The organism is Nocardiopsis sp. NRRL B-16309 (assembly GCF_001279585.1).
Lineage (GTDB): Bacteria > Actinomycetota > Actinomycetes > Streptosporangiales > Streptosporangiaceae > Nocardiopsis.
This window is the reverse complement of record NZ_LGEC01000065.1, coordinates 283,540-328,044: the sequence shown is the minus strand read 5'-3', so window position 1 is coordinate 328,044 and position 44,505 is coordinate 283,540. Positions and strand designations below refer to the sequence as shown.

At 71.3% G+C, this 44,505-nt stretch carries 46 protein-coding genes (1 of these 46 only partly in view); 18 read left to right on the top strand and 28 right to left on the bottom strand.

Translation table 11 applies throughout. From position 1 onward, the window contains the following. Positions 1–746: 746 nt before the first annotated feature. Positions 747–1,385 (top strand): NADPH-dependent F420 reductase, encoded by a 639-nt coding sequence (locus tag ADL05_RS11255; RefSeq protein WP_053616831.1) that lies wholly within the window; start codon positions 747–749, stop codon positions 1,383–1,385. A 55-nt stretch (positions 1,386–1,440) separates the two neighbouring features. On the opposite strand, the gene ADL05_RS11250 is transcribed toward ADL05_RS11255, so the two are convergent. The 5 genes from ADL05_RS11250 to ADL05_RS11230 form a co-directional block, all read right to left on the bottom strand. Beyond that, positions 1,441–2,304 carry a hypothetical protein gene (locus tag ADL05_RS11250; RefSeq protein ID WP_053616830.1) on the bottom strand — a complete coding sequence of 288 codons (864 nt, stop codon included), beginning with the start codon at positions 2,302–2,304 and terminating at the stop codon, positions 1,441–1,443. A gap of 35 nt (positions 2,305–2,339) precedes the next feature. Further along, complete coding sequence (locus tag ADL05_RS11245; RefSeq protein ID WP_053616829.1) at positions 2,340–2,840, bottom strand: ATP-binding protein; 501 nt, start codon at positions 2,838–2,840, stop codon at positions 2,340–2,342. After that, a complete protein-coding gene (locus tag ADL05_RS29605) occupies positions 2,837–3,325 on the bottom strand; it encodes a hypothetical protein (RefSeq protein WP_082376273.1) in 489 nt (162 codons plus the stop codon). Before ADL05_RS29605 ends, ADL05_RS11245 begins: the two co-directional genes overlap by 4 nt. Before the next feature lie 341 nt (positions 3,326–3,666). Then, the gene (locus ADL05_RS11235) at positions 3,667–3,912 is read right to left on the bottom strand and encodes a DUF397 domain-containing protein (RefSeq protein WP_053616827.1); all 246 of its coding nucleotides are present in this window, start codon (positions 3,910–3,912) and stop codon (positions 3,667–3,669) included. Further along, a complete protein-coding gene (locus ADL05_RS11230) occupies positions 3,909–4,721 on the bottom strand; it encodes a helix-turn-helix transcriptional regulator (RefSeq protein WP_053616826.1) in 813 nt (270 codons plus the stop codon). Before ADL05_RS11230 ends, ADL05_RS11235 begins: the two co-directional genes overlap by 4 nt. A 191-nt stretch (positions 4,722–4,912) precedes the next feature. On the opposite strand from ADL05_RS11230, the gene ADL05_RS11225 reads away from it, so the two are divergent. From ADL05_RS11225 to ADL05_RS11210, 4 genes are all read left to right on the top strand, one after another. Next, the gene (locus tag ADL05_RS11225) at positions 4,913–5,440 is read left to right on the top strand and encodes an ATP-binding protein (protein WP_053616825.1); all 528 of its coding nucleotides are present in this window, start codon (positions 4,913–4,915) and stop codon (positions 5,438–5,440) included. Positions 5,441–5,583: 143 nt separating this feature from the next. Next, the gene (locus ADL05_RS11220) at positions 5,584–6,675 is read left to right on the top strand and encodes an acyltransferase (RefSeq protein WP_053616824.1); all 1,092 of its coding nucleotides are present in this window, start codon (positions 5,584–5,586) and stop codon (positions 6,673–6,675) included. 99 nt (positions 6,676–6,774) lie between these two features. Next, positions 6,775–7,077 carry a type II toxin-antitoxin system Phd/YefM family antitoxin gene (locus tag ADL05_RS11215; RefSeq protein WP_053616823.1) on the top strand — a complete coding sequence of 101 codons (303 nt, stop codon included), beginning with the start codon at positions 6,775–6,777 and terminating at the stop codon, positions 7,075–7,077. Between the two features lie 41 nt (positions 7,078–7,118). After that, the gene (locus ADL05_RS11210) at positions 7,119–7,373 is read left to right on the top strand and encodes a type II toxin-antitoxin system RelE/ParE family toxin (protein ID WP_053616822.1); all 255 of its coding nucleotides are present in this window, start codon (positions 7,119–7,121) and stop codon (positions 7,371–7,373) included. An 88-nt stretch (positions 7,374–7,461) separates the two neighbouring features. On the opposite strand, the gene ADL05_RS11205 is transcribed toward ADL05_RS11210, so the two are convergent. From ADL05_RS11205 to ADL05_RS11195, 3 genes are read right to left on the bottom strand one after another with little or no spacing between them, the layout of a single operon-like run. Beyond that, on the bottom strand, positions 7,462–8,373 hold the full coding sequence (locus ADL05_RS11205; protein ID WP_053616821.1) for a carbohydrate ABC transporter permease: 912 nt from the start codon (positions 8,371–8,373) through the stop codon (positions 7,462–7,464). Next, the gene (locus tag ADL05_RS11200) at positions 8,370–9,455 is read right to left on the bottom strand and encodes a sugar ABC transporter permease (RefSeq protein ID WP_053616820.1); all 1,086 of its coding nucleotides are present in this window, start codon (positions 9,453–9,455) and stop codon (positions 8,370–8,372) included. Before ADL05_RS11200 ends, ADL05_RS11205 begins: the two co-directional genes overlap by 4 nt. Further along, positions 9,448–11,112: an extracellular solute-binding protein gene (locus ADL05_RS11195; RefSeq protein WP_053616819.1), complete on the bottom strand. Its 1,665-nt coding sequence runs from the start codon at positions 11,110–11,112 to the stop codon at positions 9,448–9,450. The genes ADL05_RS11200 and ADL05_RS11195 overlap by 8 nt, the downstream gene beginning before the upstream one ends. Before the next feature lie 206 nt (positions 11,113–11,318). Between ADL05_RS11195 and ADL05_RS11190 the strand changes: the two genes are divergently transcribed. Continuing rightward, positions 11,319–14,246, top strand: coding sequence for a glycoside hydrolase family 3 protein (locus ADL05_RS11190; RefSeq protein WP_053616818.1), 2,928 nt, complete (start codon positions 11,319–11,321; stop codon positions 14,244–14,246). A 214-nt stretch (positions 14,247–14,460) separates the two neighbouring features. Here the strand turns inward: ADL05_RS11190 and ADL05_RS11185 are convergent, their stop codons facing one another. After that, positions 14,461–15,699: an ROK family transcriptional regulator gene (locus ADL05_RS11185; RefSeq protein ID WP_231640696.1), complete on the bottom strand. Its 1,239-nt coding sequence runs from the start codon at positions 15,697–15,699 to the stop codon at positions 14,461–14,463. A 113-nt stretch (positions 15,700–15,812) separates the two neighbouring features. Between ADL05_RS11185 and ADL05_RS11180 the strand changes: the two genes are divergently transcribed. Together ADL05_RS11180 and ADL05_RS11175 are read left to right on the top strand one after the other, a co-directional pair. Continuing rightward, positions 15,813–16,403, top strand: coding sequence for a GNAT family N-acetyltransferase (locus ADL05_RS11180; protein WP_053616816.1), 591 nt, complete (start codon positions 15,813–15,815; stop codon positions 16,401–16,403). Positions 16,404–16,551: 148 nt separating this feature from the next. Then, positions 16,552–17,022 (top strand): NUDIX domain-containing protein, encoded by a 471-nt coding sequence (locus ADL05_RS11175; RefSeq protein ID WP_053616815.1) that lies wholly within the window; start codon positions 16,552–16,554, stop codon positions 17,020–17,022. A gap of 100 nt (positions 17,023–17,122) precedes the next feature. Here the strand turns inward: ADL05_RS11175 and ADL05_RS11170 are convergent, their stop codons facing one another. From ADL05_RS11170 to ADL05_RS11150, 5 genes are all read right to left on the bottom strand, one after another. Further along, complete coding sequence (locus ADL05_RS11170) at positions 17,123–17,383, bottom strand: DUF6504 family protein (protein WP_053616814.1); 261 nt, start codon at positions 17,381–17,383, stop codon at positions 17,123–17,125. Between the two features lie 322 nt (positions 17,384–17,705). Further along, the gene (locus ADL05_RS11165; protein ID WP_197285751.1) at positions 17,706–18,656 is read right to left on the bottom strand and encodes a M48 family metallopeptidase; all 951 of its coding nucleotides are present in this window, start codon (positions 18,654–18,656) and stop codon (positions 17,706–17,708) included. 121 nt (positions 18,657–18,777) lie between these two features. Next, on the bottom strand, positions 18,778–19,563 hold the full coding sequence (locus ADL05_RS11160; protein WP_053616813.1) for a DivIVA domain-containing protein: 786 nt from the start codon (positions 19,561–19,563) through the stop codon (positions 18,778–18,780). 28 nt (positions 19,564–19,591) lie between these two features. Next, positions 19,592–19,912, bottom strand: coding sequence for a DivIVA domain-containing protein (locus ADL05_RS11155; RefSeq protein ID WP_053616812.1), 321 nt, complete (start codon positions 19,910–19,912; stop codon positions 19,592–19,594). 79 nt (positions 19,913–19,991) lie between these two features. After that, on the bottom strand, positions 19,992–20,921 hold the full coding sequence (locus tag ADL05_RS11150) for an N-acetylmuramoyl-L-alanine amidase (RefSeq protein ID WP_053616811.1): 930 nt from the start codon (positions 20,919–20,921) through the stop codon (positions 19,992–19,994). Positions 20,922–21,625: 704 nt separating this feature from the next. On the opposite strand from ADL05_RS11150, the gene ADL05_RS11145 reads away from it, so the two are divergent. Beyond that, complete coding sequence (locus ADL05_RS11145; protein WP_053616810.1) at positions 21,626–22,828, top strand: LPXTG cell wall anchor domain-containing protein; 1,203 nt, start codon at positions 21,626–21,628, stop codon at positions 22,826–22,828. A 338-nt stretch (positions 22,829–23,166) separates the two neighbouring features. Next, complete coding sequence (locus ADL05_RS11140; protein ID WP_369800926.1) at positions 23,167–24,507, top strand: hypothetical protein; 1,341 nt, start codon at positions 23,167–23,169, stop codon at positions 24,505–24,507. A 312-nt stretch (positions 24,508–24,819) separates the two neighbouring features. Here the strand turns inward: ADL05_RS11140 and bldC are convergent, their stop codons facing one another. Further along, entirely contained in the window at positions 24,820–25,023 is a 204-nt protein-coding gene (gene bldC / locus ADL05_RS11135) for a developmental transcriptional regulator BldC (protein ID WP_013155387.1), read from the bottom strand. Between the two features lie 707 nt (positions 25,024–25,730). Then, positions 25,731–26,582, bottom strand: a complete 852-nt coding sequence (locus ADL05_RS11130; RefSeq protein WP_053616808.1) for a hypothetical protein — start codon at positions 26,580–26,582, stop codon at positions 25,731–25,733. Between the two features lie 233 nt (positions 26,583–26,815). Here ADL05_RS11130 and ADL05_RS11125 point away from each other — a divergent pair, with 233 nt between their 5' ends. Beyond that, positions 26,816–27,043: a DUF3073 domain-containing protein gene (locus ADL05_RS11125; protein WP_053616807.1), complete on the top strand. Its 228-nt coding sequence runs from the start codon at positions 26,816–26,818 to the stop codon at positions 27,041–27,043. A gap of 308 nt (positions 27,044–27,351) precedes the next feature. Here ADL05_RS11125 and purM read toward each other — a convergent pair whose 3' ends face one another. The 3 genes from purM to ADL05_RS11110 form a co-directional block, all read right to left on the bottom strand. After that, a complete protein-coding gene (purM, locus tag ADL05_RS11120) occupies positions 27,352–28,416 on the bottom strand; it encodes a phosphoribosylformylglycinamidine cyclo-ligase (protein ID WP_053616806.1) in 1,065 nt (354 codons plus the stop codon). 119 nt (positions 28,417–28,535) lie between these two features. Next, a complete protein-coding gene (purF, locus tag ADL05_RS11115; protein ID WP_053616859.1) occupies positions 28,536–30,026 on the bottom strand; it encodes an amidophosphoribosyltransferase in 1,491 nt (496 codons plus the stop codon). A gap of 9 nt (positions 30,027–30,035) precedes the next feature. Then, positions 30,036–30,500, bottom strand: coding sequence for a sterol carrier family protein (locus ADL05_RS11110; RefSeq protein WP_053616858.1), 465 nt, complete (start codon positions 30,498–30,500; stop codon positions 30,036–30,038). Between the two features lie 591 nt (positions 30,501–31,091). Between ADL05_RS11110 and ADL05_RS11105 the strand changes: the two genes are divergently transcribed. Next, positions 31,092–31,709, top strand: a complete 618-nt coding sequence (locus ADL05_RS11105; RefSeq protein WP_053616805.1) for a DUF47 domain-containing protein — start codon at positions 31,092–31,094, stop codon at positions 31,707–31,709. 167 nt (positions 31,710–31,876) lie between these two features. Here ADL05_RS11105 and ADL05_RS11100 read toward each other — a convergent pair whose 3' ends face one another. The 8 genes from ADL05_RS11100 to ADL05_RS11065 all read right to left on the bottom strand — a co-directional run bounded on the left by ADL05_RS11100 (position 31,877) and on the right by ADL05_RS11065 (position 38,415). Next, positions 31,877–32,206, bottom strand: a complete 330-nt coding sequence (locus ADL05_RS11100) for a helix-turn-helix domain-containing protein (RefSeq protein WP_053616804.1) — start codon at positions 32,204–32,206, stop codon at positions 31,877–31,879. Continuing rightward, positions 32,203–32,517: a type II toxin-antitoxin system RelE/ParE family toxin gene (locus ADL05_RS11095; protein WP_231640695.1), complete on the bottom strand. Its 315-nt coding sequence runs from the start codon at positions 32,515–32,517 to the stop codon at positions 32,203–32,205. Before ADL05_RS11095 ends, ADL05_RS11100 begins: the two co-directional genes overlap by 4 nt. A gap of 42 nt (positions 32,518–32,559) precedes the next feature. Beyond that, positions 32,560–33,609 carry a nucleoside hydrolase gene (locus ADL05_RS11090; RefSeq protein ID WP_082376272.1) on the bottom strand — a complete coding sequence of 350 codons (1,050 nt, stop codon included), beginning with the start codon at positions 33,607–33,609 and terminating at the stop codon, positions 32,560–32,562. 169 nt (positions 33,610–33,778) lie between these two features. Next, on the bottom strand, positions 33,779–34,558 hold the full coding sequence (gene pstB / locus ADL05_RS11085; protein ID WP_053616803.1) for a phosphate ABC transporter ATP-binding protein PstB: 780 nt from the start codon (positions 34,556–34,558) through the stop codon (positions 33,779–33,781). A gap of 50 nt (positions 34,559–34,608) precedes the next feature. Further along, on the bottom strand, positions 34,609–35,688 hold the full coding sequence (pstA, locus tag ADL05_RS11080; protein ID WP_053616802.1) for a phosphate ABC transporter permease PstA: 1,080 nt from the start codon (positions 35,686–35,688) through the stop codon (positions 34,609–34,611). Further along, complete coding sequence (gene pstC / locus ADL05_RS11075) at positions 35,688–36,653, bottom strand: phosphate ABC transporter permease subunit PstC (protein WP_053616801.1); 966 nt, start codon at positions 36,651–36,653, stop codon at positions 35,688–35,690. Before pstC ends, pstA begins: the two co-directional genes overlap by 1 nt. Before the next feature lie 349 nt (positions 36,654–37,002). After that, positions 37,003–37,971: a mycothiol synthase gene (gene mshD / locus ADL05_RS11070; RefSeq protein WP_053616800.1), complete on the bottom strand. Its 969-nt coding sequence runs from the start codon at positions 37,969–37,971 to the stop codon at positions 37,003–37,005. 147 nt (positions 37,972–38,118) lie between these two features. After that, positions 38,119–38,415, bottom strand: a complete 297-nt coding sequence (locus ADL05_RS11065) for a hypothetical protein (RefSeq protein WP_053616799.1) — start codon at positions 38,413–38,415, stop codon at positions 38,119–38,121. A 28-nt stretch (positions 38,416–38,443) separates the two neighbouring features. Here ADL05_RS11065 and ADL05_RS11060 point away from each other — a divergent pair, with 28 nt between their 5' ends. Next, positions 38,444–39,166: a hypothetical protein gene (locus tag ADL05_RS11060; RefSeq protein WP_053616798.1), complete on the top strand. Its 723-nt coding sequence runs from the start codon at positions 38,444–38,446 to the stop codon at positions 39,164–39,166. Between the two features lie 570 nt (positions 39,167–39,736). Here the strand turns inward: ADL05_RS11060 and ADL05_RS11055 are convergent. After that, a complete protein-coding gene (locus ADL05_RS11055; protein ID WP_053616797.1) occupies positions 39,737–40,507 on the bottom strand; it encodes a response regulator transcription factor in 771 nt (256 codons plus the stop codon). Between the two features lie 109 nt (positions 40,508–40,616). Between ADL05_RS11055 and ADL05_RS11050 the strand changes: the two genes are divergently transcribed. The 5 genes from ADL05_RS11050 to hemC all read left to right on the top strand — a co-directional run. Further along, positions 40,617–40,874, top strand: a complete 258-nt coding sequence (locus ADL05_RS11050; protein ID WP_053616796.1) for a MoaD/ThiS family protein — start codon at positions 40,617–40,619, stop codon at positions 40,872–40,874. A gap of 34 nt (positions 40,875–40,908) precedes the next feature. Next, positions 40,909–41,175, top strand: coding sequence for a glutaredoxin family protein (locus ADL05_RS11045; protein ID WP_053616795.1), 267 nt, complete (start codon positions 40,909–40,911; stop codon positions 41,173–41,175). A gap of 305 nt (positions 41,176–41,480) precedes the next feature. After that, a complete protein-coding gene (locus tag ADL05_RS11040; RefSeq protein WP_053616794.1) occupies positions 41,481–42,179 on the top strand; it encodes a redox-sensing transcriptional repressor Rex in 699 nt (232 codons plus the stop codon). A 148-nt stretch (positions 42,180–42,327) separates the two neighbouring features. Further along, positions 42,328–43,860, top strand: coding sequence for a glutamyl-tRNA reductase (locus tag ADL05_RS11035; protein ID WP_053616793.1), 1,533 nt, complete (start codon positions 42,328–42,330; stop codon positions 43,858–43,860). After that, a protein-coding gene (gene hemC / locus ADL05_RS11030; protein WP_053616792.1) for a hydroxymethylbilane synthase crosses the window boundary here: on the top strand, positions 43,857–44,505 show its 5' portion. Its footprint extends 323 nt past the window's final position; 649 of the gene's 972 nt are visible here — the first part of the coding sequence; the start codon lies at positions 43,857–43,859; the stop codon falls past the right edge of the window. The genes ADL05_RS11035 and hemC overlap by 4 nt, the downstream gene beginning before the upstream one ends.

The window sequence follows — 44,505 nt, the reverse complement described above, 5'->3', positions numbered from 1 at the left end:
CTTCCCTGTGTGAGCGGAAAACCGGTCCTGCATACTGCTCCGGCGTCTCCTGTGAGAGCGAGATGCCGGTCCTTCCTTCCTGCTCCGATGTCCCCCGTGCTGGCGGGATATCGGTCCTGCTTGCGGTGCTACCGGCTCCCGACGTCGTACTGCCATGCACGCCGGTCGAGCCCTACCGCATCCTTCTTTGCTGCTCCGGTATCCCCCGACCTGGCGGGAAACCGGTCCTACTTACTGCTCCGGCGTCTCCTGTGAGAGCGAGATGCCGGTCCTTCTCTACTGCTGCGGTATCCCCCGTGTTGGCGGGATGCCGGTCCTGCTGCGGTCTTCCCTGTGTGAGCGGAAAACCGGTCCTGCTTTGCGGTGCTACCGGCTCCCGACGTCGTACTGCGATGCACGCCGGTCGAGCCTTACCGCGTCCTTCTTTCCTGCTCCGGCGTCCCCCGTGCTGGCGGGAAACCGGTCCTGCTCTCCACCGGCGTATCCGGTGGCCCTGCGGTTGATCTCTGTGGCTACGACAGGAAATCTAGCAGTACCCCCGACGGATGTCTACTCTCGCCACTGGAGATTTTTGTGTGTCGCGAGATCGAGTATCGAGCGCCGGTCGATCGCGGGCCCGGCGCACGCCTGCGCTCGGTCATCCGTGGGCCAAGGTCCGGGCGTCCCGCGCGTCAGATCCGCTCGCACGGCCTCCCCGGCTGGAAGCTGGAGGCGGGCAGGCAGCACAGCGAACCCGAGGGGGGACGATGATCGTCACGATCGTTGGCGCCGGGAACATGGCTCGTGGCATCGCGACCCGGGCACTGGCAGGGGGACACCAGGTGCGCCTGGTCGACAGGACGGCGGCCAAGGCCGAGAACCTGGCCATGGAGCTCTCGGACGACACCGGAGGCACGGTGTCAGGGGGCTCGTCGCTCGATGAGGGCGCCACGGGTGCGGCCGTGGTCGTTATGGCCGTGCCCTACCCGGCCGGGCGCGAGGTGATCCAACAGCTTCCGCAGACGCATCCGGTGGTGGTGGACATCTCCAACCCCGTGGACTTCACGACCTTCGACTCCCTCGTCGTGCCGCCCGGGGTCTCCGCGGCCGAGGAGATCGCCGCCGAGAACCCTGGGGCTCGCCTGGTCAAGGCGTTCAACACGACCTTCGCGAGCACACTCGTGGCCGGTGAGGTGGACGGCCGACCACTCGACGTGTTCCTCGCCTCCGACGACGACGGCGCGAAGGACACGGTTGCCGAACTCGTACGCGACGGCGGTCTTCGGCCCCTGGACGCCGGCGCGCTGCGTCGGGCACGGGAGCTGGAGGCGTTCCAGTTCCTGGTGATGACCATGCAGGACCGGCTCGGCCTGGGGTGGTCCAGCGCGGTCAAGATCCTGCCCTGATCCGACCGAACCGGCCCGGGGAAGCGCCCGGGACCGGTCGGCGCGGGTCGAATGTTCAGTCGAAGAGGTCTGCGGGCCGCTCGACGGTGACGGCCTTTGGCACCCACTTCTCCAGGGTCGCCAAGTCGGTGCAGCTGGTGATCCTGGACCGCTCTTCGTCGGAGACAGCGAACCCGCGTGCCTGGAGCACCGCGATCACGTTCCGGGCCGCCTCAGCCGCGCGGCCCTCTTCGCGGCCCATCCCGACATACTTCTTGGCGAAGTCACTCTGCCATTCGTAGGTTTCCACGGACATCAAGCCCTCCAGCTCCTTCCGGGCGGCCTCGTTGAGACCGGCCAGGACGTAGTCATAGTAAAACAGGCGGTGCTGCTCGGAGGTGGCGTCCAGCGCTTCCACGAACGCCTTCAACGTGCGCGGCTCGGTGTTTCCATGGACACGGGTCGAGAAGACCGAGACCTCGGGGGCCGCTCGCGCCCGGGCCGGGATCACGATCACCGGCATCTCGGACGGGCCGATCGTGAGAGGTGTCAGGTCGAATCCCGGGTGTCCGATGGAAATCGGGGTGGCGCACCAGCGGGCGATGGCCTCGTCCGGGCACAGGACCATGAGTATTGCGGGGCATTCGAGCCTTAGCCGCAGTGTGGTGAGGTAGGCGGGCCAGCTGTAGCGCTTGTCGTAGTCGCGGCCGTTCTGGCGTTCGACCACGATCGCCAGAACGTTCCTGCCGTCGTCACGCAGCAGGACCGCGCCGTCGCTGTTGAGTTCCTTTGGGTCGCAGTTGGTCATTACTGGGCTCGTGTTGACGGCCTCGGTATGCCAGGGGACGTCGATGCCCAGAGCCTCTTTGAGCAGGATGGGCACCATGGCGGGTTGGTTCTGGATGATCCGCAGCGGGATCTCGTGGTCGCGGGTGGGCAAAGGGGTCCAGTCTGTCGAGGGCGGATGCTGATCGGTCAGCGGGTGAAGACGTAGGGGCGCAGGCCGGACGGTGTTCGGTCGGGGGCGACCGCGAAGGTGGCCCAGACGTGGGTGCCGACGTCGGCCCAGGGTGCGAGGCGGAAGTGTCCCCAGGCTGTGGACAGGTTCTCGACCAGAAGCAACCCCCGCTGGCCCTCGGCCCAGTTCCATTCGTCGGCCGATCGGCGGGCCGGGATGAGCGGGGTGGTTCCTCCACCGCCGAAGTCGCTGAGCGAGACGCGCACCGTGCACGGGTCGGGCATGGACAGGGCCCGGATGACCTCGCCTCCTTCGCTACCGGAGTCGGTGTACTTGACGCAGTTGGCCAGCAGTTCGCTGGTGACGAGTTGGAGGGTGTCGACCAGGTCGGCGTCGAATCCCGCCAGGTCGGTGGCGAGGTCGGCGCGGACCCGCCTGAGTTCGGACAGGTGGCCGGGGTAGGTGCGGTGTTCCCAGAAGACGACCGGGCGTGCCTCCTCGGTGGGTGCGTACGTCATACGGCCACCGCCGTGCGCTGCTGCTCGATCCAGACACGGGTGACTCGGCGGAGTTCGGAGAGGTCGTCGGCCGAGGCCCGGGGACGGGGCACGGCTACGGGCACGGGCGCGAGGAGGTCCCCGGAAGGCGTCGGAGACGCGACCGGAAGCGACGACGAGCGCGAGGGCGTGGAGGCCCAGCGGTCGAGGCGTGCACGGGCCTGGGCCTGGACACGGGCGAGGTCGCGTTCGTTCTCGAAGGCCCGGTAGTAGCCGCGCACGAGGGCGACGTCTTCGGCCGGGATGCGTTCGCGAGGAGGGGCCAGGCGGGGAGAGGGGCGAGGTGCCGGTGGGGCGCTGGCCTGCGCGGGAACGGGTGCGTAGCGGCGGACCCTGGTGGAGCGGCGTCGGCGGGCGGCGACGGAGTGGCGCCCGCGCGCGGGAGTGAGGAGGGCCCGGAGGAGGGCGATGGCATAGCTGAGGACGGCAGGGCTAAACTGAGCCATGTCGGCAATCCTTTGCGTTAAAGGTGTGAAATTGCTGGCCACGGCCTCGGGCGCAAGCTAGCGTCGCGGGGCCTCCGCTTGTTCTGTTGTGTTTGCCATGAAGATTAGGGCATGTTCGAAGCGAAAGTGCGCGCTACCGGTTGGTAGTTTTTCTGGAGTGTTCGAGTCGCTGTGTTTTCCCTGATCAGGGGATGTCTTGGTGCTGGATTCGGGTAAATGGCAATGGTGATGATTGGTCCGAATTAAGCGGGTTTGGAGCTGCGTTCTGGTCGCCCGGTGTACGAAAATGGGTGTGGCCGCGAGCGGAGTCGCTCGCGGCCACAGGTGGTTCGTGGGGGCTTCTAGGGGTGCTGTTTGAGGGAGTCCACGAGCGCGGTCCACTCGGCGGCACCGAACGCCAGGTGCCCGAGCTCGCGGTTCTGGGTGTCCCGCACCGCCGTGGCGACACCCTCGGCGACCTCCACGCAGTTGGTCTCAGCTTTGCTGTAGCTGGACTTGTGCCATGAGGGCGTGGTCACCAGGGCCTCGACGCAGTTGGTCTCGCCCTTGCTGTAGCTGCTCTTCTGCCACGTTCCTACGGTGATCATTCGACTTCTCCTTGTGCTTTCTTGATCAGTCCCCGTGACTGATCCGGGGGGAGGGCGAAGCCTCGAAGGTCCCCCATCAGCGAGATGTGCTCGTTGACGACATCGGTGTCTACGATGACGCCCCCGGCTGCTCGTGCCTCCGTGTAGAGGAGCATCCCTGCGTCCGGCACTCTCAGCAGCGTGAATCCGTTGTCCAACCCTGGATGATCCCAGGTGTTGGCGGGGATGATCAGAACCTCCACTCGGCTCCACGTCGAAACCTCGCATAGGTACTCAAGTTGCGCCCCCATGATGGCAGCGCTACCGAGTCGCCGGTAGAGCGCAGTCTCGTCAAGGACGACGGAGAGGAAGGGAGGTTCGTCACCTCGTAACCTGGCTTGGCGCTCGGTTCGCTCATTGACCTTCACGTCGATGACCGACTGCGGAACCGTTCGGTTGCTCGCACGGATCGAAGCGTGCATGTAGTCGCGCGTCTGAAGAAGGCCGGAGATGAGCAGCGGCTGGTACTGCTGGATCTGCGTGGCCTGAGGCTCGACGATCGGCAGCTTGCGGTACCAGTCCGGCGGCTCGTAGACCTCGTATTGGGCCTCCCACGCCGCGACCACACGCCCGTCACTGTTAAGGACGGCGTCGATTCGTTCTGCGGTGTCCTTTTTGGCGCGAGTCTTTCCCAGTTCGAGATCACTCACCGACGCCTGTGATGCCGGTAGCAGTCTCGCGAGCTTCGTCTGCGAAAGGCCCGCGTGTTCACGCAGCCTGCGCACTTCCGCGCCGAATTTTCGAGCCACCGGGTCCACGACATCCACCATGTACCGATACCTATCAGGTTCGTATCGGTCGCCAACAGTGGCTACGGAGTAATTCCGCTGTCCAAGCCGATCAGTGGAACGTGAGCGCATTCCGGTGACACGGTGGTCGTCAGAGCAAGAGGCCCGGCGGCTGAAACCGCAGCCCCGGACCGTGGCTCGCACCCGTCACTTCGAGTACACCAGGCACGAACATGAACGAACGTACCTTTCCCGGTTCCGCTCCGGAAGGGATTCCCGCTCCCCGTCGATCGGCGATCCCGCCGCCCTGGCGGCTGAACCTCCCCTCGCCCGGCAAGCACGGCATCGTGCTCGGCCCGGACCCGCACCACGTCGGCCTCGCCCGCCGGTGGGCCGACCGCATCGCCCGGGACACCGACAGCGCGTCCTTCGCCCTGATCACCGCCGTCAGCGAACTCGTCACCAACGCCCAGCGCCACACGCGTTCCGGTGACCCCGGCGGCACCACGACGGTCGTGGTCGAACGCCGTCCCTTCGCCTACGTCCTGACCGTCACCGACAACGGCCCCCGGCCCGGCCCGACGATCCCGGTGCCCCGCATCGAGGACCGCCACGAACCCCTCATGGTCGGCGGGTACGGGCTCCGCATGCTCGATGCCCTCGCCGCCTACTGGGACTGGTCCGGAACGGCGGGCGGCCCCCTCACCGTCCGTGCCCTCCTCGAACGGGACTCCGCGCCCCCGGGAACCGTCGCTCCCTAGACCGTTGTCGGTTCCCGGGGGGCGGACGGCCGTCGAAACCGGCACGTGGGAGGCCCCGCGCCCCGGCCGGACGCGCACGCGCGGCCACCGGCCCACTACGGTTCGACTTGAGCCGGTACATAACGAAGTGGTATCGATAGGGGATGCGAGTCGACGTGCCCCCCTCGGACCGCCCGGTCGCGGCGCCGCCCACACCCGTCCCGACGACGTGGATCGAGTTCGCCCGGGTCGCCGCCATGGCGGCCGTCGTGCTCGTGCACGCGTTCTCCCCGTTGGTGAGCACGATCCACGCCGATCTCGGCGGTCCGGCCTGGTGGGCCGCGCACGTCGTGGACTCCGCGCTGCGCTGGTGCGTGCCGGTGTTCGTGATGATCAGCGGCGGTCTGCTGCTGCGTCCACGGGAGGAGGACGCCGGAGAGTTCTACCGCAGGCGGTGGGCCCGGATCGGAGTGCCCCTGGTCGTGTGGACCATCGCCTACCTGGTCTGGCAGCAGTGGCGCGACGGCATCGGCGCCTCCACCGCCGCCGCTCAGGCCGCGTCGGGATCGCCCTCGATCCACCTGTACTTCCTCTATGTCATCGCAGGCCTCTACCTCCTCACCCCGTTCCTGCGCACGGTGGTGGCCCACACCCCGCGCACCGGCCTCTGGTGGTTCGCCGGGCTGACACTGGCCCTGGGCGCCGCCGACCAGGCGCTGCGACTGGTCGACGGAGTAGGCGGGGTGACCGCCGCGACGCGGTTCCTGCCGTTCCTGGGCTACTACCTGCTGGGGTGGCTGATGCTGAACAGCGGCCCCGGGCCCCGCAGCGTGCGCTACGGCTTCGCCGCCTTCGTCCTGGGCACGACCGCCACCGCGGCGGGAGCGTGGGCGGCGGCCATGGCTGCGGGGGAGTGGGGCGAGGGCGCCGAGTACGTGTACGGCTTCCTGTCCCCGACGGTCGTCCTCGCGTCCGCGGGGGCGTTCGTGCTGCTGCGCGCCGCGGGTTCGCGCCTGGTGCGCGGGGAGCCCGGTGCGGGTCCGGTGGGCAGGACCGTGGCGACGCTGTCCGGACTGAGCCTCGGTGTCTACCTCGTGCACGTCATGGTGCTCAACACGCTGCGCGACATCGGTGGGACGCCCGACGGCGTCCTGGCGGTGGCCGCGGCGGGCGGGTACGCGATCGCGACCGCCGCCGTCAGCCTGCTCCTGGTCGCCGTCATGCGCAGGGTCCCCCTGCTGCGTGCGACGGTCTGACCCCGCCCACCAGCCCGGGCCCCGGCCCCTGGGGCGCGACCGGGGCGGCCGTCAGACCCAGATGACTCCGCGTCTTTCCCGGGTTCCGAGCATCAACAGATGTACATCCAGCACATTGGTCGTATGAACGAGCCGGTGACCGCCATGTCCGAAGTTCGACGGCACCTCGCCGACACCATCGACCGCGCGCGTCACGATCACACGCCGACCTTCATGACCCAACGAGGCAGAACCACGCCCGTCCTTCTGGATGCCGACGACTACCGCCGCCTGCTGGAAGCGGAGCACGTGGCTGAGGACGCGTGGCTCAACCGCCTCGCGGACGAGGCCGAGGAAGAGGGGCGGAACGGGGCCGTCTCCCTGGAGGAGATGGCTCGTGAACTCGCTCAGGGGGAGGAGTGACTCGGCACATCACCCGATTCACTCCGGCTGCCCAACGCGGGATGCGCGGCATTCCCCGGAACGAGGCGGTCAGGATCCTGCGCCGCTGGTCCGAACTCCGGCAGGCGCTCGACGACGGTGACACCAGTGGCTTCGACATCAAGCCCCTGACCGGTCACCAGGGCCGCTGGCGACTCCGTGTCGGGAACTGTCGGGCGGTCTACACCCTGGACAAGGACGATGACGGCCAACCGATCGTGTGGGTCTGGGTGATCACCGTGGGCGATCGCAAGGACATCCACCAGCAGGGCCTGTGATCAGGGCACTGACAGGTGTCCCGCCGCGACGGAGGTTCCGGCGGGGCGGGCGGGGCGGGCGGCCCTTCGGCCGCCCGCACGCATACCGTCAGCCCTTGACGGCGCCGATGATGACGCCCTTGGTGAAGTGCTTCTGCACCAGCGGATAGACGAACGTGACCGGCACCAGCGCCACCACCACGATGGCCATCTGGATGGCCAGGTTCGGCGCCGACGCGGTGCCCTGGACCGCGTCGCCGATCACCGAGTTCGAGCTGAGCTGCTGCCCCTGCTGCACGTACTGGCGCAGGATCAGCTGGAGCGGCCACTTGGAGTTGTCGTTGATGTAGAGGATGGCGTTGAAGAAGGCGTTCCAGTAGCCCACCGCGTAGAACAGCCCGATGACCGCGGTGACGCCCTTGGACATCGGCAGCACCAGGCGGGTGAGGATCGTCCACTCGCTCGCGCCGTCCACCCGGGCGCTGTCGCTGATCTCGCCCGGCAGGTTCATGAAGAACGCCCGCATGACCACGAGGTTGAACGCGTTCACGGCGGTCGGCAGGATCAGCGACCAGTAGCTGTCGATCAGGCCCACGTTGCTGACCAGCAGGTACAGCGGGATCATCCCCGGCGCGAACAGGAACGTCAGCAGCACCGCGAACAGCAGCGGCCGGTGCCACAGCGATCCCGTCTGGGACAGCCCGTAGGCGGCCAGGATGGTCGCCGCCAGGCTGACGGCCGTGCCCACGGCCGTCACGCCCAGGCTGACCAGGACCGCCCGCGTGACCACGCCGCCGCTGAACAGGTCGGCGTAGGCCTGGAAGGAGATGCCCTGCGGCACCAGGACCAGGCCGCCCGCGCTGTTGACCGCCGAGGCCGGCGACAGGCTGGTCAGGACGACGATGTACAGCGGGAAGATGATGACGACCGCGATGGCCGCCAACGTTGTGTTCTTCGCGGCGCGTGCCGGAAGGCTGGGGCGCTCCGCCCACACGGGGCGGTCGGCGAACAGTGTGCTCATGAGCGTCTGTAGATTCCGTTCTCGCCCATCCTGTGGGCCAGTTTGTTGGCCAACACGATGAGGATCAGTCCGACGATGCCCTTGACCAGGCCCGCGACCGCTCCCGCGCTGAAGTTCCCCGTCACGAGCGTCTGGTGGTAGATGAACGTGTCCAGGACCTCCGACACGTTCGCGCCGAACGCGTCCCGTTGCAGGTAGAACTGCTCGAATCCGACGTTGAGGATGTCGCCGAGCTTGAGGATCAGCAGCAGGATGATGACCGGCCGCAGCCCCGGCAGGGTGATGTGCCACATCCGCCGCCACCGCCCGGCGCCGTCCACCGCCGCGGACTCGTAGAGGTTCTGGTTGATGGCCGCCAGCGCCGCGAGGAAGATGATCGTCCCCCATCCGGCGTCCTTCCAGATCATCTGGGAGGTGACCACGAACAGGAACGCGTCCGGGTTGGTCATCACGTCCAGGGGCGCGTACCCGTTCTGCCGCAGTATCTGGGAGAAGAGCCCGGCACCGCCGAGGATCTGCTGGAACAGGGTCACGACCAGCACCCAGGAGAAGAAGTGCGGCATGTACACGATGCTCTGGAGGAGCAGCCGCATCCGGGGTGAGAGGACGCTGTCGAGCAGGATCGCCAGTCCGATGGGGATCGGGAAGAAGAACACCAGCTGGATCGCGGCGATCATCAGGGTGTTGCCTGCCGCGCTCCAGAACCGGGCGTCGGTGAACAGGCGCTCGAACTGGCTGAACCCCACCCACGGGCTGCCGATCACGCCGTCCCAGGGGTTGTAGTCCTGGAAGGCGATGATGTTGCCGAGGGTGGGCGTGTAGTGGAAGACCGCGAGCAGGGCGATGGCGGGCAGCGTCATCAGTAGCAGCTGCCAGTCACGGCGCAGCCGCGACCGCAGGGACCGGCGCCGCGGGCGGGGCGCGCCGGTGCCCCGGCGGCCGGGAAGGCGCGGGGTGCGGTCCCCGCGGCCCCCGCGCCCCCCGTCCGGGCCGCCCCGGCCACCGGAACCGGTGGCCGGGGCGGCGGAGCGGGGGGCAGGCGGTGCCGTGGTGCCGCCGGAGGAGTCGGCCCGGTCAGTCACGGCCGTGCTCCTGGAGGACGCCCATGTAGAACTCGCGGCCCTCGTCACCGCCGTCGCGCCGCCAGTCCGAGATGGCCTGGTCCAGCTGGCTCAGGTCCTCGCGCCCGCGGATGATGTCCTCGACCTTGTCGGTCATCGGCGTCTCGGCGGCGGAGAACCGCTCGGGCCGCTGGATGCGGATGCCCGCGAACGGGTCCTCCTCCGCGTACTGGGCGGCGTGGTTGTACCAGTCGGTCTTCCACTGGACGAAGTCCGGGTACTGGCTCTCGGTGATCGCCGGGGGCCGCCCGCTGATGAAGTAGTAGCCGTCGTTGACCTCGGAGTTGCCCAGGTCGGTCAGCTCGGGCGCGCCGTCGTCGTTGCGCTCGTGGTGCACGCCCTCCTCGCCGTACCGGTAGTCCATGTACTCCCGGGTTCCGAACGGGGCGGCGCAGAAGTTCAGCACGCCGAGGATCTCCTCGACCTGCGCCGGGTCCATGCCCTTGCGGACGAACACCGACTGGCCCGAGGGGTCGGACTTGTGCATGACCGGGTCGTTGCCGCCCTGGCCGAAGACCGGCATGAGGTCCAGGCGGAAGTCGGCGTTCTCGCCGAGCATCTGCGCGTACGCCTCGTTCCAGGCGCCCAGTCCGTCCTGGTTGAAGACGATCTGCCCCGAGTTGAGCAGTTCCTTGGAGTTGTCCGCCTTGGCGACCACGTCGGGGTGCATGAGCCCGGCGTCGTAGATGCGGCGCATGAACTCGATGCTCGCGCGCCATTCCTCCGTCTCGAACATGTGGATGAGCTCGCCGTTCTCGTAGCGCCACAGCCTGGGGGCGCCGAAGACCTGGCGCATGCTCAGGTTGAAGTCGCCGAACGCCCACCGGTTGTTGTCGGGGTCGTTGACCTCCTCGCCGATCGCGAACAGGTCGTCGGGCGAGGTGGGCGGGTCGATCCCGAGTTCGTCCAGGATGTCCTGGCGCATGAGCACCCAGTTGCCGAAGGGCTCGGCCGGCCACGGGACGCCCATGAGCTTCTCGTTGAAGACGTTCCAGCGCCAGGCGTCGCTCTCCAGGTTGGCCAGGAGGGGGTAGGCACTGGCGGCGTCGCCGGCGAGGTGGGGGGTCAGGTCCTCGAACAGTTCGCCGACGGCCCGGTTGAACTGGGGGATCAGGTTGATCGTCCAGTCCGGGAACATGGTGATGTCGGCGACGTCGCGTCCGGCGATGACCGCGTTCATCTTGTCGATGACCGTGTCGCCGTCCTGGAAGTTGAACTCGACCGTCGTCCCGATCCGCTCGTTGACGTAGTCGAAGAAGGAGTTGTTGCCCAGGCCGGGCGGCACCGGGCCCCACAGCGGGGTCATGGCGGTGTAGTGGCCGCCGCTGCCCGGCGGGTTGGGCAGCGCCTGGACGAACGTGTCCGGGTAGGAGGTGAAGCCGCTGGGCGCGCCGTGCAGGCCCTCGATGTCGGGGGCGACGCCGTCGAAGGGGATGTACGTGGGGATCAGGTCGTCCAGCGAGGTGGCGGCCGAGGCGGAGCCGCCGCCCCCGCCGGCGCTGGAGCCGGAGCTGCACGCGCCGAGCGCTCCGGCGGCGAACGCGGCGGTGGTGGAGGCGCCCATCAGGCCGAGGAAGCGGCGGCGGGTCGGCGCTGGTCTACGGGGAGTGGGGGGCATAGCGTCGTTCCTTCGGTCGATCAGGCCGCGGGGCCCACGGGGGTAGGAATCGAAGGGCCATTTTGCTATGAATTAGTTGGCCGTTTGGACAAACAAATTACTGCACTGTGAACTAGCACACAAGGTCTCGTCGGGCTCGAAGTCGAAGCGTTTCGATTTCGATTCGGCGAGGCGTCGGCGCATCGACCCAGAGACGGACACCCCCCATGGCCCACCCGGTCGCCCCGGACTCCCGGGACCCCCAGGACGAGCAGCGCGTACGCGAGCTCCTGAAGGACCTCACCCTCGACGAGAAGATCGGACTGCTGCACCAGCACCAGGCGCCGGTCGAACGACTCGGCCTCGGCGCCTTCCGCACCGGGACCGAGGCCCTGCACGGCCTGGCCTGGCTCGGCCCCGCCACCGTCTATCCGCAGGCCGTCGGACTCGCCGCCACCTGGGACCCCGACCTGGTCCGCCGGGTCGGCGCGGCCACCGCCGACGAGACCCTGGCCTTCCACGCACGCGACCCCAAGGGAGCGGGCCGCAACGTCTGGGCGCCGGTCGTCAACCCGCTGCGCGACCCCCGGTGGGGGCGCAACGAGGAGGGCTACTCGGAGGACCCGTGGCTCACCGGGCTCATCGCCACCGCCTACGCCCGCGGCCTGGCCGGGGACGGGCCGCGCCTGCGCACCGCGCCCACCCTCAAGCACTTCCTCGGCTACAACAACGAGACCGATCGGTGCACGACCTCCAGCGACCTGCCGCCGAGGGTCCTGCACGAGTACGAGCTGCCCGCCTTCCTGCCCGCCCTGCGCGACGGGGCGGCGGTGGCGGTCATGCCGTCCTACAACCTCGTCAACGGCAGGCCCGCGCACCTGAGCCCGCTGATCAACGAGGTCCTGCGGGAGGCCGCGCCCGACGACCTGCTCGTGGTGAGCGACGCCTACGCGCCCGCCAACCTCGTGGAACTCCAGCACTTCCACCCCGACCTGCCGACGGCCTACGCGCACGCCATCCGCGCCGGGCTCGACAGCTTCACCCAGGACGACGAGCGGACCGAGGCGACCCTCGGGCACGTGCGGGAGGCGCTGCGCCGGGGTCTGCTGGCGGAGGCCGACATCGACCTGGCCGTCCGCCACGCGCTGTCCGTGCGGGCCCGACTCGGCGAGTTCGACGCCGAGCCGTCGTCCGTCGCGAGCGGGGACGAGCCGGGGTCCGATGCCGAGCCGTCGTCCGTCGCGAGCGGCGGCGAGCCGGGGTCCGATGCCGAGCCGTCGTCCGTCGCGAGCGGGGCCGTCGACACGCCCGAGCACCGCGCGCTGGCCCGCGAGGCGGCCACGCGGTCGATCACGCTGCTGCGCAACGACGGCCTCCTGCCGCTGCGGGACGTGCGCAGCGTGGCGGTCATCGGCCAGCTCGGCGACACCCTGCTGGAGGACTGGTACAGCGGGACCCTGCCCTACAAGGTGACCGCGCGCGAGGGCATCGCCGCACGTGTGCGGACCGTGTTCTGCGAGGGCGCCGACCGCATCACGCTGGCCACCTACGGCCACGGGGCGGTCGTCGCCCCGGCGGACGGCGAGCCGCTGCGCCTGGTGAGCACCGGGGCGCAGGGGCTGCACGAGGACGGCGCGGCCGTGCGCGCCCGCACGCCCGGCGCCGCGTTCGACCTCCTGGACTGGGGCGGCGGCGCCCACGCCCTGCGCTCCGTCGAGACGGGGAGGTACGTGAATGAGGGGCCGGACGGCACCCTGGTCTGCGACGCCCCCGGCCCCGGCACGTGGGAGGTCCGCCAGACCTTCCGGATGGAGGAGGACGCGGCGGGCCACACGGTCCTGGTCCAGGTCCACTCCGGACGCCGCGTCGGGGTCGGCGACGACCTGGTCCTGCGGCTGACCGGGGACCCCGACGAGGCGACCCCCTTCCTCGTGGACGGGCTCGGCTCGGGCGCCCTGGAGGCCGCCCGTGTCGCCTCCACCGCCGACGTCGCCGTCGTGGTCGCGGGCGACCACCCGATGGTGAACGGCCGCGAGACCGAGGACCGCGCCGACCTCGACCTGCCCGAGGCCCAGGAGCGGGTCCTGCGGGCCGTGCGCGGGGCCAACCCCGCCACGGTCCTGGTGCTGAGCAGCGGCTACCCGTTCGCCGTGACGTGGGCCGACGAGCACGTGCCCGCCGTCCTGTGGTCCGCGCACGGCGGACAGGAGTACGGGCACGCCCTGGCCGACGTGCTGTTCGGCGACGCCGAGCCCGCCGGGCGGCTCACCCAGACCTGGTACCGGTCGACGGACGACCTGCCCGACCTGCTCGACTACGACGTCATCACCGCGCGCGGCACGTACCTGTACTTCGAGGGCGGCCCGCTGTACCCCTTCGGGCACGGACTCGGCTACACCCCCGTCGAGTACGGGGAGCCGTCGGTCCGGGTGGACGGCGGCCGGGTGACGGTGGAGGTCGAGGTCGCCAACCGCGGGACGCGGACGGCCGAGGAGGTCGTGCAGGTGTACACCCGCCAGCTGGAGTCGCGGGTGCGGGTGCCCCTGCGGGCACTGCGGGGCTTCGCGCGGCTGACGGTGGAGCCGGGCGCCTCGCGGACGGCCGTGGTCGGGTTCGACGTCGACGACCTGGCGCTGTGGGACACCACCCGCGACCGGTTCGCCGTGGAGGACGCGCCGCGCGAGGTGCTCGTCGGCCGGTCGGCCGGTGACATCCGCGCGACGGCGCCGCTGGAGGTGCCGGGCGAGGCGATCCCGCCGCGCGACGCCTTCGGCCGCGCCTGGGAGGCCGCGGGATACGACGACGCCCACGGCGTCCGCCTGTGCCCGGTCACGCGCGAGCGCGGGGACGCCGTGCGCGCCGCCGCGGACACCGCGTGGGCGGGCTTCCACGGGGTGGACCTGGGGGAGGGGGCCGCGGAGGGCCGGATCGTGGTCAACGCCGACCGGGAGGGCGTGGTGCGGCTGCGCCTGGACGACCCGGAGAAGGGGCCGGTGGCGGCGGTGTTCGCCGTGCCCGCCCGCGACGACCGGTTCGCCTTCACCGAGGTCGAGGCCCCGGTCGAGGGAGCGAGCGGTGTCCGCGACATCTACCTGGTCTTCGAGGGCGGGGACGGGGGCCCGGCGGTGGAGTCGTTCGCTTTCGACCGGGGCTGAGGGGCCGCCCCGGTCGGGCGGGGCCGACCGGGGTCAGCGGTGCTGAGCGGCCGTCGGCACGGGGCCGGAGCGGATCGTGGTCAGCCGGGGCGGGAACCCCGGCCCGGCCGGGCGGGACGGTAGCAGCGATCGTGGTCGTCCGTGGCCGTGCGCACACGGGGGCGGGTCGGCGGAGCCGTTCGCGTTCGGCCGGGGCCGGGGCCTCCGAGAGGGCTCAGCCGGCGTGGACCCGGGGCGCGGGCAGGGGCAGCAGTCCGGCGTCGAGCGCGTGGACCATCGCCGCCGCCCCGCCCCGGGCGGCCGCGCTGAGCCCCAGGGACGACAGCTCCACGCGGCTGCCGCCCGCGTCGGGCGCGAAGACGTTCGCCGACGCCGTCGCCCGGCAGTTCGGCAGCAGCCACGGCCCCATCGGCACGAAGTAGCCGCCGAGGACGACCACACGGGGGTTGACCACGTTGGCCAGCATCGCCACGCCCCGGCCCAGCCACGTCCCGGCCCGCTCGAACGCGTCCACGGCGGTGGCGTCACCCGCCGTGGCGCGCTCGACCGCGACGGCCACGAGCGCGGTGATGTCGCTGGCGGAGAGGACGCGGTCCGGCACACGGTCGGGCACGGCCTCGCGCAGGATCGGGTCGATCCCGGCCAGGGCCTCCAGGCAGCCGCGCCGCCCGCACGCGCACGCGGGGCCCTCCTCGGTCAGCGGCACGTGGCCGATCTCCCCGGCGAAGCCGCCGGCTCCGCGCAGGAGCTCGCCGCCGGTCACCAGGCCCGCGCCGATACCGACCTCACCCGTCAGGTACACCAGGTCGGGGGTCCGGGCGAAGGATCCGGTGAGGTACTCGGCCAGCGCGCCGAGGTTGGCGTCGTTGTCCACCTGCACGGGCAGGCCGGGGGCGGGCAGCAGGGCGCGGACGAGGTCGCGGAGCGGCACCTCGACCCAGCCGAGGTTGGGCGCGCGTCTGACCGTCCCGGTCGCGGTGTCGATGAGGCCCGGCACGGCCAGGCTCACCCCGACGACCGTCCGCCCGCTCAGCTCGGGGCCGTCCATGGTCTCCCGCACCGTGGCGGCGATCTGCCGGACGCACTCGTCGGGGCCGGCGGAGCGGGCGTCGAAGGGGACGTGCCTGGTGAGGAGGTCGTGGGTGAGGAGGTCGACGGCGACCACCGACAGGTAGTCGACGTTCACCTCCACGCCGATCGCCGTCATCGAGGAGTCGTCCAGGTCCAGCATCACGCCGGGGCGGCCCACCCGGTGCTCGGGGGTCACTCCGGTCTCGCGGACCAGTCCTCGGGAGATCAGGTCGGAGACCAGGCTGGAGACGGTCGTCTTGTTCAGCCCCGTCGCCGAGGCGACCGCGGCGCGTGAACAGGGCGCCATGGCGCGCACCGTACGGAGCACCACGCCCAGGTTGGTCTCCCGGACCGTCTGGAAACTCACCGAACCCGTCGACACGGTTCCCCCTCTTTCCTCCCCGCCGAGGCGCACCGGGCGCTGTGCCCGGATCGTACAGGGCGCATGGAAAACCGGTTGCCCGCGCGACCGGGCGCCTGGTTGGATCCCGAGCCATGGTTCCTCCCGACGTGTTCCGCGAACAGCCCGTGCTGACCGGCGGCCGAGTCCGTCTGGAACCCCTCGACGGGGAGAACGGCGCGGCCCTCGTCGACGGCTACGTCGCCATGGACCCGGTCGTGCGCAGGCTCACCGGCACGCACCAGCGGTTCACCGCGGAGGTCCTGCACGAGTGGTTCGCGACGCGTCCGGACCAGCACGACCGCGCCGACTGGGCGATCGTCGAACGCGAGGGCGGCACGGTGGTGGGGGAGTGCGCGCTCGTCGACCTCGATCCGGAGAACGCGGCGGCCGACTACCGGATCTCGTTGCGGAACATGGCGCTGACCGGCCGGGGGTACGGCACGGAGGCGACCGACCTCGTCCTCGACTACGCGTTCGACACGGCGGGGCTGCACCGGATCGCCCTCCAGGTGTTCGCGTTCAACGTCGGCGCCCAGAGGTCCTACGCCAGGTCGGGCTTCGTGCGCGAGGGGGTGTGGCGCGCTCACCTGCGCTGGGACGGCGAGTGGCACGACACGGTCCTGATGTCGGTCCTGGCCGAGGAGCACGCCCGGCACCGTGCGGAGCGCCGCGCAGGAGCCTGAGCGGGAGCGGCGCCGTGCCCGCTCCCTGGCATGGACGCGGGATCGGACCTCCGGGTTCCGTACGGCCCCGGCGCCGGGTGAGCGAGGGAGTGTTCGGGGGCGTCGCGCGGCGTTGGGGCCCCGTCGAACACGCACTAGCCTTCAGGGCATGCCGGTTCCAGACTTCGTCCTCGAACTCCGCCGCCGCATCGGCCACGACCCGCTGCCCCTCGTCGGGGTGACGGGCGTCGTGTTGAACGACGACGGCCACGTCCTGCTGCACGAGCGCACCGACGACGGCCGATGGTGCACGCCGGGCGGGATCCTGGAGCCGGGCGAGCAGCCCGCGCAGGCCGTGGTGCGCGAGGTGTGGGAGGAGACCGGCGTGAAGGCCGAGGTGGAGCGCCTGGTCAGCGTGGTGGCCGCGGAACCCTTCACCTATCCCAACGGGGACCGCGTGCAGATGCTCGACCTGGCGTTCCGGTGCCGCGCCGTGGGCGGCAGTCCGGGCCCGGTCGGCGACGAGTCGCTCGACGCGCGGTGGTTCGCCCCCGACGACCTGCCGGAGATGCCCCACCGCATCCTGGAGCGCATCCGCCACGCCCGCGAGAACCGCGTCGAGCCCTACTTCGTCATGTGACGGTTCCCCGGTGGGGCCGGGCCCCGCACAGGGGACAACAGGGCCCGCGCGGTGGGCCGCGCGGGCCGGACGGGCGTGGAGCGGACCGGCGGGTGGCCGGTCACTGCCACTGGCGCCGCATGGTCCAGGTGTCGGACGCGGCGTCCCTGGTGATGTCGATGATGCTGGGGTGCCCAGCCTCCGACTCCGCCGAGACACGGAGCAGGTGGACCTGGGTCGCGGGGGCGCCGGGCGACTCGGCGCGCGCCGGCCAGTCGCCGATGACCCTGCGGACCCGGAACGTGTGGCCGCGCCAGGTGAACTGGGCGGGGTTCCCACCGTGGGTGGAGCGGACGTCGATCTGTTCGTTCAGGAGACTCACTCGCACAGTTTATCGAACAGGTGTTCGACCTCGTCAAGTCCCCTCGCGGTCCGGCGGGGTTCCCACACCCTAGAGCCGGTCCCCACGGGCCCACGGGTCCCGCACCGGCGTGTCCCCGCAGTGGTTCCGGTCCGTCGCTCCCGCCCCGATCAGAGCGCTCAGACGGGACAGGGGACGAGCGGCCCGTGCGAGATCCCGCGAACACCCTGCCCACCCGGGCCCAACCCGTGCGACTCCGCGCGAACCTTCGCACGGTCACCAGGCGCGGCCCCGTCAGAACCCGCGAGCCCCCGCCGACCCCGCGCGGTCCCCACGTACGGGGCTACAGGAACACCCGGCCCCGGCGGGCGCGGTCGCGGAGGGCCGCCATCCGGCGGGTGTTGCTCGGACGCCGGCTCAGCAGGTGGTACACCAGCAGCGACAGCCCCCGGTCGGTGCGCGCGCGGTCGGCCATCTCGCCCATGTTGATCCGCGCGTACAGGTGCTTGCCCCCCGCGTGCAGCCGGACCGCGTGCACACCCTGCGGGCAGTGCGTGAAGGCGTGGTTGTCCGCCGTGTACTCCATGGTCCGGGACAGGGCCGCGCCCAGACCCGGCACCAGGTGGGCGCCCAGGGTCGCCAGACAGCGCCAGAACCCGGTGTGCCCGGCGGCGACGTGGCCGAGCTGGTGGGCGATCAGGAACGCGACGGCGTCCGGGTCGCGCAGCCGCTCGCCGACCTCGAACAGGTCGTTCGGTAGCACGAGGTACCGGTGCAGCCTGTGCCCCCCGGCATCCGTCCGTGCCGCCCAGCGCTCGCCGCCCGCCCGCACGTACGCCTCCGGCACCCGGTTCAGGCCCATGCCGACGGACAGGGACGCCACCATCCGGTAGGCCTCCGGGAACTGGGTGGGCGAGATCTTCACCGACTCCGCGCGCTGGCGGGCGTAGCGCAGCCCGCGGGCCGCCCAGAGCCCCACGGGCACCGCCGCCACCGCGCCGACGGTCCACCAGGGCGAGCCCGACACCGACCACACCGCGTACGCGAGCGCGGCGACCGCGAACAGGTTCACCACCGCGCACACGACCAGCAGCGGCGCCTCCCACGGGTGCGCGGGCGCCGGGAGGAGTTCCTCGTCGCCGTCCAGGGAGCGCGGCGGGTCGGTGTGCCCGTGCCGGATCCGCGGTCCCGGCCCGCCGTGCGCGTGCGTCCCCCTGCCGGACGTCGCGGAGCAGACGTGCGCCCCATGGGTCGAACAGGCGCCGTGGCCCTGCGGGGGTATCGCGTGTGACATCGTGCCTCCCCTCGGGTCGCGGTCGCGCTCATGGCGATTCGGCTACACTCTGTAGCTGAATATTACGTTCCGCTTCCCTTGGGATGGTGTTGTCAGGCGACGGCGTGTCAGGGTGCGTGCCTCAGTGCTCCTCGTAGCGCCGCAGCTCCTCCGCGAGCACGTCCAGGAACCGGTCCACCTGCGCGGGGTCGTATCCCGGGCGGGCCCGGGTCGTGGCGAACTGCACCCGCTCCACCTCGGCGGCGGACAGCGTCGCCCGCTCCGGCCGTCCCTGGAGCAGGACGTCGAGCGTGAACTCGGCCCGGTCCAGGAAGTCGTCGACCTCCTGCTCGTTGTAGCCCGTGGTCAGACGCGTGGTGGCGAACTGCTGCTCCCGGATGTCCCGCGGAGTCATCGGCGGCCGGCCCTGGGGCGGCGCCCCGGCACTCTGCGGGCCGGTCGGAGGGTGCGGAGCCCCCGGCGGGCCTCCGGGACCCCCGGGACCCCCGGGACCCATCGGACCCATCGGACCCCCGGGCCCCATCGTTCCACCCCGGCCCATCGGGCCGCCCTGCCCCATCGGGGCGCCCTGCCCCGGACCGGGCGAGCCGGGCCGACCCGGCAGCGGCGGGTTCGCGGGTCGTCCGAGCCCGCGTCCGACCAGGTCGGCGACCACGATGTCGAGGAAGTCGTCCACCTCGTCCTCCCGGTACCCCGGGCTGAGCCTCGTGGTCCGGAATCTGGAGTTGCGCACGTCGTCGGCCGTGAGCAGGGGACCGCGGCGGGGCCCGCCCTCCAGGGCGACGAGCGTCGCCTCTATCCGGTCGAGCAGGGCGTCGACGTCCTCCTCGTTGTAACCCGGGCGCAGACGCACCGTGTGGAACTTCTTGTTGCGGATGTCCGCCGGTGTCAGAGGCATGGTCCCCATTGTGCAGTTCACGCGGTTGCCCGGGGGGTCATCCCCGGCCACCGCGTGATTCGGCTTCGGTGATCCGGTCGGCGAGGTCGTTGAGCACGTCGCCGACCTGGTTCCTGTCGTACCCCCGTAGCGCGACGTCCAGCGAGGCGGCCCGCAGGTCGGCGGCACTGATCGGCGCCGGCTGCCGGCGCTCCGGGAAGCCGGGGACCGGAAGGGCGGCGTCGGTGAAGGCGGGGACACCGGTCAGCGTGGCCAGGGTGACGTTGGCGCGGTCCACGAGATCGTCGACCTGGCGGCGGTCGACACCGCGCAGGACCACGTCGAACGCGGGGGCGCGCACGGGTACGGGGGAGTTCATGCAGGCATTATGGCCGAGAGCCCCCGGGGTCGCCAGGGATGGCGGCGGTTGTGGCCGGGAGCGGTCGTCCGTGCCCGGCTCACTCGCGCATGAGGTAGACGGCCAGTCCGCGCGCGATCGCGTCGGCCGCCTCCTCCTGCCACGCGGGATCGGACAGCAGCGCGGCGTCCTCCTCGTTGCGCATGTTCCCCGCCTCCAGGAACACCTTGGGCACGGTCGACAGGTTGAGACCGCCCAGGTCGGTGCGCTCGTCGAGGCCGTCGCCGTCGAGGTAGTCGGCGTAGGGGATGCCGGAGCCCTCCCGGTACTCGCGCCGCAGGTCCTCGGCGAGCAGCCGCGAGGGCTCCACGATGTCCTCGGTGAACCCGTCGACCTCGCCGGGGGCGATCACGTGGAAGCCGCGGCCCGACGCGGGGGCGCCGTCGGCGTGGATGGACAGCGCGGCGTCGGCCTCGGTCTCGTTGCCGATCGCGGCGCGTTCGTCGATACAGGGACCGACGCTCTCGTTGTCGTCACGGGTGAGGACCACCGTGGCGCCGTCGGCCTCCAGCCGCTCCTTGACCAGCAGGGCCAGGTCCCAGTTGAACTCGTGCTCGGGATAGCCGTCCCCGCTCTCGGCGCCCACGGTGTCGCAGGCCTTGCGCTCGGGGCCGGCGGAGACCATCGCGTTGATCTCGTCCGGGGCCTCGGCGTTGCCGCCGTTGTGGCCGGGGTCGATGAGGACCACCCGTGTGCCGAGCGGGCCGTCCGCGGCGCCGTCGCCGGCTCCCGGGCCGTCGGACGGTCGGGCGGCGTCGTCTGCGCTGTCGGAGGTGCCGGGGCCGGCGCCGGTGCCCGCGCCGCCGTCCTCGGGGCCGGGCAGGGGGATCGCCGCGGTGGGGTCGTCCTCGGGCGCGGCACCGGACCCGCTCGCGCACGCGGTGGCGAACAGGACGGTCGTGGTCAGAGCGACGAGTGACAGGGCGCGGACGGCACGGCTCCGGGGCCCTGCCGGTACGGAGGCGGGCATGCCCACAACCTAGCCCCTCACCGCGACCGCGTCCGCCCCGCGCGGCCGGGGGTCCGGACCGGATGCGGGACGCCTCGGGGGGCGTGTCGGTTGACGCCGAACGGTGTGAATTTCGACGGAATTCCGCGGACGGTGCGGTGTGGTGGCCGACGAGCGCGGCCATTGACGACGATCCGATGCCGACACGTGATGGGCATGATCCGCGAAAGGCGTGCCGAAGGCGGCGCCGCGGAGAGACGGCCCCGGATGAGCGGGGTCGTCCCTCGGTGGGCGGCTGACCTGCGACGCGGCGGACGGCCTTCTTCGCCGACACTCACGCTCATCGCGGGGACGCGCGTCGTGCGCCGAGGTTGACAGGGCGGTGAAGAAAATCGAGTCGGGAATGGTCCGGTTGCGCAGGGTGATCCATTCCATCAGTGTTACCTATTTGTCATCACATTTCGGATGATACGGACTTTGTTTTGCGGTTAGGGTTCTTTTCGGAAGCGGGACGCGGTCCCACTCTTGGTTGACGGGTCCCACTGTCCTGGGACTGGTGCGTCCTCGCTTCCGGTTGGCAGAGGCCCGCCACGGCGCCTGTCATCCCCCTACCAGCCCCTGGGCCAGCTGCTCCGGACCTCGCGGATCCCCCGCTCCCGAGGACATGGAGTGCGGCCAGGCCAGCCCGACTACCACGGGCTGGATTGATCCGAATGAGGATGACCTTGAAGATCAGTCCCCTTTCCGCGCGCCGCATCGTGCAGGGCGGCGCCACCTTCGCCGCCTTCGGTGCGCTCAGCCTCGCCGCCGCCATGCCGGCCGCCGCCGACACCACCTACGGCTGGGGCTACGCGACCGCCACGGGCGGAGCGGCCGAGGCCATGACCGACGTGACCCAGTCGGGTTCCGCCTCCGGCACGACCGGCGGCGTCGTCCAGGTGGACGACTGCTTCTCCCTCGACGCCGAGACCACCGCGACGGTCGACGCCGGCGGCGTGACCGCCACCACGGTGATCAACAGCGCGAGCATCCAGCTCACGCAGGAGTGCTTCGACGACCTTCCCGAAGAGGAGGCCCCGGAGCCCACCGAGGACGACGAGGACGACGAGACCGAGGGCGAGAGCCCGGCGGAGTCCGACGCCCCGACCGACGGCGAGGGCGACACCGACGGTGACGCCGAGGGTGACGACACCGACACCGACACCGACGCCGAGGGTGACGACACCGAGGGCGACACCGAGGGTGAGGGTGACGCCGAGGGCGACGGCACCGAGGGCGGCACCGAGGGCGGCGAGACCGAGGAGCCGCAGCAGACCGAGGCTCCGACCACGGACAACGCGTCCGAGGAGGCCTCCCCCGAGGTCGTCACGCTCGACGAGGAGAACTCCGAGACCGTCAGCGCCAGTGACGACGTGGTCGCCGACATCACCGTCAGCGGCGCCAGCGTCACCACCACCCAGTCCTGGGACGGTGACGTCGACTACTCGCTGAACCACGGCACCTCCACCGGCGGCGCGTCGGTCTACCCGGTCCACTACGTGGAGTCCGCCGAGGACGACGGCGTCACCTGGAACGACGGTGTCACCGACCTCTACGTGACGTTCACCGTCGAGGAGGCCCAGGTCACCTACTACCTCGGCACCACCGCCGCGGCCGTGGCCACCGTCGAGGACGGCGAGCCCGGTGGCGGGAACCCCGGTGGCGAGGAGCCCGGTGACGGCGACGAGCAGAAGCCGCCGGCCCGTGACGAGGAGCCGGAAGAGGAGGAGCCCGCGCCCAAGTCGGTCGAGCCCCTGCCCCAGACCGGTTCCCCGGTCATCGGCCTGATCGGTGCCGGCGCGGCGATCGCCGTCGGCGGTGGCGCCGCCGCCTACCTGGCCCGTCGCAAGAAGACCGCCGCCACCGCCGAGGAGAACGGCGAGGGCTGAGTCCGAGCTGAGGGCCTGACGGCCTGACGCGGCCCCGGGGACGTGTTCCCCGGGGCCTCTTCGCGTCCGGGGACCTTTTCCGTCTCCGCGGGCGGGACCCGGAACTCCCGGGGGTGGGGGCCGCGTTAGGCCCTAGTAGACGCGGGATCCCGGTCCGAGGACCCCGAACGGACCGCTTCCCGCGCGGTGGCCCACGGACTAGGCTCGCCGTGGGGCGCTTCGGTACCCCGACGGTCCGGACGGCCGCGCCGGGAGGAGAACCCTCCCGTCCCGCGGCCACCGCGCACGGCGGGAACACGCCGACCGGGCCATCCCCCAGACGCAACAGGAGCGAAGTGGTGACCCCCCACAGACTGTCCGCCCGCCGCCTCCTCTCCGGAGGCGCCCTGTTCGTGGCCCTGGGCGCGCTCGGCGCCGTGTCCGCGGCGCCCGCGACCGCGTCCGCGACCCCGCTGGTGTGGGGCCACGCCCAGGCCTGGGTCGCCGACGGCGACCTGGTCACCGGCTACTCCACCGTCATCGGCTTCGGCGGGGACACCGAGGAGAACATCCCGGCCGAGGACCTCTTCGGGCCGCTGGCCGACTACGCCGACGTCCGCGGCCGGAGCAGCACCGCTGTCGACGGCGACGGCGCGAGCGCCCGGTCGACGGTGGACACGGCGACCGTCCGGCTCGGCGTGCACGATCTCGCTGACCTCGGCCTGCTCGACCTCCCGGACGGCGCGGCGCGGCCGTCCGCGAGCCCCACCCCGCGGGAGAGCTCCCCGCCGGTCACGGCCTCGGGGCCCGAGAGCGAGGCCGAGACCGACACCGGGCCCGGGCGTGAGACCGCCCCCGGCACCGATGACGGGACCGGTGGCGACGCCGACGGCCCCGTCATCGCCGAGGAGAGCGGACCGGAGCCCGAGGTCCCGGAGGACGAGACCCTGCGGGAACCCTCCTCCGCGCCCTCCGCGGAGTCGGCCCCGCCCGGCTCCTCCCCGAGCGAGGAGGCCGGCGCCGCGGGCGACGACGGAACCGGCGCCCGGAGCACCGACGACGAGGACGTCGTCGTGCTGGACGAGGACGACTCCCGGACCATGTCCGGGACCGACAACACGGTCGAGTTCACGCTCTCCGACGTGACCGGCGCCGCCGCGGCCGATTTCGACGGTACGACGGAGGCCTCGCTCCAGCACGGCGACCTGACGGCGTTCGGGGCCCCGGTGGGGCCCGTGGACGACGAGGGCGTCGCCGTGGACGACACCCTGGAGGTCCTGGACGAGGAGGGCGAGGTCCTGCGGACCGTGCCCGTCAGCGTACGGTTCGCGGCCACGGAGGCGGCCTTCGACGATGACGACGAGGACTGGGCCGGTCAGGGCGTACGCACCGCGCTGACCGTGTGGATCCAGGTCGGCGAGGACGAGGAGGACGTGCTCAGCGTGGACTTCGCCGACGCCTGGGCACTGGGCTCCACCTTCGGGGACGCCGTGGGAACGCCCGACCCCACGGACCGGGACGACGACCCGACCCCGACCCCGACCTCCGCACCGGCCGCGACCGACGGCCGGCTCGCGACGACCGGAAGCTCGCTGGCGGCCCTGGTGACCGCGGCCGTGGTGGCGGTCGGCGGCGGCGCGGCCGCGACCTTCCTCGCCCGCAAGCGCACCACCGCCCTGGACGACCAGATCGAGGACTAGCTGAACGTCGCACCTCGTCGTGCGGCGGAGGGCGTGGGGCTCGCAGGCACACGGGCCCGGAGCATGGACGCGGGCCCGGCCCCTGTGGGACCGGGCCCGCGTCACCGGGGGTCGCGTGTGCGCTCCGTCGATCGGACGGTGACCGGGAGTGAACGCACAGGGCGGGTCTTCGTTCTCGGAAGACCCGCCCTCGCACTGCTCCGGCCGACTCTCACCCGGGCCTCTCCGCCCGGCCTCGCGCCGCCCGTACTTCGATACCTCAGCCGGAGTACGTCCGGCCGTTCCCCCCGGAATCGGCACAGACCGGGGAGATCACTCCGTACGCTGGCTGGGGATTCCGGCCAGCAGGGCGCGGACCTCAGTCTCGCGGTAGCGACGGTGTCCGCCCAAGGTGCGGATCGAGGTCAGCTTGCCCGCCTTGGCCCAGCGTGTCACGGTCTTGGGGTCCACGCGGAACATGGTGGCAACCTCGGCGGGGGTCAACAGGGGCTCCGCCTCGGGCGTGCGAGTTGACATGTGTACGGCCTCTCCTCCTGGATCTGTGTGCCGATCCTTGAGCCTTCATCCTGGCACTTGACCCGGATGTCCAATATTTCCTCTAGGTCTATATTGGCATCACCCGAGGTGATTGTGCGACCACTCCAAGCAACTTTGCACGTGGGAGGCCAAAGAAAGCCGCCCGTGGCCGCGTCACGCTAAGTGATTCTAGCGACACGTTTAGTGGCATGTGGCGTATTCGGTCAAAACTTCGTTCTCCGGCCTCGTTTTTCTCGATGCGGAGAGTCCGAAGTGCTACGTGAGCTTGACCGAAACCCCTCCCCCGAGGGCGGGCGTCGGCGGTGGCACCCCTGGTCGGACGTGGTGTGGGCGGAGGAGGGGCGGGATGGCGGGCGGGGGTCCCGCCGGTCCCGGGTGGCGGGCGGAGCCACGCGGATCCCCGGCGTGGCAAGGGTTTTCGTGGTGACGCAGAGTGCGGTACGTGATCGGTCGACTACAGTCTAAGCTGATCCCTATCGGGCGTTATGCCCAGTTTCACGCTGCTTGATGTCGTCCACCGCACGCGTCCGGACTCGCACCGTTGTCACGTGCGGAAAGTCCGGCGACGAACCCGAAGAAACCTGGTGTACCAGGTTGGGACACGGCGTGGCGCACCCCCGGCCGCGTGGATTTTCCTCGACAGCCGCCCCCGTGGTGTCCGCGAAATCCTGGGCAACCCATGACCCTCAGTTGGCGTGCTCCAGGGCGCGCACCGACCTCCAGCGCCGCGTGATGCGCCGGCGCAGCGTCGTGACGGTCTCGGTGTCGCCCTTGGCCAGCGCCTCCACGGCCGCCGAGACCTCGCCCACGGAGTGGTCGTCACTGAGGTGCTCGTCACTGAGAAGGTGGGGGAGCCCGCCGTAGTCCAGCTCCAGCAGCGAGTTCGGGTGCGCGGTCAGCGACAGCCAGTCGACCAGCTGCTCGGTCGAGGCCGACACCGCGTGCGCGCCCAGGTGCTCGCGCAGCACCGCCACCGTGTGCTCCAGGCGCCGCCTGGCCATGGAGGTCCGCGTCAGGTACAGCAGCGTCCGGGTGGAGCCGGCCGACAGCACCAGGCACCGCTCGCGCTCCTCGAAGGGCACGAACCAGGCCACCGGGATGGTCCAGTTGCTCGACAGGATGCCCGGGCGCACCTGGCCGCCCGCCCCCTTCCACTCCTCGTAGTCGCGCTCCACCCGTTCCGCCTCAACGACGGGGACGAAGGCCTCGCCGACCGACACCGGCGTGGCGCTGGTGAACTCGGTGAAGGCCCGCCAGGAGCGCAGCCTGGTCTGCCACGGGCACACGTACAGGCGCTCGTTGACCCGGCGCAGGTAGGCGTCCCCGCTCTCCTGCTCCGGGGCGACCACGGGCGGGGTCACGATGAGTCTGTGCAGGCTCGCGGTGTGCTCGGCGGACAGCGCGTTGATCCTCCGCGGCCGCTCCGAGGACATGGAGTACTCCTCCCAGTACCGACGGTCGCGTACCGGGAACGTGTCGATCGGCTGGTAGACGCGAAGGTAGGCGGTGTAGGGCAGCACGATCGCATCGTGGCACATATCGTGGTGTGTGGCACCCACCGAATTCCCCCTGCCTCGTACGGGGATCGGTCGCGGACCACACCCGTCACACCCGGGTGGCGTAGGCACGGCGGGGCCCGACCAGGTACGGTTGTACGTGTACGTAAGCTGGCGCCTGTCGTCAGTCGCGTTTGACGGCCGTCAGCCCGATAGTGCGGGTTAGTAAGTGATCTGGGGTTCGTCGGAACCCAATCGTTGAGGGGGTCGAGCCAATGGGGCGCGGCCGAGCCAAGGCCAAGCAGCAGAAGGTCGCCCGGAAGCTCAAGTACAGCTCCGGCGGGACCGACCTTGATCGGCTGCGGTCGGAGCTGGGTGTCGCTGAGGACGAGGGGTCTCCCTCCGGGCCGTCGGGTCCGGACGACTCCTATGCGGATCCTCAGGACGATCTGGTCGACCGTTACGCGGATCTAGCCGACAAGTACTCGGACTCCGACAAGTAGGCGTCGTCGGTCGGGTACTTTCAGGTCGCTCGGACAATAACCGCTGACCTGTGACATTCGCTGGCTCAACCGAGGCAGCGGCGGACAGGTGGACATAGCCGGTGCGAACCACACTCGTGGTTCGCACCGGCTATATCCGCGTCCGCCCGTCACCACCCGCCACCGCCCGGGGGTCGCTCCGCGGTGGGCCGGGGCACCCTTGGCGGACGTCTCCGGTGCCGTGACTCCGCCGTCCACGACCGCCCCCGAGGGGAAGCCGTGGGAGAGGCCCGCCCCCTGCGGGCGGCTCCGGTGCGGCGCGGGTCCTGTCACGCGTCGGGGTGGTCGCCGGTCAGGTGCGCCCGGCCGGTACCGGGCACCACGTCCCCGAGCCGCCACGCCGTGCAGCCGCGTTCGGCGAGCACCGCCAGAGCGCGCTCGGCGTCGTCAGCCGCGACGATCGCCACCATGCCCACACCCATGTTGAAGGTGGCCTCCATGTCCTCGCGGGCCACGTCCCCCTGCTCGGCGAGGTAGCCGAACACGGGCGCCGGCGTCCAGGTCGAGCGGTCCAGCCGCGCGTCCAGCCCGTCGGGCAGGGAACGCGACAGGTTCGCGGCCAGGCCGCCGCCCGTCACGTGCGAGTAGGCGTGCACCTCCACCTGCGCGGTGAGGGCCACGCAGTCCTTGGCGTACACGCGGGTCGGTGTGAGCAGGACCTCTCCGAGTACTCCGTCCAGCTCGGGGACGTGCGATCGCAGGTCGAGCCCGGACCGGTCCACGATGTGGCGGATCAGCGAGTAGCCGTTGGAGTGCGGTCCCGACGAGGCCATCGCGATCACCGCGTCGCCCTCGCGCACCCGGTCCGGCCCCAGGATGGCGTCGCCCTCGACCACACCGGTGCCCGCGCCCGCCAGGTCGTACTCGTGCGGCTCCATGGCGCCCGGGTGCTCGGCGGTCTCCCCGCCGATCAGCGCGCAGCCGGCCTGGGCGCAGCCCTCCGCGATCCCGCCGACGATCTCGGCGATCCGCTCGGGGACCACGGACCCGCAGGCCACGTAGTCGGTCATGAACAGCGGCTCGGCCCCGCTGACGACGAGGTCGTCGACGACCATCCCCACCAGGTCGATGCCGATGGTGTCGTGCCGGTCCATCGCCTGGGCGAGCAGCACCTTGGTGCCCACGCCGTCGGTGGAGGTCGCCAGGACGGGGTCCTTGTACTTGGCCGTGTCCAGGCGGAACAGGCCGGCGAAGCCGCTGGCGTCGGTGACCTGCTCGGGCCGTCGGGTCCGCGCGACATGGCGCTTCATCAAGTCGACGGCGCGCTCACCGGCGGCGATGTCGACGCCCGCGGCCGCGTACGCGCCCGTCGCCCCTGTGCTGTCGGCTGCCACGCGAGTTCTCCTCGTGCTGTGTTCGGGTGGTGGTGCGGGCCCGGTGCTCCCCTCCCAGGGCACGCCGGAGCCCGGACGCGGCGGACCGGCGCCGGGCGCCGCTGCCGCCGCACGGCTCGTTACTTGGTGGCCAGCTTCGCCCCGGGTGTGCCGCAGGACTTCTCCAGCAGGAACTTGCCGCGGGAGTCGGCGTCGACCTCGATCGGGTAGACGCCGTCGAAGCAGGCCCGGCAGAGCTCGTTCTTGGGCACCTCGGAGGCGGCGATGAGCTCGTCCAGGTCGACGTAGGCCAGGGAGTCGGCGTTCACCGACGCGGCGATCTCGTCCACGGACAGGTTCGCCGCGATGAGCTCGGCCCGGGTGGCGAAGTCGATGCCGTAGTAGCACGGCCACAGGACGGGCGGGCTGGAGATGCGCACGTGCACCTCGGCGGCCCCCGCGTCGCGCAGCATCCGCACCAGGGCGCGCTGGGTGTTGCCGCGCACGATGGAGTCGTCCACGACCACCAGGCGGCGGCCCTGGATGACCTCGCGCAGCGGGTTCAGCTTGAGCCGGATGCCCAGCTGGCGCAGGGTCTGGCTGGGCTGGATGAAGGTGCGTCCGACGTAGGAGTTCTTCACCAGGCCCTGGGCGAACGGGATGCCGCTGGCCTCCGCGTAGCCGACCGCGGCGGGCGTGCCGGACTCGGGGACGGGGATGACCAGGTCGGCCTCCACCGGGTGCTGCTTGGCCAGCCGTCGGCCGACCTCCACCCGGGTGGAGTTGACGTTGCGCCCGGCGATGGTGGTGTCGGGGCGTGCCAGGTAGACGTACTCGAACAGGCAGCCCTTGCGCTGGGCGGGGGCGAAGCGCTGGGAGCGCACGCCGCGCTCGTCGATGGTGAGCAGCTCGCCCGGCTCGATCTCGCGGACCATGGTCGCGCCCACGATGTCCAGGGCGGCGGTCTCGCTGGCGACCACCCAGCCTCCGGCGCCGGACGTCTCGCCCAGGCGGCCGAGCACGAACGGGCGGATGCCCTGCGGGTCGCGCGCGGCGTAGAGGGTGTGCTCGTCCATGAACACCAGGGAGAAGGCCCCCTGGACCTTGGGCAGCAGCTCGCGGGCCGCCTGCTCCATGGTGCGTCCCTCGCCGTTGGCGTAGTCCGCCAGCAGGTTGGTGAGCACCTCGGTGTCCGTGGTGGCGCCTCTGCGCGAGTCCGGCAGCATGGCGGCCAGTTCGGGAGTGTTGATGAGGTTCCCGTTGTGGCCGAGCGCCAGGCCCCCCTCCCGCGCGGAGTAGAAGGTGGGCTGCGCGTTCTCCCAGACCGGCGAGCCGGTCGTGGAATAGCGGCAGTGGCCGATCGCGAGGTCGCCGCGCAGGGAGTCCAGGGTCGCCTCGTTGAAGACCTGGGAGACGAGTCCCATGTCCTTGTAGACGACGATCCGTTCCCCGTCGCTCAGTGCGATGCCCGCGGATTCCTGACCGCGGTGTTGCAGCGCGTAGAGGCCGAAGTAGGTGAGCTTGCTGACTTCTTCGCCGGGAGCCCAGACCCCGAATACACCGCAGGCGTCCTGCGGGCCGCGTTCGAGCGGATCGTGGTCCATGGAGAGCCGGCCGTCGGAGTACGACACACCCACAGCTTAGTGCCTGGTCCCCGAGTCGGGACCACCCGGGGGATGATCCGACCACAAAGGGAGGTGTCCGGACAGGTCGGAGCGGGCTCCGCTCGCCTGGACGCGGTGCTCGGCGAGGGCGTCGTCCCAGGTGGTCAGGCCGGTCGCCAGCCGAAGCCAGGTCACCGGGTCGGTCTCCACGACGCCGGGCGGCGTCCCCCGCGTGTGCCGGGGGCCCTCGACCGCCTGGACGGCTCCGTAGGGCGGGACGCGGACCTCCAGGCTGTTGCCGGGCGCCCGGTCGGCGAGGACGGCCAGGGTGGCGCGCACGGCGGCCTTGACCGCGGGCCGCAGGGGTTCGGGCGAGCGCAGGACCGCCAGGGCGCAGGCGGCGGCGGCCTCCTCGTCGCCGCCGCCGAAGGGCGGTTCGCCGAGCGCGTCGAGCTGCTCGTCCAGGGCGGCGCGCAGCCGGCGCACCGCGCTCGCGGTCATCGCCGAGGGCGTACCGCGCCGGAGGCGCCCGCTGGTGGAGGCCCGCTCCGCCGCGGGGCGGTCCTCGGGCGGTGGCGGCTGACGGGAGGGCATGACCGCACTCTAGATCCTGTTCCGCGGAGTGGCGTCGCTCACCCCGACCGGCCCGCGCTCCGGTCCGCGCGAGGGCCGTCGCAGGTGGAGCGGTGTCCGGGATCACGGACCGCGAACGATCGGGTTAACTCGACTGGGACTTGTCATTGCGAGGGAATGGACCGAAGGTGGACATCGGACGGATTGCGGGGATCGGTCCTACCTTGTCCGCACGATTGGGTGATTCCTGTCTCAGCGCACCGCTGGCCAGCACGGGCGTGAGGCGGTAGCGTCCCGAAGCGTCCCGGTGTTGTTGAGATTGGGAGGATTGCGATGGAACCCGTGTGCCATCGAGTTCCGCGCACGGACATCGACAGATGAACAAGGGGTGACCCGGCGCGGAGTGCCCCGCTCCCCCTCGGGGTAGAAGCCGCGCCGCCTCGTGCTGTCGAGCTGGTCCAGCTGGTCAGCGCCCTTAACATCCACCAAGGAAGACCACCGCACCATCGGGAGAACGACGTGCGCCTGCGCTTGCGCCCGCGTGATGACAGCTACTACGAGATGTTCACCGACTCGGCGAACAACCTGGTCATCGCGGCCCGCCTGCTGGTGGAGCTGATGAGCGACGGGGCCGACCGAGAGGCCATCACCGAGAAGATGCGTGCCTGCGAGCACGCGGGCGATGACGCGACCCACGCCATCATGCGCCGGTTGAACAAGAGCTCGGCACCTCCCATCCACCGGGAGGACATCTACCGCCTCGCCTCGAACCTGGACGACGTCATGGACTCCATGGAGGCCGCCGTCGACCTGATCGGACTGTACGGACTGGAGCGGCTGCCCAAGGGCATCATCGACCAGATCGAGGTGCTCGAACGCGCCGCGGAGCTCACCGCCGAGGCGATGCCCCGGCTCCGGACCCTCCAGGACCTCACCCGGTACTGGATCGAGATCAACCAGCTGGAGAACCAGGCCGACCGCATCTACCGCAAACTCCTGGCCCGCCTGTTCGGCGGCGAGTACGACGCGCTGACGGTGCTCAAGCTCAAGGACGTCATCGAGGAGCTGGAGACGGCCGCCGACGCCTTCGAGCACGTCGCCAACACCGTCGAGACGATCGTCGTCAAGAACAGCTGACGCCGGAACGCCCGCGGCTCCCGGGGCGGCCGGAACGCCCGCGGCTCCCGGGGCCGTCGGGGGTGATCTGCCGTGCCGGTGTGGTCGGGGTGGCCAGGAGGCCCTTGAGGTAGCTGTGGAAGGCCTCGGCGTCCACCGCCTCGACCACGGTGGCGTTCGGCCGCCCCCTACGCGGGGCTCAGGTCGTGCTCCCGCGCCCCGGGCTCCTCCATGCGTACGTGCAGGACGAGTCCGAGTGCCTCGGCGAGCCGTTCCAGGGTCGTCAGTGTCGGCTGGGTGCCGCCGTGCTCGAACCGGGCGACGCTGGACTGGGGCATGTCGGCCCGTCGGCCGAGTTCGGCCTGGGACCAACCGAGTTCCTCACGGCGGAGCCGGACGGTCTCGGCCAGTTCGAAGCGCAGCCGGGTGAGTTCGTAGGCCTCGCGGACCGCCGGACGCTCGAACCGCTCCGACGACTTCAGCTCGGACAGGGTCGTTCTCCGTGGCGAAGCGCTCACGGTGCCTCCTCGACCGTGTGCCCGGCGCGGACACACTCGTTCATCGCTCGCAGCGCCCGCCGGACCTCCGCCGACTCGCGCGGACGGGTCTTGTGGAAGACGGTGAGCATGATGATCCTCCGTCCACTCGCGACGTAGTAGCTGACGCGCACGCGTCGGCCTCCACAGTAGAACCGGAGCTCGCGGAGCTTGCCGTTCAGCTGACTCGTGTACGGGAACCCCAAGCCGACCCCGCGGGATTCGAGCAGGTCCAGGTGGAACAGGGCTTGCGCCCACTCCTCGTCGCTCAGCTCCTGAAGCCATTGCTCCACTTCCGGTTCGAGTTCGACTGTACCCAGCTCATAGCATTGATGCTATAGGAGTCGGATGACTGCGGAGCGTGTCCGAACGCCGAACCGGCGGCGGTACGTGAGCCGCGGCTCCCGGGGCTCCCGGGTCAGGTGGTGTGGGTGAGTGATCTGCCGTGCCGGTGTGGTCGGGGTGGCCAGGAGGCCCTTGAGGTAGCTGTGGAAGGCCTCGGCGTCCACCGCCTCGACCACGGTGGCGTTCGGCTCCAGGCCGTGCACGCCCCACGACATGGCGGAGTAGCCGCGGGTCAGCTCGCCCGCCGTCTCCACGTCCACGTGGTAGCGGCCGGTCCGCAGGACCAGCTCCGGGTGGAGCAGCACGGCGGCGGTGAGGGAGTCGGGGTGGGTCGTGCCGTCGATGCCCACGCTGCGGTCGAACTCCAGCGTGGGCGCGCACACCCGGGTGAAGAAGCCGGACAGCGGCGTGCCCAGGGCGGCGATCCCGTCCAGGCGCTCCTGCCCGAACACCGCGTCGCGCAGCGTGAGCGGGTCCCACGGGATCACCGTGATCTCGAAGCCCGCCGCGAAGACCGCCTTGGCGGCCTCGGGGTCGACGTAGAAGTTGAACTCCGCGGCGGCCGTGATGTTGCCGCGCGCGTTGTTGGAGCCGCCCATGACGTAGAGGGCGCCCACGTCGCGCACGAACGCGGGGTCCTTGGCCGCGGCCATCGCGATGTTGGTCAGCGGGCCGATCGCCACGACCGACAGCTCGCCCGGGTGCTCGGCGGCCAGGCGGATGAGCGCGTCCACCGCGTGCTCGTCCTCGGGCTCCAGCCCGGTCTGGTCCATCCGCAGCCCGCCGGAGCCGTCTCCGTGGACGTTCTCCGCGCTCACCCAGGGGCGCGTGAGCGGCGCGCGGCAGCCCAGGTGGACCGGGACGTGGCGGTCGGCCACGTTGAGCGTGAGGAAGGCGTTGCGCACCTGCTGGTCGAAGCCCACGTTCCCGGCGACCATGGTGACGGCGCGCAGGTCCGCCGCCGGGTCCAGCAGACCCACCAGAAGGGCGACGCAGTCGTCCTGGGCGGTGTCGGTGTCGATCACCAGGGGCACGGGCATGGGAGCTCCTCACGGTTCGGATCCTGAGAACCTACCGGAACACGGGCCCCGCCTCACCTCGGGCTCAGCGGCTCTGAACTGGGCCGATCCAGGCGGTCACTTCATCGCCGGTCGCGCGCTCCCGCCCTACCCGAAGCGGCCACACCATCGCCGGTCGCGCGTCCCCGCCCTACCCGAAGCGGCCGGTGATGTAGTTCTCGGTCTCCTTCTGCTCCGGACGGGTGAACATCTGGTTCGTCTCGCCCATCTCGATGAGCCTGCCCGGCTTGCCCGGGGCCGAGAGGTTGAAGAAGGCCGTGCGGTCGGACACACGCGCCGCCTGCTGCATGTTGTGCGTGACGATGACGATCGTGTAGTCCTCCTTCAGCTGGTGGATGAGGTCCTCGATCGCCAGGGTCGAGATCGGGTCCAGGGCCGAGCAGGGCTCGTCCATCAGCAGTACCGACGGCTTGACCGCCGTGGCGCGCGCGATGCACAGGCGCTGCTGCTGGCCGCCCGACAGGCCCGCGCCGGGCTTGTTCAGCCGGTCCTTGACCTCCTCCCACAGGTTCGCGCCGCGCAGCGAGCCCTCGACCAGGTCGTCGGCCTGCGCCTTGCTCATCCGCTTGTTGTTGAGCCTGGCCCCGGCGATGACGTTGTCGTAGATGGACATCGTCGGGAACGGGTTGGCCTTCTGGAAGACCATGCCGACCTCGCTGCGGACCATCACCGGGTCCACGTCGGGGCCGTAGATGTCCAGGTCGTCCAGGAGCACCTTGCCCTCGGCTCGGGCACCCGGGGTGACCTCGTGCAGCCGGTTGAGCGTGCGCAGGAAGGTGGACTTGCCGCAGCCGGAGGAGCCGATGAACGCCGTCACCGATCGCGGCTCGATGGTCATCGACACGTCCTCGACGGCGAGAAAGTCGCCGTAGTAGACGTGGAGGCCGGAGACGTCGATTCTTTTCGCCACTGGATGGTTCCTCGTGAGTTCAGGGGCCGAGCGCGGAGCGTGGGCGGTGGTCAGCGGGACTTGGGCGCGAACAGTCGGCCGATGAGGCGGGCCAGGAAGAAGAGCAGCATGACCGTCAGGATCAGGGTCAGCGCGGCGCCCCAGGCCCGCTCGTAGTTGATGTCGCCGCCCATGCGCACCTGGGAGTAGATGAAGACCGGGAGGCTCATCATCTGGCCGTCGAACAGGTTCCAGTTGATCGACACCGCCGAGGATCCCGCGGTGAGGATCAACGGCGCCGTCTCACCGATAACGCGCGCGATGGCGAGCATGATTCCGGTGGTCAGACCGGCGGCGGACGTGGGCAGCACCACCTTGGTGATCGTGCGCCACTTGGGCACGCCCAGGGCGTATGAGGCCTCGCGCAGGTCCCGCGGAACCAGCCGCAGCATCTCCTCGCTGGAGCGCACCACCACCGGGATCATCAGCACGGCCAGCGAGATCGCTCCCGCCGCGCCGTTGGTCTGGCCCGGTCCGAACAGCACCATCCACAGCGCCACGACGAACAGTCCGGCGACGATGGACGGGATACCGGTCATGACGTCCACGAAGAACGTGATGACGCGCTTCATCCGGCCCTCGGCGTACTCCACGAGGTAGACGGCGCTCATCACGCCGACGGGCACCGCGATGAGCGTGGCCATGCCGGTGATCGCCAGCGTGCCGACGACCGCGTGGTAGACACCGCCCGCGTCCATGCTCGGCAGGACGCCGTTCATCGACACGGTGAGGAAGTAGCCGTCGAACCGCGCCATGCCGTTCTGCACCACGGTCCACAGCAGCGACACCAGCGGGAGCATGGCCAGCAGGAAGCACCCGTAGACCAGCGCGGTGACCAGCCGGTCGGTGGCCTTGCGGCCGCCCTCCACCCGCGCGGACGCGGTCACGGCGATGGCGGTGTAGGCGACGGCGGTCAGGACCGCCCACAGGGCGAACCCGAAGGTGGAGAAGGCCAGCAGGACCCCCGCGACGACCGCGGCGGTGGACGCCAGCAGGACGGCGGGGAAGCGGTGCGGCAGGGCGCCGCGGCGCAGGTCGCGCGCGCTCCGGGCGGCCCTGGGCTCGGGGGGCTGCGTGGTCGTCGTGCTCATCAGGACTCCTTGCTGCCCCGCGCCACGATGTAGCGCGCGCCCATGTTGACGGCCAGGGTGATCGCGAACAGGACCAGGCCCGCGGCGATCAGCGCGGACACCCCGTACCCGGTCGCCTCCGGGTACTGGAGGGCGATGTGCGCGGCGATGGTCTGGTTGCCGCTCTGCAGCAGGTGGAAGGACATCATCAGCGAGGGCGAGAGGATCATGGCCACGGCCATGGTCTCGCCGAGCGCGCGCCCCATGCCGAGCATCGCTCCGCCGACGATCCCCGACTTGCCGAACGGCAGGACGGCCAGCCGGATCATCTCCCAGCGCGTCGCGCCCATGGCCAGTGCGGCCTCCCGGTGTCCCTGGGGCACCTGGTGGAAGACGTCGCGCGACATCGCGGTGATGATCGGCAGGATCATCACCGCGAGCACGATGCCCGCGGTGAGCATGGTGCGGGCGGAGGTGGAGGCGGGCCCGGCGAACAGCGGGATCCAGCCCAGGTGCTCGGCCAGCCGCTGGTAGACGGGGACGAGCTGCGGGGCCAGGAAGCCGATGCCCCACAGGCCGTAGACGACGCTGGGGATCGCGGCGAGCAGGTCCACCAGGTACCCGAGCAGGGACGCGAGCCTGCGGGGGGCGTAGTAGACGATGAACAGCGCGATCCCGATGGCGATCGGTGTGGCCAGGGCCAGGGCGATGGCGGCGGCGAGCACGGTGCCGAACGCCAGCATGCCGATACCGAAGGCGGGCGACTCCCGCTCGTTGGCCTCCCACACGTTCGAGGTCAGGAAGTTCGCCGTGTTCGCGGACAGGGAGGGCCAGGCCTGGATGATCAGGAACGCCGCGACCCCGGCGAGGATCGCGAGGATCAGCAGGCCCGAGCCTCGGGCGAGCCCGGCGAAGGCGGCGTCACCGATCCGGCGCCGGCCCGCGGGCGGCCGTGGGGCCGCCTCGGGCGCGTCCGTGGTCGTCATGGGTGCTCCGGTTCGGGTTCTGGGCGGGTTCGCCCGGTACGAACGGGTTCGTCCGCGCGTGCCGGGTCTTCGGCGCGTGGTGGTTCTGGTGGGACCGGCTGGCTCCGGTGCGCATTCTGCCTGCCGGAGGCCGCTGCGGTGCGGATCTGACCGGTGGGCGCGCAACGTGTCACGGCCACCTCGCGCGCTATGGCCGTGCCGCACCGAATGTGAAGGTAGGCGGGCTAGGTGACCAGTTGTCCCAGGGAAGATGAACGGAAGATGAACGGGAAATCGCACTCCCGTGGCGGTCGGTGGTTGCTCCGGTTAATGTGACGATCCGCACGTCACCGGGGCGGCCCCGACCAGGTCAGTCGCCGGGGGCGTACATCACGTCGGTGTCCCACATCCCGAAGCCGAGCGACTCGTACAGGCGCACCGCCGCCTCGTTGTCACCGTCGACGTACAGGTGCACCCAGGGCAGCCCGGCGTCCCGCAGGTGGCGCAGGCCGGCCAGGGTCAGCGCGCGGCCCAGCCCGCTGCCCTGCCAGTCGGGGTCCACGCCCACCGCGTACACCTCGCCGACGGCCTCGGTGTCGGAGAGCCCGGCGCCGTCCTGGTGGACCTTGGTCCAGTGGAAGGCGGCGACCGAGCCGTCGGTGGTGGTGGCGAGGAAGAAGCCGTGCGGGTCGAACCAGTCCTCCACCTCGCGCTGGAGGAGGTCGTCCAGTGTCAGCTGGCCCTGCTCGGGGTGGTCGGCGAACGCGCGGGCGTTGGCGGCCAGCCACGCCTGCTCGTCCTGGCCGACCACGAACGGCCGTACGCGCACCCGGGAGGCCACGTCCGGGCGCAGTCGCGGTTCGGGCAGGTCCGGGGCCGCCCAGGGGCCGCCCGGCGCGTCGGCGGGGACGTCGCGCAGCGGCATGCGCATCTTGTGGAGTTCCCGGACCGGGCGCCAGCCGTCGGCGGCGGCCACGGCGGCGGCCTGGGGCGTGCGGCCGTGCGCCCACACGCGCACGCCGTGGGGACCGGCGTCGGCGTGGACGGAGTGCAGCAGGGCCTTGCCGTGGCCGCGGCCGCGGTGGGCCGGGTCGACCACGATCTCGCCCGAGTCGGGCTCGCCGGCCACGCGCTCGACGAACGCGAAGCCGACGACGCGGTCGTCGGCGGTGACCACGTGGAAGCGGCTGCTGCCGGAGGGCGCGCCGTGGCGCACGCGCAGGACGGTGTGCTCGGACAGCGGGGCGACGCCGTCCGCGCGTCGTGCGGCCTCGGCGAGTGCCAGGACGTCGTCGGCGGGCTCGCGGGCCAGGTCGTCGGTGACCAGCGGGGTGCTCATGGGGCGAGATCCTACGTCCCCCGGGTCCGGGCGGCGCGCGCCAGGCCCCGCGTCGCGCCGCGCGCCGCCGTCATCGAGCGGGTCCGCACGCGGCGGTCCCCCGACCGCGACGCGGACGGGGGACCGGGGACGCGGGCGGGCGGCCGGTCAGCCCTTGCGACGCTTGCCCTGGTAGCCGGAACCGACCCGGACCCGGCGGGCCGGGGCGAGCGGCGTGGCCAGCAGCAGGGCCAGCAGGAGCGCGGCCAGCAGAACGGCCGGGGCCCAGTTGGGGCCCAGATCACTGGTGTCGGAGGCCACCTCGGTGCCGCCGTCCCCGGCGTCGTCGTCGGACGACGGGGTCACCAGCGGCAGGTCGGCGAGGTCCTCCGCGCCTTCGGACACGTCGGGGAGGTCGGCCTCGTCCCGCGGCAGTGTCGGGATCTCGCTGTCGCTGGTCGGCACGTCGTCGACACCGGTCGGGGACGTCGGCGTGGAACCCGACCCCGAGCCCGAGCCGGAACCAGAGCCGGACCCCGACCCCGACCCGCTGGAGTCGTTCGAGGAGTTCGACGAGCTCGGGCTGCTCGGTGTGCGCGAGGTGGGAGGCGTCGCCGGGGACGAGGTCTCGGGGTCGTCCGTCGGCTGCTCCGTGGGCGTGGGCGTGGGCGTCGGGGTGGGACGGTCGCTCCCGGCCGGCGGGTCGGGCGTGGGTGTGGGCGTGGGTGTCGGAGTGGGGGAGGGGGACGGCTGGGGATGGAACACCGCGACCGTCCATGTGGCCGTGGACGTCTCGGTACCGGAATTGGCCCCGGAACAGCCGGCCTCGGGGTCGGCGAGCGCGTACGCCAGGGTGGCCACGACGTCGGTGTCCCGTCGGGGCGAACCCGTGACCTTCCCGGCGTTCACGTCCTCGCCGGGTTCGAGCAGCTGGGCCGAGAACCCCTCGACCGTGAACTCGCGGACCTCGACGGTCAGGCCCACCAGGCAGATCGCGGCGTCGCCGGTGTTGGTCACGGTGAGCGGGTTCGGCTCCGCCGACGAACCGAGCCGCACGCGGTCGACGGAGCGCTCGAACGCGACCGCCGCCGACGGGATAGGCGCGGGGTCGGACGGACTGGATGAAGGGGAGGGCGACGCCGAGGGTGAGGCCGAAGGGCTCGGCGAGGAGGAGGACGAAGGCGAAGGTGAGGGCGAAGGGCTCGGATCGGCGTAGGCCGGTGTGGTCAGGGCGACGAGACCGGAGCCGACGAAGACCGCGCAGAGGGGGATGCCGAAGCGGCGTCTGAGGGGCTGTGCGCTCGCGGCGGTGGTGGGCATCGGGGCGGTTCCCTCCTTAGGGCGATGCGCCTGGCTTGCCTCACCCGTCCGGGGACGTACGCCGCGCCAGACGCCCCTGCGTGCGGGTGCGCCACAGATCCTAAGCGTTCTCGCTCGGTTACACGACCCCTGCACAGGGTGTGGTTCACGCTCGTCACCGAGGAGGGACGTACGCGTGACCTCCGGCGTCGGCGCCCCGGGGCCGGGAACCGGCCGGTCGCCGCGCTCTGGCCGGGGATCGGACACGGGGGAAGAAAAGGGATCTGGAGGCGGTCGGTCGCATGAGCGGCCCCGGGAACGGTGGATCGCGGGAGCGAGGTCCCCGCGGTCGGAGGAGACCGCGCGGGGAGGGGCGTCGAGTTCCGTATGGGCGCACGAAACGAGTCCGGGGCGCCTCGCGCGAGTGCGCGGCGCCCCGGTGCTCATGGCGTGTGCCGCGGCGGCGGACCGTGCCGCGGCTCCGCCGCTACTGCGTGCTGGGCTCCGAGGCCGCCCGGGCGGCCGGAAGCGGCTCGGCGGCCCCGGCCGGGGCCTGCGGCGCCTTGGCGACCGGGTCGGGCACGAACCGGTAGCCGACGTTGCGCACGGTGCCGATCAGCGACTCGTACTCCGAGCCGAGCTTGGCCCGCAGGCGCCGCACGTGGACGTCGATGGTGCGGGTGCCGCCGAAGTAGTCGTAGCCCCACACCTCCTGGAGCAGCTGGGCGCGGGTGAACACCCGGCCCGGGTGCTGGGCCAGGAACTTGAGCAGTTCGAACTCCTTGAAGGTCAGGTCGAGGATCCGGCCGCGCAGTCGGGCGATGTAGGTCGCCTCGTCGATGACGAGGTCGCCGCGGCGGATCTCGTCGGGGTCGTCGGTCCCGGCCTCGGCCGAACCGACGGCCAGGCGCAGCCGCGCCTCGACCTCCGCGGGTCCGGCGGTGGCCAGGACGAAGTCGTCCACCTGCCAGTCGGGCGTGAGTGCGGCGACGCCGCCCTCGGTCAGGACGACCAGCAGCGGGCAGTCCAGCCCCGTGGTGTCCAGCAGGCGGCAGAAGTTACGGGCGGTCGCCAGGTCGGTCCGCGCATCGACCAGAATGGCGTCAACGGGCGCGTTGGAGTTCCCGGTCGCACCGGACGCCAGGAGTGCCCCCGCCTCCGCGGGAGCCACCCGCACGGAGTGCAGGAGGAGTCCCAGGGCTGGTAGCACGTGGTCAGACGGTTCGTTCGAGTTCGTCAGTAGCAGCAGATGGCTCATGCGTCTCTTCTCGTCATCCCGCGCTGTGCGGACGATCGAAGGCGCCTTTGCCCCCGGTGAAGATTTGTTTAATACGTCGCCTCCGAGCAACACCAAGGATAATCAATAGATGGCGAAGTGCACTATCAGGTACTGGGCAGCGGCCAAGGAAGCGGCGGGAACCGCCGAGGACGCGGTCGACGCCGACACCCTCGGAGCGGCTCTCGACGCCGCGTGTCTGCTCCATCCCGACGACCGATTCCTGCGGGTACTCAGGGCTTCGTCGCTTCTCGTGGACGAGCGCCCGGTCGGCAGGAGGCCGCACGGCGAGGTCGCGGTGGCCGACGGGACTGTGATCGAGGTCCTACCGCCGTTCGCCGGCGGGTGAGGGTCCCGACAAGTGATGGGAACCGGGAGGAAACATGAGTGAAACCCCCGAGTGGGCGGGGCGGGCGCGCGTGGTGATGCTGGGCAAGCCCGGCTGCCACCTGTGCGAGGACGCGTGGACCGTGGTGGAGCGGGTGACGGACCAGCTCGGGGTCAGCAGGGCCGAGGTCGATCTGAACGGTGTGGACGCGGCCGACCGCGAGGAGTTCTGGGACAAGATCCCGGTGACCTTCGTCGACGGCCGCCAGCACGACTTCTGGCGCGTCGGCGAGGCGCGGCTGCGGGCGGCCCTGGAGGCGTGAGCCCCGTGGGGGTCGTGCGGCCGGGGCGGGCCCGGGAACGGACGTGGACGCGGTGCGGAGAATCCGCGGCGCGGTTGTGCGTTCTGTCCCTCATCCGGGTGATGTGAAGTCGTGTTTCCGGATTGTGGCTTCGGGCGCCATTGCTGAGAAATTCTGGTCGCCACGTCACACGCGACCCCACTTTGTGCGCGCTTTCACAAGCACGTAATCTAAGAGCGAGCGGGAGGCGCGGTGCCCCGGCCCCCACGGTGCGCCGCCCCTCCCGGGCCCCGTTCGATCCGACCTCCCCCCAGGAGCGCCCGCCTGTGACCAGCCGCCCACCCCGGCCCCGGGAGAGGGGAATCCCCGAGGCCACCGTCGCCCGGCTCCCCGTCTACCTGCGTGCGCTCCAGGCGCTCCAGGACCGTGGCACCCTCACGGTCTCCTCGGAGCACCTCGCCTCGATCGCCGGTGTGAACTCCGCCAAACTCCGCAAGGACCTCTCCCACCTCGGCTCCTACGGCACACGCGGGGTCGGTTACGAAGTCGAGTACCTCGTCTACCAGATCTCACGTGAGCTTGGTCTCACCCAGGACTGGTCGGTCGCCATCGTCGGGATCGGCAACCTGGGCCGCGCTCTGGCCAACTACGGGGGGTTCGGCACGCGCGGGTTCCGCATCGCGGGCCTGCTCGACGCCGACCCGGCCGTGGTCGGGAAGACCGTGGCGTCGCTCGACGTCAGGCATATTGACAACCTGGAGGACGTTGTCAGGTCGAAGGGCGTCTCGATCGGGGTCATCGCCACACCGTCGACCTCCGCCCAGGGCGTGGCGAGCCGCTTCGTCGAGGCGGGGGTGACCAGCATCCTCAACTTCGCGCCGGTCGTGCTGAATGTGCCGGAGGGAGTCGATGTGCGTAAGGTCGACTTGTCCATCGAACTCCAGATCCTCGCCTTCCACGCCCAGCGCAGGGCCGATGGCGACAGCGGACGGGGCGTGGACCGGGCGGGGCTGGAACTGACGTGAGAACGACGCACCCAGGCGACGGGGCCCGGGCGGCGCGACGTGCGCGAGCCGGAGCAAGCGGGGGCCGCCCCGCTGTGACGGAGACCGTGCCCGAGCATAGAGACGCAGCGTCATGGGGGCGCTGTGGTGCCTGCGTAGGAGAATGCGGATGAGTGTCCTGGCCGTGGGGTTGAGCCACCGGAGTTCGCCGGTGGCGCTGCTCGAGCGCGTCGCTCTGAACGGTGAGACCCGGACCAGGGCGGTCGGCGAGATGGTCGCGTCCGAGGACGTCAACGAGGCCATGGTCGTCTCCACGTGCAACCGGACCGAGGTCTACGCCGACGTCTCCGCCTTCCACGGCGGCGTGGCGGCCATCACCGAACTCCTGTCCTGGCACACCGGCGTCGCCCTCGGCGAGCTGTCCGACCACCTCTACGTCCACTACGAGGACCGCGCGGTCCAGCACCTGTTCTCCGTCACGTGCGGCCTCGACTCGATGGTCGTCGGCGAGGGCCAGATCCTCGGCCAGGTCCGCGACGCCCTCAAGCTCGGCCAGGAGACCGGAACGGTCGGCCGCGTGCTCAACGACCTGGGCCAGCGCGCCCTGCGGGTCGGCAAGCGCGCCCACACCGAGACCCACCTGGACCACGCGGGCGCCGACATGGTCAGCTTCGGCCTGGAGCACGCCCTCGCGTACCTGCGGCCGCGGCCGGCCGACGCGGGGGCCGCCCCCACGGTCGGCCAGACCACGCCCGTGGCCGGCGCCGTCCCGCCCGCGGCCTGCCCGATGTCCGGAGCCGAGGGCGCCGCGCCGGGCACCGCCACCGAAAGACCCGACGGCTCCCACGGCGGCACCGGGACCGGGTCCGGCCCGCTGGCCGGACTGCGCGTCCTCGTCCTGGGCGCCGGATCGATGAGCGCCCTGTCCGCCAACACCGTGGCCCGCCAGGGCGCGCGGACGGTCATCGTCGCCAACCGCACGATGGAGCGCGCCGCCCGCCTGGCCGAGTGCCTCACCGAGGCCTACGACACGGTCGCCTCCCGTGCCGTCCCCTTCCCCGACGCGGCCGAGGTCCTGCCCGAGGTCGACCTCGTCATCTCCTGCACCGGCGCCCAGGGCCTCGTCCTGACCGCCGGGGCCGTGGCCGCGGCCGACACCGCGCGCACGACGCCCCTGGTCTTCCTCGACCTCGCCCTGCCCCACGACATCGACCCGGCCGTGCGCGACCTCCCGCACGTGGACCTGGTCGACATCGAGGCCCTGCGCCAGGCCACCGCCGCCGCCCGCGACCCCGAGTCCGGGCGCTCCGGCGCCCTCACCGTCGTCCGCGAGATCGTCGACGAGGAGGTCACCGAGTTCCGCACGGTCCGCCGCGCCAACGAGGTCACCCCCACCGTCGTCGCCCTGCGCGCCCAGGCCAAGGACGTCGTCGAGGCCGAGCTGTCCCGGCTGCACGGCCGCCTGCCCGACGACCTGGACGACCGCGCCCGCGAGGAGATCACCCGGGCCATGCGCCGCGTCGCCGACAAGCTCCTGCACCGGCCCACGGTGCGGGTCAAGGAACTGGCCGCCGCGCCCGACGGCGAGTCCTACGAGGCCGCGCTGCGCGAACTCTTCGACCTCGACCCCAAGACGCCGCAGGCCCTGGCCTCGCCCGCGCGTCCCACCACCGCGGCCGAGGCCGCACAGGAGCAGGTATGACCGCGAATCCCGCCGGCGGCACCCCGGCCAGGCTCGGCACCCGCCGCAGCACCATGGCCACCACCCAGTCGCGGATGGTCGCCGAGGCGATCACCGAGCGCACCGGGCACCCGATCGAGCTGGAGCTCATCACGAGCTTCGGCGACGTCACCAAGGCGCACCTGACCCAGCTCGGCGGCACCGGCGTGTTCGTCAACGCGCTGCGCGACGAGCTCGTGGCCGGGACGATCGACTTCGCCGTCCACTCCCTGAAGGACCTGCCGACCGTCCCCGCCGACGGCCTCGTCCTGGCCGCCATCCCCGAGCGCGACGACCCCCGCGACGCCCTGTGCGCCCGCGACGGCCTCACGTTCGACCAGCTGCCCGCCGGAGCGCGGATCGGCACGGGCTCCCCGCGCCGCGTCGCCCAGCTGGCGGCCCTGCGCCCCGACCTCGTCTACGTGCCCATCCGCGGCAACGCCGAGACCCGCCTGGGCAAGGTCACCTCCGGTGAGCTGGACGCCGTCGTCCTCGCCTACGCGGGACTCGGCCGGGTGGGCCGCAGGGACGCGGTCACCGACGTCTTCGACGCCGACCGCATGCTGCCCGCCCCGGGGCAGGGCGCCCTGGCCGTGGAGTGCACGGTCAAGCGCCGCGAGGACGACC

Excerpts from the sequence above, each read along its gene's own strand:
- ADL05_RS11255 (WP_053616831.1), top strand. The coding sequence starts at position 747 with ATGATCGTCACGATCGTTGGCGCCGGGAACATGGCTCGTGGCATCGCG.
- ADL05_RS11245 (WP_053616829.1), bottom strand. The coding sequence starts at position 2,840 with ATGACGTACGCACCCACCGAGGAGGCACGCCCGGTCGTCTTCTGGGAA.
- ADL05_RS29605 (WP_082376273.1), bottom strand. The coding sequence starts at position 3,325 with ATGGCTCAGTTTAGCCCTGCCGTCCTCAGCTATGCCATCGCCCTCCTC.
- ADL05_RS11235 (WP_053616827.1), bottom strand. The coding sequence starts at position 3,912 with ATGATCACCGTAGGAACGTGGCAGAAGAGCAGCTACAGCAAGGGCGAG.
- ADL05_RS11230 (WP_053616826.1), bottom strand. The coding sequence starts at position 4,721 with ATGGTGGATGTCGTGGACCCGGTGGCTCGAAAATTCGGCGCGGAAGTG.
- ADL05_RS11225 (WP_053616825.1), top strand. The coding sequence starts at position 4,913 with ATGAACGAACGTACCTTTCCCGGTTCCGCTCCGGAAGGGATTCCCGCT.
- ADL05_RS11220 (WP_053616824.1), top strand. The coding sequence starts at position 5,584 with ATGCGAGTCGACGTGCCCCCCTCGGACCGCCCGGTCGCGGCGCCGCCC.
- ADL05_RS11215 (WP_053616823.1), top strand. The coding sequence starts at position 6,775 with ATGTACATCCAGCACATTGGTCGTATGAACGAGCCGGTGACCGCCATG.
- ADL05_RS11210 (WP_053616822.1), top strand. The coding sequence starts at position 7,119 with ATGCGCGGCATTCCCCGGAACGAGGCGGTCAGGATCCTGCGCCGCTGG.
- ADL05_RS11205 (WP_053616821.1), bottom strand. The coding sequence starts at position 8,373 with ATGAGCACACTGTTCGCCGACCGCCCCGTGTGGGCGGAGCGCCCCAGC.
- ADL05_RS11195 (WP_053616819.1), bottom strand. The coding sequence starts at position 11,112 with ATGCCCCCCACTCCCCGTAGACCAGCGCCGACCCGCCGCCGCTTCCTC.
- ADL05_RS11190 (WP_053616818.1), top strand. The coding sequence starts at position 11,319 with ATGGCCCACCCGGTCGCCCCGGACTCCCGGGACCCCCAGGACGAGCAG.
- ADL05_RS11180 (WP_053616816.1), top strand. The coding sequence starts at position 15,813 with ATGGTTCCTCCCGACGTGTTCCGCGAACAGCCCGTGCTGACCGGCGGC.
- ADL05_RS11175 (WP_053616815.1), top strand. The coding sequence starts at position 16,552 with ATGCCGGTTCCAGACTTCGTCCTCGAACTCCGCCGCCGCATCGGCCAC.
- ADL05_RS11165 (WP_197285751.1), bottom strand. The coding sequence starts at position 18,656 with ATGTCACACGCGATACCCCCGCAGGGCCACGGCGCCTGTTCGACCCAT.
- ADL05_RS11160 (WP_053616813.1), bottom strand. The coding sequence starts at position 19,563 with ATGGGGACCATGCCTCTGACACCGGCGGACATCCGCAACAAGAAGTTC.
- ADL05_RS11155 (WP_053616812.1), bottom strand. The coding sequence starts at position 19,912 with ATGAACTCCCCCGTACCCGTGCGCGCCCCCGCGTTCGACGTGGTCCTG.
- ADL05_RS11150 (WP_053616811.1), bottom strand. The coding sequence starts at position 20,921 with ATGCCCGCCTCCGTACCGGCAGGGCCCCGGAGCCGTGCCGTCCGCGCC.
- bldC (WP_013155387.1), bottom strand. The coding sequence starts at position 25,023 with ATGTCAACTCGCACGCCCGAGGCGGAGCCCCTGTTGACCCCCGCCGAG.
- ADL05_RS11130 (WP_053616808.1), bottom strand. The coding sequence starts at position 26,582 with ATGTGCCACGATGCGATCGTGCTGCCCTACACCGCCTACCTTCGCGTC.
- ADL05_RS11125 (WP_053616807.1), top strand. The coding sequence starts at position 26,816 with ATGGGGCGCGGCCGAGCCAAGGCCAAGCAGCAGAAGGTCGCCCGGAAG.
- ADL05_RS11110 (WP_053616858.1), bottom strand. The coding sequence starts at position 30,500 with ATGACCGCGAGCGCGGTGCGCCGGCTGCGCGCCGCCCTGGACGAGCAG.
- ADL05_RS11090 (WP_082376272.1), bottom strand. The coding sequence starts at position 33,609 with ATGCCCGTGCCCCTGGTGATCGACACCGACACCGCCCAGGACGACTGC.
- pstA (WP_053616802.1), bottom strand. The coding sequence starts at position 35,688 with ATGAGCACGACGACCACGCAGCCCCCCGAGCCCAGGGCCGCCCGGAGC.
- pstC (WP_053616801.1), bottom strand. The coding sequence starts at position 36,653 with ATGACGACCACGGACGCGCCCGAGGCGGCCCCACGGCCGCCCGCGGGC.
- mshD (WP_053616800.1), bottom strand. The coding sequence starts at position 37,971 with ATGAGCACCCCGCTGGTCACCGACGACCTGGCCCGCGAGCCCGCCGAC.
- ADL05_RS11055 (WP_053616797.1), bottom strand. The coding sequence starts at position 40,507 with ATGAGCCATCTGCTGCTACTGACGAACTCGAACGAACCGTCTGACCAC.
- ADL05_RS11050 (WP_053616796.1), top strand. The coding sequence starts at position 40,617 with ATGGCGAAGTGCACTATCAGGTACTGGGCAGCGGCCAAGGAAGCGGCG.
- ADL05_RS11045 (WP_053616795.1), top strand. The coding sequence starts at position 40,909 with ATGAGTGAAACCCCCGAGTGGGCGGGGCGGGCGCGCGTGGTGATGCTG.
- ADL05_RS11035 (WP_053616793.1), top strand. The coding sequence starts at position 42,328 with ATGAGTGTCCTGGCCGTGGGGTTGAGCCACCGGAGTTCGCCGGTGGCG.